This is a genomic window from Amaricoccus sp., assembly GCF_017993425.1.
Lineage (GTDB): Bacteria > Pseudomonadota > Alphaproteobacteria > Rhodobacterales > Rhodobacteraceae > Amaricoccus.
Window position 1 is genome coordinate 1 of sequence record NZ_JAGOMQ010000015.1, and the last position, 54,756, is coordinate 54,756.

51 protein-coding genes and 2 tRNA genes (1 of these 53 only partly in view) are annotated in these 54,756 nt (G+C 72.6%); 36 read left to right on the top strand and 17 right to left on the bottom strand.

Going from position 1 to position 54,756, the window contains the following annotated elements; all coding sequences use genetic code 11:
* From KBB57_RS08865 to KBB57_RS08910, 10 genes are all read left to right on the top strand, one after another.
* On the top strand, positions 1-239 hold a 239-nt coding region (locus tag KBB57_RS08865), incomplete at its 5' end, for a hypothetical protein (RefSeq protein ID WP_290748847.1).
* A 506-nt stretch (positions 240-745) separates the two neighbouring features.
* Positions 746-831 (top strand) — tRNA-Leu (locus KBB57_RS08870).
* A 50-nt stretch (positions 832-881) separates the two neighbouring features.
* The gene (locus KBB57_RS08875) at positions 882-1,493 is read left to right on the top strand and encodes a ribonuclease D (protein ID WP_290748850.1); all 612 of its coding nucleotides are present in this window, start codon (positions 882-884) and stop codon (positions 1,491-1,493) included.
* A complete protein-coding gene (locus KBB57_RS08880; protein WP_290748853.1) occupies positions 1,486-2,502 on the top strand; it encodes an SIS domain-containing protein in 1,017 nt (338 codons plus the stop codon). Before KBB57_RS08875 ends, KBB57_RS08880 begins: the two co-directional genes overlap by 8 nt.
* A 3-nt stretch (positions 2,503-2,505) precedes the next feature.
* A complete protein-coding gene (locus KBB57_RS08885; protein WP_290748856.1) occupies positions 2,506-3,171 on the top strand; it encodes a hypothetical protein in 666 nt (221 codons plus the stop codon).
* A gap of 19 nt (positions 3,172-3,190) precedes the next feature.
* Complete coding sequence (locus KBB57_RS08890) at positions 3,191-3,796, top strand: LptA/OstA family protein (protein ID WP_290748858.1); 606 nt, start codon at positions 3,191-3,193, stop codon at positions 3,794-3,796.
* A complete protein-coding gene (lptB, locus tag KBB57_RS08895) occupies positions 3,793-4,548 on the top strand; it encodes an LPS export ABC transporter ATP-binding protein (protein WP_290748861.1) in 756 nt (251 codons plus the stop codon). The genes KBB57_RS08890 and lptB overlap by 4 nt, the downstream gene beginning before the upstream one ends.
* Before the next feature lie 33 nt (positions 4,549-4,581).
* Positions 4,582-5,907 (top strand): RNA polymerase factor sigma-54, encoded by a 1,326-nt coding sequence (gene rpoN, locus KBB57_RS08900; protein WP_290748864.1) that lies wholly within the window; start codon positions 4,582-4,584, stop codon positions 5,905-5,907.
* Positions 5,908-5,983: 76 nt separating this feature from the next.
* Complete coding sequence (gene raiA, locus KBB57_RS08905; RefSeq protein WP_290748865.1) at positions 5,984-6,562, top strand: ribosome-associated translation inhibitor RaiA; 579 nt, start codon at positions 5,984-5,986, stop codon at positions 6,560-6,562.
* 28 nt (positions 6,563-6,590) lie between these two features.
* A complete protein-coding gene (locus tag KBB57_RS08910) occupies positions 6,591-7,055 on the top strand; it encodes a PTS sugar transporter subunit IIA (RefSeq protein ID WP_290748866.1) in 465 nt (154 codons plus the stop codon).
* Positions 7,056-7,680: 625 nt separating this feature from the next.
* On the opposite strand, the gene galU is transcribed toward KBB57_RS08910, so the two are convergent.
* From galU to cysQ, 3 genes are all read right to left on the bottom strand, one after another.
* Complete coding sequence (gene galU / locus KBB57_RS08915) at positions 7,681-8,598, bottom strand: UTP--glucose-1-phosphate uridylyltransferase GalU (protein ID WP_290748868.1); 918 nt, start codon at positions 8,596-8,598, stop codon at positions 7,681-7,683.
* 109 nt (positions 8,599-8,707) lie between these two features.
* Entirely contained in the window at positions 8,708-9,508 is an 801-nt protein-coding gene (locus tag KBB57_RS08920) for a 3-deoxy-manno-octulosonate cytidylyltransferase (protein WP_290748870.1), read from the bottom strand.
* A gap of 4 nt (positions 9,509-9,512) precedes the next feature.
* Positions 9,513-10,310 carry a 3'(2'),5'-bisphosphate nucleotidase CysQ gene (gene cysQ, locus KBB57_RS08925; protein WP_290748873.1) on the bottom strand — a complete coding sequence of 266 codons (798 nt, stop codon included), beginning with the start codon at positions 10,308-10,310 and terminating at the stop codon, positions 9,513-9,515.
* 99 nt (positions 10,311-10,409) lie between these two features.
* On the opposite strand from cysQ, the gene KBB57_RS08930 reads away from it, so the two are divergent.
* The 3 genes from KBB57_RS08930 to KBB57_RS08940 all read left to right on the top strand — a co-directional run bounded on the left by KBB57_RS08930 (position 10,410) and on the right by KBB57_RS08940 (position 13,484).
* Positions 10,410-11,921 (top strand): dienelactone hydrolase family protein, encoded by a 1,512-nt coding sequence (locus tag KBB57_RS08930; RefSeq protein WP_290748875.1) that lies wholly within the window; start codon positions 10,410-10,412, stop codon positions 11,919-11,921.
* Positions 11,922-12,118: 197 nt separating this feature from the next.
* Entirely contained in the window at positions 12,119-12,868 is a 750-nt protein-coding gene (locus KBB57_RS08935; protein WP_290748877.1) for a VacJ family lipoprotein, read from the top strand.
* Positions 12,855-13,484, top strand: coding sequence for a phospholipid-binding protein MlaC (locus KBB57_RS08940; protein WP_290748880.1), 630 nt, complete (start codon positions 12,855-12,857; stop codon positions 13,482-13,484). Before KBB57_RS08935 ends, KBB57_RS08940 begins: the two co-directional genes overlap by 14 nt.
* Before the next feature lie 773 nt (positions 13,485-14,257).
* Here the strand turns inward: KBB57_RS08940 and KBB57_RS08945 are convergent.
* Positions 14,258-15,433: an alpha/beta fold hydrolase gene (locus KBB57_RS08945; protein ID WP_290748883.1), complete on the bottom strand. Its 1,176-nt coding sequence runs from the start codon at positions 15,431-15,433 to the stop codon at positions 14,258-14,260.
* Positions 15,434-15,729: 296 nt separating this feature from the next.
* Between KBB57_RS08945 and KBB57_RS08950 the strand changes: the two genes are divergently transcribed.
* Positions 15,730-16,626 (top strand): methyltransferase domain-containing protein, encoded by an 897-nt coding sequence (locus tag KBB57_RS08950; protein WP_290748885.1) that lies wholly within the window; start codon positions 15,730-15,732, stop codon positions 16,624-16,626.
* Between the two features lie 286 nt (positions 16,627-16,912).
* On the top strand, positions 16,913-17,389 hold the full coding sequence (locus KBB57_RS08955; protein WP_290748887.1) for a nuclear transport factor 2 family protein: 477 nt from the start codon (positions 16,913-16,915) through the stop codon (positions 17,387-17,389).
* Positions 17,390-17,403: 14 nt separating this feature from the next.
* Here KBB57_RS08955 and KBB57_RS08960 read toward each other — a convergent pair whose 3' ends face one another.
* Positions 17,404-18,261 (bottom strand): prephenate dehydratase, encoded by an 858-nt coding sequence (locus tag KBB57_RS08960; protein ID WP_290748889.1) that lies wholly within the window; start codon positions 18,259-18,261, stop codon positions 17,404-17,406.
* Positions 18,262-18,517: 256 nt separating this feature from the next.
* Between KBB57_RS08960 and KBB57_RS08965 the strand changes: the two genes are divergently transcribed.
* The 7 genes from KBB57_RS08965 (at position 18,518) to KBB57_RS08995 (ending at position 27,175) form a co-directional block, all read left to right on the top strand.
* The gene (locus tag KBB57_RS08965) at positions 18,518-19,018 is read left to right on the top strand and encodes a cytochrome c family protein (protein ID WP_290748892.1); all 501 of its coding nucleotides are present in this window, start codon (positions 18,518-18,520) and stop codon (positions 19,016-19,018) included.
* A gap of 118 nt (positions 19,019-19,136) precedes the next feature.
* On the top strand, positions 19,137-21,038 hold the full coding sequence (locus KBB57_RS08970; RefSeq protein ID WP_290748894.1) for an extracellular solute-binding protein: 1,902 nt from the start codon (positions 19,137-19,139) through the stop codon (positions 21,036-21,038).
* Position 21,039: 1 nt separating this feature from the next.
* A complete protein-coding gene (locus KBB57_RS08975; protein WP_290748896.1) occupies positions 21,040-22,113 on the top strand; it encodes a microcin C ABC transporter permease YejB in 1,074 nt (357 codons plus the stop codon).
* On the top strand, positions 22,114-23,223 hold the full coding sequence (locus tag KBB57_RS08980; RefSeq protein ID WP_290748899.1) for an ABC transporter permease: 1,110 nt from the start codon (positions 22,114-22,116) through the stop codon (positions 23,221-23,223).
* A complete protein-coding gene (locus KBB57_RS08985; protein ID WP_290748901.1) occupies positions 23,220-23,855 on the top strand; it encodes a GNAT family N-acetyltransferase in 636 nt (211 codons plus the stop codon). Before KBB57_RS08980 ends, KBB57_RS08985 begins: the two co-directional genes overlap by 4 nt.
* The gene (locus KBB57_RS08990; protein ID WP_290748903.1) at positions 23,852-25,489 is read left to right on the top strand and encodes an ABC transporter ATP-binding protein; all 1,638 of its coding nucleotides are present in this window, start codon (positions 23,852-23,854) and stop codon (positions 25,487-25,489) included. The genes KBB57_RS08985 and KBB57_RS08990 overlap by 4 nt, the downstream gene beginning before the upstream one ends.
* A 252-nt stretch (positions 25,490-25,741) precedes the next feature.
* On the top strand, positions 25,742-27,175 hold the full coding sequence (locus tag KBB57_RS08995) for a Glu/Leu/Phe/Val dehydrogenase (protein WP_290748906.1): 1,434 nt from the start codon (positions 25,742-25,744) through the stop codon (positions 27,173-27,175).
* Positions 27,176-27,532: 357 nt separating this feature from the next.
* Here KBB57_RS08995 and KBB57_RS09000 read toward each other — a convergent pair whose 3' ends face one another.
* The 3 genes from KBB57_RS09000 to KBB57_RS09010 all read right to left on the bottom strand — a co-directional run bounded on the left by KBB57_RS09000 (position 27,533) and on the right by KBB57_RS09010 (position 31,617).
* A complete protein-coding gene (locus KBB57_RS09000; protein WP_290748908.1) occupies positions 27,533-29,338 on the bottom strand; it encodes a response regulator in 1,806 nt (601 codons plus the stop codon).
* A gap of 72 nt (positions 29,339-29,410) precedes the next feature.
* Positions 29,411-30,703, bottom strand: coding sequence for a VWA domain-containing protein (locus KBB57_RS09005; RefSeq protein WP_290748911.1), 1,293 nt, complete (start codon positions 30,701-30,703; stop codon positions 29,411-29,413).
* Complete coding sequence (locus tag KBB57_RS09010; protein WP_290749069.1) at positions 30,703-31,617, bottom strand: MoxR family ATPase; 915 nt, start codon at positions 31,615-31,617, stop codon at positions 30,703-30,705. Before KBB57_RS09010 ends, KBB57_RS09005 begins: the two co-directional genes overlap by 1 nt.
* A 117-nt stretch (positions 31,618-31,734) precedes the next feature.
* Between KBB57_RS09010 and KBB57_RS09015 the strand changes: the two genes are divergently transcribed.
* Genes KBB57_RS09015 through KBB57_RS20110 form a run of 3 tightly spaced genes read left to right on the top strand, consistent with a single transcriptional unit; the run spans position 31,735 to position 34,936 of the window.
* On the top strand, positions 31,735-32,217 hold the full coding sequence (locus KBB57_RS09015; RefSeq protein ID WP_290748913.1) for a DUF2380 domain-containing protein: 483 nt from the start codon (positions 31,735-31,737) through the stop codon (positions 32,215-32,217).
* A 60-nt stretch (positions 32,218-32,277) separates the two neighbouring features.
* Complete coding sequence (locus KBB57_RS09020) at positions 32,278-33,294, top strand: XdhC family protein (RefSeq protein WP_290748916.1); 1,017 nt, start codon at positions 32,278-32,280, stop codon at positions 33,292-33,294.
* 1 nt (position 33,295) lies between these two features.
* Positions 33,296-34,936, top strand: coding sequence for an NTP transferase domain-containing protein (locus KBB57_RS20110; protein WP_367272670.1), 1,641 nt, complete (start codon positions 33,296-33,298; stop codon positions 34,934-34,936).
* A gap of 334 nt (positions 34,937-35,270) precedes the next feature.
* Here KBB57_RS20110 and phbB read toward each other — a convergent pair whose 3' ends face one another.
* From phbB to xseA, 3 genes are all read right to left on the bottom strand, one after another.
* Positions 35,271-35,996, bottom strand: a complete 726-nt coding sequence (gene phbB / locus KBB57_RS09035; RefSeq protein ID WP_290748918.1) for an acetoacetyl-CoA reductase — start codon at positions 35,994-35,996, stop codon at positions 35,271-35,273.
* A 152-nt stretch (positions 35,997-36,148) separates the two neighbouring features.
* Entirely contained in the window at positions 36,149-37,324 is a 1,176-nt protein-coding gene (locus tag KBB57_RS09040) for an acetyl-CoA C-acetyltransferase (protein ID WP_290748920.1), read from the bottom strand.
* A gap of 105 nt (positions 37,325-37,429) precedes the next feature.
* Positions 37,430-39,169, bottom strand: a complete 1,740-nt coding sequence (xseA, locus tag KBB57_RS09045; RefSeq protein WP_290748923.1) for an exodeoxyribonuclease VII large subunit — start codon at positions 39,167-39,169, stop codon at positions 37,430-37,432.
* Between the two features lie 76 nt (positions 39,170-39,245).
* Here xseA and purD point away from each other — a divergent pair, with 76 nt between their 5' ends.
* A complete protein-coding gene (gene purD / locus KBB57_RS09050; protein WP_290748925.1) occupies positions 39,246-40,511 on the top strand; it encodes a phosphoribosylamine--glycine ligase in 1,266 nt (421 codons plus the stop codon).
* A gap of 458 nt (positions 40,512-40,969) precedes the next feature.
* Here the strand turns inward: purD and KBB57_RS09055 are convergent, their stop codons facing one another.
* Positions 40,970-41,482, bottom strand: coding sequence for a GNAT family N-acetyltransferase (locus KBB57_RS09055; RefSeq protein ID WP_290748927.1), 513 nt, complete (start codon positions 41,480-41,482; stop codon positions 40,970-40,972).
* A gap of 131 nt (positions 41,483-41,613) precedes the next feature.
* Between KBB57_RS09055 and KBB57_RS09060 the strand changes: the two genes are divergently transcribed.
* A complete protein-coding gene (locus tag KBB57_RS09060) occupies positions 41,614-41,895 on the top strand; it encodes a GlsB/YeaQ/YmgE family stress response membrane protein (protein WP_290748929.1) in 282 nt (93 codons plus the stop codon).
* 10 nt (positions 41,896-41,905) lie between these two features.
* On the opposite strand, the gene KBB57_RS09065 is transcribed toward KBB57_RS09060, so the two are convergent.
* Both KBB57_RS09065 and KBB57_RS09070 read right to left on the bottom strand, forming a co-directional pair.
* Positions 41,906-42,547, bottom strand: a complete 642-nt coding sequence (locus KBB57_RS09065) for a GntR family transcriptional regulator (protein ID WP_290748932.1) — start codon at positions 42,545-42,547, stop codon at positions 41,906-41,908.
* A 154-nt stretch (positions 42,548-42,701) separates the two neighbouring features.
* Entirely contained in the window at positions 42,702-43,637 is a 936-nt protein-coding gene (locus KBB57_RS09070; RefSeq protein WP_290748934.1) for a DMT family transporter, read from the bottom strand.
* A 26-nt stretch (positions 43,638-43,663) separates the two neighbouring features.
* On the opposite strand from KBB57_RS09070, the gene KBB57_RS09075 reads away from it, so the two are divergent.
* Positions 43,664-44,227 (top strand): helix-turn-helix domain-containing protein, encoded by a 564-nt coding sequence (locus KBB57_RS09075; RefSeq protein ID WP_290748935.1) that lies wholly within the window; start codon positions 43,664-43,666, stop codon positions 44,225-44,227.
* Between the two features lie 154 nt (positions 44,228-44,381).
* Here the strand turns inward: KBB57_RS09075 and KBB57_RS09080 are convergent, their stop codons facing one another.
* Positions 44,382-47,831 (bottom strand): pyruvate carboxylase, encoded by a 3,450-nt coding sequence (locus tag KBB57_RS09080; protein ID WP_290748937.1) that lies wholly within the window; start codon positions 47,829-47,831, stop codon positions 44,382-44,384.
* A 255-nt stretch (positions 47,832-48,086) separates the two neighbouring features.
* On the opposite strand from KBB57_RS09080, the gene KBB57_RS09085 reads away from it, so the two are divergent.
* Entirely contained in the window at positions 48,087-48,506 is a 420-nt protein-coding gene (locus tag KBB57_RS09085) for an Hsp20 family protein (protein ID WP_290748939.1), read from the top strand.
* Positions 48,507-48,525: 19 nt separating this feature from the next.
* Complete coding sequence (locus tag KBB57_RS09090; RefSeq protein ID WP_290748941.1) at positions 48,526-48,753, top strand: DUF1150 family protein; 228 nt, start codon at positions 48,526-48,528, stop codon at positions 48,751-48,753.
* A gap of 594 nt (positions 48,754-49,347) precedes the next feature.
* On the opposite strand, the gene trxB is transcribed toward KBB57_RS09090, so the two are convergent.
* A complete protein-coding gene (gene trxB / locus KBB57_RS09095) occupies positions 49,348-50,337 on the bottom strand; it encodes a thioredoxin-disulfide reductase (protein ID WP_290748943.1) in 990 nt (329 codons plus the stop codon).
* 160 nt (positions 50,338-50,497) lie between these two features.
* Here trxB and KBB57_RS09100 point away from each other — a divergent pair, with 160 nt between their 5' ends.
* Positions 50,498-50,998 carry an Lrp/AsnC family transcriptional regulator gene (locus KBB57_RS09100; RefSeq protein ID WP_290748946.1) on the top strand — a complete coding sequence of 167 codons (501 nt, stop codon included), beginning with the start codon at positions 50,498-50,500 and terminating at the stop codon, positions 50,996-50,998.
* 210 nt (positions 50,999-51,208) lie between these two features.
* On the opposite strand, the gene KBB57_RS09105 is transcribed toward KBB57_RS09100, so the two are convergent.
* Entirely contained in the window at positions 51,209-51,904 is a 696-nt protein-coding gene (locus tag KBB57_RS09105) for a fumarylacetoacetate hydrolase family protein (protein WP_290748948.1), read from the bottom strand.
* Between the two features lie 173 nt (positions 51,905-52,077).
* Here KBB57_RS09105 and KBB57_RS09110 point away from each other — a divergent pair.
* From KBB57_RS09110 to KBB57_RS09130, 5 genes are all read left to right on the top strand, one after another.
* Positions 52,078-52,152, top strand: a tRNA-Gly gene (locus KBB57_RS09110).
* A gap of 150 nt (positions 52,153-52,302) precedes the next feature.
* Positions 52,303-53,619, top strand: a complete 1,317-nt coding sequence (locus tag KBB57_RS09115) for a DUF6538 domain-containing protein (RefSeq protein WP_290748951.1) — start codon at positions 52,303-52,305, stop codon at positions 53,617-53,619.
* Complete coding sequence (locus tag KBB57_RS09120) at positions 53,616-53,879, top strand: hypothetical protein (protein ID WP_290748953.1); 264 nt, start codon at positions 53,616-53,618, stop codon at positions 53,877-53,879. Before KBB57_RS09115 ends, KBB57_RS09120 begins: the two co-directional genes overlap by 4 nt.
* 95 nt (positions 53,880-53,974) lie before the next feature.
* On the top strand, positions 53,975-54,718 hold the full coding sequence (locus KBB57_RS09125; protein ID WP_290748956.1) for a hypothetical protein: 744 nt from the start codon (positions 53,975-53,977) through the stop codon (positions 54,716-54,718).
* Positions 54,715-54,756 carry the 5' end (the start) of a PIN domain-containing protein gene (locus KBB57_RS09130; protein WP_290748959.1) on the top strand. 417 nt of this gene lie beyond the right edge of the window, so only the first 42 of its 459 coding nucleotides appear in the window; the start codon lies at positions 54,715-54,717; the stop codon falls past the right edge of the window. Before KBB57_RS09125 ends, KBB57_RS09130 begins: the two co-directional genes overlap by 4 nt.

A 54,756-nucleotide genomic window follows, 5' to 3' on the forward strand; every position in this document is an offset into this window, starting at 1 on the left:
TCGCCGTCCTCTCCCTCGGCCTCGTCGGCTTCCTGCCGGTCTTCGGCGCCATCGCCCTCGGCTTCGTCCTCGCCTGGCCGGCCTCGATCCTCGTCGCGCGCTGGATCAAGGCCAACGACCCGGCCTGGAACGCCGGGAAGGACCGCCCGACCCGCGCGGAGTACCGCGAGCGCCTGCGGCACGGCCCGGACCCGCTCCGCCCCGAGCCGCCGAACCCGCTCGCGCCCTCCCGGCGCTGACCGAGGCGGAGAAACCGGAACCGCCCACGGGCGGCGCTCGACACCCTGCACGACGCCTGCCGGCCCTGCCGGATCCACGGGGCGCGCGACCGACCGAAGCGGGCTTGCCCGCAAGGCCCGGCGCGACAAGCGAAAGCATTGCTTTCGCCGCGCCGACGGCTGGAGCGCGGTTGCGCGCGGAAGCCGTGAGGGGTCCAGATTTCCCCGTCGCGCGCAATCCGTCCGTGAGCGCCCCGGCGAGCGCGGAATCGCGCTCGCCCCCCGAGGGGCGATCGCGGACGGATTTGCCACGGGTCAAATCCGTCTTGCGTCCCCGTCGCGACCTGCTTCCGGCCGGGGCTTCGGCTCCACCGACGTGCAGGTGCGGGCGCTCAAGACGCCTCCGTTTATCCTGCAACAACATCAATATGTTGCCCCATGCCCAACTGCGGACCCCTCGCGCCCGCCCACGCCGGGCGCCCGTTGACACCGCCCCTGCCCGCGTATATCTCGCCCCGACGACACCGGCCCAGGTGGCGGAATGGTAGACGCGCTGGTTTCAGGTACCAGTGGCTTAACGGCCGTGGAAGTTCGAGTCTTCTCCTGGGCACCAAGTCCCCCGCGCGTCCGCGCTTCCGCGCGGCGCGCGCGCGAGGGAACGACATGACGAACCACCTGCACCAGGGCGACCTGCCGGAGGGCCTCGACCTCGGCCCGGTCGTCGCCATCGACACCGAGACGATGGGGCTCGTCCCCGCCCGCGACCGGCTCTGCCTCGTGCAGCTCTCCGCCGGCGACGGCGACGCCCACCTCGTGCAGATCCGCCCCGGCGACGCCGCCCCCCGCCTCGTCGCCATGCTCGGCGACCCGGGGGTGGAGAAGCTCTTCCACTTCGCCCGCTTCGACGTCGCGGTGCTGCTCCACCGCTTCGGCGTGCTGACCCAGCCCGTCTGGTGCACCAAGATCGCCTCGAAGCTCGTGCGGACCTACACCGACCGCCACGGCCTCAAGGACCTGCTCCGCGAGATGCTCGAGGTCGACGTCTCCAAGGCGCAGCAATCCTCCGACTGGGGCGCGGCCACGCTCACCCCGGCGCAGATCGACTACGCCGCATCGGACGTCCTCCACCTCCACCGCCTCAAGGCGGCGCTGGAGCCGCGCCTCGCCCGCGAGGGCCGGGCCGGGCTGGCGCGGGCCTGCTTCGACTTCCTCCCCACCCGCGCCCGCCTCGACCTCGCCGGCTGGGACGAGGTCGACATCTTCGCCCATGCCTGACCCCGTGCCCGCCCGCGCTCCGACCCCGCCGCCCGACGACGCCCCCCGCGACGCCAGCCTGATCGCCGCCGGCCGCCGCGTGGTCGGCGTCGAGGCCGAGGCGCTCGGCAAGCTCGCGGGCGCGCTCGACGCCAGCTTCGCCGCCGCCGCCCGGCTGCTCCTCGCTGCGAAGGGCCGGGTGATCGTCTCCGGCATGGGCAAGTCCGGCCATGTCGGGCGCAAGATCGCCGCGACGCTCGCCTCGACCGGCACGCCCGCCCTCTTTGTTCACCCGGCCGAGGCGAGCCACGGCGACCTCGGCATGATCACCCGCGACGACGTGGTGGTGCTGCTCTCGAACTCCGGCGAGACGCCCGAGCTCGCCGACCTGATCGCCTATACCCGCCGCTTCGCCATCCCCCTCGTCGCCGTCGCCGGCCGCGCCGACAGCACGCTGATCGCCCAGGCCGACATCGGCGTCGTCCTGCCCGACGCGCCCGAGGCCTGCCCCGTCGGCCTCGCGCCCACCACCTCCACGACGATGACCCTCGCCCTCGGCGACGCGCTGGCCGTGGCGCTGATGGAGGCCCGCGCCTTCACCCCGGCCGCCTTCCGCGACCTCCACCCCGGCGGCCGCCTCGGCGCGCGCCTCGCCACCGTCGGCCAGCTGATGCACCGCGGCGCCGAGGCGCCGCTCGTAGGCGTCGAGACGCCCATGCCCGAGGCGCTGATCGAGATGACGCGGAAGGGCTTCGGCGTCGTCGGCGTCACCGACGGCGAGGGCGCGCTCGTCGGCATCGTCACCGACGGCGACCTGCGCCGGCACATGGACGGCCTGCTCTCCCGCCGCGTCGGCGAGGTGATGACCCGCGCGCCCCGCACCATCGCCACAACCGCGCTCGCCTCCGAGGCGCTCGGGATCATGAACGCCTCGCGCATCACCACGCTCTTCGCGGTCGACCCGGCGGCGCCCGGCCGGCCGGCCGGCGTGCTGCATGTCCACGACTGCCTGCGCGCCGGCGTCGCCTGAGCCATGGCCGCCGCCGGCCCCGGGCTCTATTCGCGCCTCGTCGCCATCCTCAAGGTCGGGCTGCCGCTCGTCGCCATCGCCATGCTCGCCGGCCTCTTCCTCGGCTCGGAGCGGCCGCGCGGCGGCGGCGAGCTGGTGTTCTCCCCGGCCGACCTCGCGGCGCTCGGCAGCGGGATGCGGGTCAGCGCGCCGGTGTTCTCCGGGGTGACCGACGCGGGCGACCGCTTCCGCTTCACCGCCGCCGAGGTGACCCCCGACGCCGCGCCCCCGACCCGCGCCGCCATCGACGCGCTCGCGGGCCGGATCGACTTCGCCGACGGCCGCGGCGTCGACGTCCGCGCCGACGACGGCGATCTCGACCTGCATTCCCAGGCGCTGAAGCTCGAGGGCGACGTCCGGCTCCGCAGCGACGACGGCTACGCCTTCGCCGCCCGGCGCGTCGACGTCGACCTCCGGGCCGGCGGCATGGTGGCCACCGGCGAGGTCGGCGGCGAGGGCCCGATGGGCACGATCGCCGCCGGGAGGCTCACCGTCACGCCCCCCGAGGCGGAAGGCGGCGGGCGCAAGTTCTTGTTCGAGGAGGCGGTGCGGGTAGTATACGATCCGGCGACCGCCCCGCCCGGGGCGGCCGCGGCCCCTGCCCCGACCGGGGCCTCGACCGAAGAATGAAAGGCCTCCGATGCGCGCCGTGACCATCCCTGCCCTGCTCGCGGCGCTGGCGGCGGGCGGCGCGGCGGCGCAGCAGGGCCCCGCGGCGGCGACCGGCGCGGCGGCGCGGGAGGCCGCGCCCAAAGGCGGCGCCTCGGTCCCCTTCGGGGACTTCGAGCACGATTCCACCCTGCCGGTCGAGATCACCTCCGACGCGCTGGCGCTCGACCAGACGGCGCGGACCGCGGTGTTCACCGGCACGGTCAAGGTCGGCCAGGGCGAGCTGCGCCTCGCCGCCGACCGGCTCGAGGTCTACTACGCCGAGGGCGCCGAGGGGCAGCAGGGCGGCATCGAGCGCATGGACGCCACCGGCAACGTCACCCTCTCGAACGGCGTCGAGGCCGCCGAGGCCCGGCACGCCCGCTACGTCGTCTCGACCGGCATCGTCGACATGGACGGCGACGTCCTCCTCACCCAGGGCTCCAACGCGCTCGCGAGCGAGCGCCTGCGCCTCGACCTCAACGCCGGCACCGGCACCCTCGAGGGCCGCGTCAAGACGATCATCGTCCCCGGCGAGGTCAAGGGCGCGGCCCCCGCCGCCCCGCGCAAGGGCGCCCCGGACGCCGGGAAGGGCGCCGCGCCTTGAGCCGCCCCGCGCTCCGCGTCACCGAGGGCGGCCAGGGCCTCGTCGCCGCCAACCTCGGCAAGGCCTACCGCCGCCGCCCGATCCTGCGCGACGTCTCGCTCTCGCTCCGCCGCGGCGAGGTCGCGGCGCTGCTCGGGCCCAACGGCGCCGGCAAGACCACCTGCTTCTACGCCATCGCCGGCCTCGTCCCGCCCGATTCCGGGACCGTCTCCGTCGACGGCGTCGACGTCACCCACCTGCCGATGTACCGCCGCGCCAGGATGGGCATCGGCTACCTACCGCAGGAGGCCTCGGTCTTCCGCGGCCTCTCCGTCGCCGACAACATCCGCGCCATCCTCGAGGTCACCGTCCCCGACGCCGAGAAGCGCCACGAGATGCTCGACGAGCTCCTCGGCGAGTTCTCGATCGCCCACCTCGCCCGCGCCCCGGCCATCGCCCTCTCCGGCGGCGAGCGGCGGCGGGTGGAGATCGCCCGCTGCCTCGCCGCCCTGCCGAAATACGTGCTCCTCGACGAGCCCTTCGCCGGCGTCGACCCGCTCGCCGTCGCCGACATCCGCAAGCTCGTGCGCCAGCTCAAGGACCGCGGCATCGGCGTGCTGATCACCGACCACAATGTGCGCGAGACGCTGGAAATCGTCGACCGGGCCTATATCCTTCACGGGGGCTCGGTGATCATGACCGGCACCCCCGAGGAGGTCGTGCGCGACGACAATGTGCGGCGTGTCTACCTTGGCGACAGCTTCCGCATCTGACCGCGGACGCGGCGCAGGACGGGGCGCCGCCTGATGGCCCTCGCCCCGCGCATCGAGATCCGGCAGGGCCAGGCGCTCGTCATGACGCCGCAGCTGCAGCAGGCGATCCGCTTCCTGCAGATGTCGAACCTCGCGCTGACCGACTACGTCGCCGCCGAGGTCGAGAAGAACCCCTTCCTCGAGCTCGCGTCGCCCCCGCCGCTCCCCGCCGGCGGCGCCCGCATCGGCCGCGCCTCGGCCGGCCCGATCGACGGGCTCGACGCCACGCCCGCCACCGTCAGCCTCGCCGACCACCTCCAGGCCCAGATCGGCGCCGCCCGCGCCGCGCCCTCCGTGGTCACCGCCGCGCGCCTCCTCGCCGAGGAGCTCGAGGAGGACGGCTACCTGCGCGCGCCGCTCGCCGAGGTCGCCGCCCGCCACCGCCTCGCCGCTTCGGACGTCGAGCGCGGGCTGGCGCTGGTGCAGTCCTGCGACCCCGTCGGCGTCGGGGCCCGCACGCTGGCCGAATGCATGGCGCTCCAGCTCCGCGAGCGCGACCGCCTCGACCCGGCCATGCGCGCGCTCGTCGAGAACCTCGTCCTCCTCGCCCGCGGCCGCACCGAGGAGCTCCAGGCGATCTGCGGCGTCGACGCGGCCGACTTCGCCGACATGCTCGCCGAGCTGCGCGCCCTCGACCCCAAGCCCGGCCTGCGCTTCGCCGAGGCCCCGACCCAGGCCGTCGCGCCCGACGTCTACGTCGTCCGCGCGCCCGGCGGCGGCTGGACCGTCGAGCTCAACACCGAGACCCTGCCCCGCGTCCTCGTCGACAACCGCTACGTCGCGCAGCTCGCCGGCAAGGACGGCCCGACCCGCGCCTACGTCTCCGAGATGAGCGCCGCGGCGAACTGGCTGGCGCGCAGCCTCGAGCAGCGCGCCCGCACCATCCTGAGGGTCGCGAGCGCGCTCGCCCGCCACCAGGAGGGCTTCTTCGACGCCGGCCCCGGCCGCCTGCGCCCGCTCACCCGGCGGGCGCTCGCCGACCGGCTCGGCCTCCACGAATCCACAATCAGCCGGGTCACGGCCGACAAGTACGTCGCCTGCGAGCAGGGAGTGATCGAGATGCGGGGCCTCTTCAGCGCGACCATCCAGTCCTCCGCCGGCGGCGAGGGCGTCTCCGCCGCGGCGGTCCAGTCGCGCATCCGCGCGATGATCGCCCGCGAGGCGGCGGCGCGTCCGGTCTCCGACGACGCCCTCGTAAACCTCCTCGCCGAGGAGGGGATTGAAATCGCTAGGCGGACGGTTGCAAAGTACCGCGAAGGCATGGGCATACCGTCCTCGGTCGAGCGTCGTCGATCCAGGGCGACCCTCGCCAGAACCTGACGGTTCAGGGGCGCGGCCGCCGATGCGGGCGAACCAACCAGAGCCGGCGATGGCCGGCGCATTAGGGGGGCGCGACATGCGAATCCAGGTCAGCGGCAAGCAGATAGACATCGGCGAGTCGCTGAGAAACCACGTCGAGGACAAGGTCGTCGAGCTGTGCGGCAAGTACGCCGACCGCGCCGTCGAGGCCGTGGTGATCTTCTCCCGCGACCGGCACGAGTTCATCGCCGACAGCTCGGTCCACCTGCCGACCGGGCTGACCGCCCAGTCCAAGGCGCGCGCCGGCGAGATCTACGCGAGCTTCGACGCCGCGATGGACCGGCTCGAGAAGCAGCTCCGCCGCTACAAGCGGCGGCTCAAGGACCACCACCGCAACCGCGAGTTTCCGATTGAAGCCGTCGACGCGCCGTCCTACATCCTCGCGAGCGGCGAGGACCATGCCGACGGGGCGGAGCCCGAGACGCTCCAGCCGATCATTGTCGCCGAGATGGAGACACGGGTGCCTTATCTGTCGGTCGGCGAGGCGGTGATGCAGATGGAGCTGGCCGGGGCGGGGGTGCTCGTCTTCCGCAACGACGCGCATGGCGGGGTCAACGTGGTGTACCGGCGCGACGACGGCAACATCGGCTGGATCGACCCGCGGAACAGCCAGTGACGCCGACGGGCCGAGGGAGTCCCTGATCATGGAGCTTTCGCAGATTCTGGGCGTCGAGGCCGTGCGCGCGCCCCTCAAGGCGACGAGCAAGAAGCGCCTGCTCCAGGACCTCGCCGACATGGCCGAGCAGGTCTACGGCCTCTCGGCCGAGGCGGCCTACAAGGCGCTGACCGAGCGCGAGGCGCTCGGTCCCACCGGCGTCGGGCGCGGCGTGGCCATCCCGCACGCCCGCTTCGCCGGGGTGAGCCACGTGGTCGGGCTGTTCGTGCGGCTGGAGAAGCCGGTCGACTTCGAGTCGATCGACCGCCAGCCGGTCGACCTCGTCTTCGCCCTCCTCGCGCCGGAGGCGGCCGGGGCCGAGCACCTCAAGGCGCTGGCGCGCGTGTCGCGGACCCTGCGCAGCGAGGCGATCTGCGCCAAGCTGCGCTCGACCTTCGATCCCAACGCCCTCTACGCGATCCTGACCGAGACGAAGAGCGAGCAGGCCGCCTGAGACCGCCCGGCGACGGCGATCTCAGGCAGGCCCCTCCCCCTGTCGCCGCCATCCCCTTCCCCTCCGAGCCCTCCCGGCACGCAACCCGGTCGCCGGGATCGCAGCCGAGCGGCGACGCGTCGCCTCTCGACGGCGCATGTCCACACTGCACGACAGTGGAGAGGAAGCCCGGCCCGAGGCTGGCCGCGACGGTGACGCCAGACGGATTTGACCCGTGGCAAATCCGTCCGCGATCGCCCCTGCGGGGGGCGAGCGCGATTCCGCGCTCGCCGGGGCGCTCACGGACGGATTGCGCGCTTCCGCAGAAATCGGCGCCCCTCACGGCTTCCGCGCGCAACCGCGCTCCAGCCGTCGGCGCGGCGAAAGCAATGCTTTCGCCTGTCGCGCCGGGCCTCGCGGGCAAGCCCGCTTCGGTCGCTCGGCGCTCGCGCGCGCCCCGTGGATCCAGCAGAGCAGACAGGTGTCGTGCAGTGTGGCGCATGTCACCGCCGCGGAATCTCGCCGCAGCAAAATCAATGACTTACCGAATTTTCACGCGTGAACACCACGCCACGACAGAACGGCGCGCCGCTTCGGGCGCGCCGTGAAGCCCGGGACGCCGCGCCCCGCGCCCCGGACCCGGCGATCAGCCGCGGGCGACCGCCTTCTCGCGCAGCGGCTCGCGCAGCGAGTCGAGCGTGGTCTGGAGGTAGTCCAGGAACTCGCCGCGCAGCTCGTCCCGGGCGAGGCCGAAGGCCACCGTCGCCTGGAGATAGCCCGACTTCGAGCCGCAGTCGAAGCGCTGGCCGCGGAAGCGGAAGGCGTGGACGTCGCCGCGCCGCCCGATCTCCTGCGCGATCGCGTCGGTCAGCTGCACCTCGCCGCCGGCCCCGGCCTCGAGCTTCTCGAGGTTCTTCAGCACGTTCGGCGTCAGGATGTAGCGGCCGATCACCGCGAAGTTCGAGGGCGCGTCGGCCGCCTTCGGCTTCTCGACCATCGCCCTCACCGACATCGTGGTGCCGGTCTGGCCGCCGACGTCGACGATCCCGTAGGAGGAGACGCTGGCATGCGGCACCTCCATCGTCGCGACCATGTTGCCGCCGGTCTCGGCATAGGCCTCGACCATCTGCTTCAGGCAGGGGGTCTCCGCGTCGATCACGTCGTCGGGCAGGATCACCGCGAAGGGCTCGTCGCCGATCAGCCGCCGCGCGCACCAGACGGCGTGGCCGAGGCCGCGCCGCTCCTGCTGCCGCACATAGGCGACCGCGCCCGAATCCATGTCCGTCTGCTTCAGCGCCTCGATCAGCGCCGTCTTCTTGCCCTCGTGCAGCGCCGCCTCGAGCTCCGGCGCGCCGTCGAAGTAGTCCTCCAGCGCGCTCTTGCCGCGCGAGGTGACGAAGATGAACTCCTTCACCCCCGCGGCGCGCGCCTCGTCGATCGCGTACTGGATCAGCGGTCGGTCGACGAGGGGGAGGATCTCCTTCGGCACCGACTTGGTCGCCGGCAGGAACCGCGTCCCGAAGCCGGCCACCGGAAATACAGCCTTCGTAACCTTGCGGCTCATCGCGCCCCTCGCTCGTTACTCATCCTTGAACCCCGCTGCGCGGCGTCCGTTCCATGGCGACCCTGCCCCGCCCTTAGCACAACCCCGGAACGGCGTCCCCTGCTTTTGCTCACGGCCGTCCCTCGGCAGCCAGAATCGCCTCGATCCGCGCCACGTCCTCGGGATTGTTGAGCTCCCAGAAGGCGCGTCCGCGCGCGTCGACCTCGACGCAGCGCACCGGCACGCCGTTCTCGAGAAACCGGAGCTGCTCCAACCCTTCCCACGCCTCGAGCGGACCCTCGCGCCACTCGTCATAGCGCAGCAGCGCCCCCCGGCGATAGGCGTAGGCGCCGACATGGTGAAAGACCGGAATCGTCTCCCCCGGCCCGAGCGGCCGCCCGGTATAGGGGATGACCTCCTTCGAGAAGTAGAGCGCGTTCCCCTCCGCCCCGAAGACCGCCGTGGTCGCGCCGACCCGCCCGTTGCGGCGGTCCTCGATGAAGCTCGCCATCGAGCCCGCGTCGCAGCGCAGCACCGGCGTCGCCATCTCGCAGTCCGGATCGGCGCGCATCGTGCGGATCAGCGCGCCGAGGAACCAGGGCGGCGTCAGCGGCGCGTCGCCCTGCAGGTTCACCACCACGTCCCAGCCCGGCCCCATCGCCCGCGACACCGCGGCGCAGCGCTCCGTGCCGTTGCGGCAATGCTCCGAGGTCATCACCACCTCGGCGCCGAAGTCCTCCGCCGCCTTGCGGATGCGCTCGTCGTCGGTCGCCACCACGATCCGGTCGACGCCCGGCACCTCGTGCGCCGCCTCCCAGGCCCGCCGGATCAGGCTCCGCGGCTCGCCCGTCGCCCCGCGCAGCGCCGTCAGCGGCTTGCCCGGGAAGCGGGTCGAGGCGTAGCGGGCCGGGATGACCAGCAGGACGCGCAAGGCGTCAGGCGCCCGCCAGCGGCACGCCCGGCGCGTGGGCGATGAAGAACGGGTTCTCGAACCCGGCCTTGCCGTAGGTGAGCGGCGTGTGGTCGTCGAAGCGCACCACCTTGCCCCCGGCGCCGAGCAGCACCGCCTGCCCGGCCGCGGTGTCCCACTCCATCGTCCGCCCGAGCCGCGGATAAAGATCCGCCTCGCCCGCCGCCACCAGGCAGAACTTCAGCGACGACCCGGCCGAGCGGAAGTCCTTCACCGCATAGCGCCCGATGTAGTCGTCCGTCGCCTGGTCGCGATGCGACTTCGACGCCACCACCACCAGCGCCGCCGGATCGGGGTCCGAGACCTCGAGCGGCCGCACCTCGCCCTGCCGCTCCACCGCGTGCGCCCCGGTCTCCTCGACCGAGCGCCCGTCGGCCAGCGTGTAGAACAGCCGCCCGATCGCCGGCGCATAGACCACGCCCCGCGTCGGCACGCCGTCCTCGATCAGCGCGATGTTCACCGTGAAGTCGCCGCGCCGCTGCACGAACTCCTTCGTCCCGTCGAGCGGATCGACCAGGAAGAACGTCGCCGCCGAGACCCCGTGGCTCGCCGCCTGCTCCTCGGTCACCACCGGGATCTCCGGGAACGCCGCCGCGAGCCCCGCCGAGATCAGCGCGTCCGCCCGCTCGTCGGCCACCGTCACCGGCGAGGCGTCTGCCTTCGCCTTCACGCCGAGGTCGGGGCCGTCATAGACCTCCATGATCGCCGCGCCCGCCTCGAGGGCAAGACGGCGGCAGGTCGTCACGATGCTGGCATGGTCCATCGGCGGTCTCTCCCGGCACTGGTCAATCGGAACTGGACAATCCGACCCTATGACCACCCGCGGCGGCATTGTAAACAGGAACGCACGGTGAGGTTTACGATGGCCGATATTCCCCCGGGCGGCGTTCCGCCGACCCACGCGCGGCTCGCCCGCTGGTGGCGCCGCTGGCGCTGGCTGACGCTCGGCGTCGGCGGCTTCGTGGCGGTCTGGCTCCTCGTCGTCGCCGGCAACAGCCTCGGCCGCTACCTCGGCTGGTTCGTCCCCGCCGCCCCGCCCGAGACGATCGCCGCCGCGCTCCGCCCCTACTACCGCCCCCTGGTCCCGCCCGGCCCGGGGCCCTTCCCCACCGCGCTCCTCTACTCGGGCTGCGACGGCCCGCACGACAACCTCGACCGCTGGGCCGCCATGCTGAACGCCCGCGGCTGGGCGGCCATCGTCGTCGACAGCCACGCGCCCCGCGACTACCTCGACCACGACGTCTGGCGGCTGATCTGCGCCGGCCAGCTGCTGATGGGCTCCGAGCGCGCCGCCGACGTCCTCGTCTCGATCTACGACGCCCGGCGGATGGACTTCGTCGACCCCGACCGGATCGTGCTGATCGGCGCCTCGCACGGCGGCTGGGCGATCATGGAGCTCCTCGCCTTCGAGAAGGAATGGCGCCTCCCCTACGGCCTCTCCGCGCTCCCCGCCGGCGACGCGCGGCACCCCCTCGACGGCGTGGCCGGCGCGATCCTGCTCTACCCCTATTGCGGCACGGCGAACCGCGCGCGCCGCCTCGGCTGGAGCCTCCCCGTCCCGGTCCTGTTCCTGCTCGCCGGCCGCGACACCATCGCCCCGGCCGGCGCCTGCCTCGACATCGCCGGCGAGCTCGCCCGCGCCGGCCTCCCCGTCGAGACGCGGGTATTCCCCGGCGCGACCCACGGCTTCGACCAGCAGGAACGCGCGCCGCTCAGCTTCCTCGAGTTCGACCCCGAGATCACCGCCGAGGCCATGACCCTCGCCGGCGCCTTCCTCGACCACCTCCCCCCGCCCCGCACACCGCCACCCGCCCGCCCCCGCCCTGACGCGCGCCCCGGGCAGCGGCGCGCGCATCGACCACCCCGCAGCGCGCGCCCACGCAGCGGCCCGGCCCGCACGCGCGCGTCGCCCGGCGGGGGACTGGCCGGACATCGCGGGATCAAGCGGCTCGACACACCCGCGCGCACATCCTGCCGCCGCCCCGGGCGCTCACCGCCAGCGGATCGCCGCCGCCGTGACCAGCCCGCCGCCCGCGCCCCCGGGCAGCGGCTCGACGCGCACCCGGGCGAGCGCGTCGACCGAGCCGTAGCGCGCCCGCGCCGCCGCGGCGACCGGGGTCGCCTCCTCCTCGGCGGGATGGATCGGCCGCGCCAGCACCGCGACCTCCCCGAGCACGACATGCGCCCGCGTCGGCGTGGCCGGGAACTGCGGCGCCCCGCCGCCCCGCGTCATCGCGCCGAGCCCGACGCCGGACATCAGGACGGCCATCGCCGCCACGAACGCAGCACGTCGCATGCCGCCCGTCTCCAGAAGGTCGCTTTCGGGATCGCGACGTTGTGCGCCGCAACATTTCCCTACCGCAACCTTTGTTAAGCCGGGGTTAATCCCGCCGCCCGCCGCGCAGGCGCGACCTTTCCGCCACACCCCCGCGCGCCGCCCCTCCGGCCGCGCGCGCCCCGCGCCGGGAACCGGCCCCCCGCCGCGGCGTTCCGCCCCGGCCCCGCGCGGGACGCCCATGGTGGCGCCGCGCGGCGAAGGAGGCTAAAGAGGGCGTCCCGGACGGAGGAACGATGCGGCGCACCCAGGCTTCCGACATCCCGCGCGCGCTGGCGGTCCTCTGCCTCTGCGCCTCCGCCGGCTGCGCCACGCGGCCGGCGCCGCCGCCCTCGCTCGAGGACGACCCGCTCGAGGAGCAGAACCGCTCCTCCCACCAGCTGAACGTCGCCCTCGATTCCACCCTCTACGGACCCGCCGCCCGCACCTACGGCGCCGTCGTTCCCGAGCCGGCGCGCAACGGCGTGACCAACCTCGTCAACCACTCGCGCCTGCCGCACGGGGCGATCCAGTACCTGCTGCAGGGCCGCCCGGAGATGGCGCTCCAGGACACCCTGCGCTTCGCGGTCAACACCGTCTTCGGCCTCGGCGGCCTGCTCGACCCGGCCAGGGAGATGGGCCTGCCCTACCGCGAGACCAACGTCGACGAGACGCTGCACGTCTGGGGCGTGCCCGCGGGCGGCTACTGGGAGCTGCCGGTGGGCGGCCCGGGCACCCAGCGCGACTGGATCGGCTACGGCATCGACGTCGTCGTCGACCCGGCCTTCTACCTGACCGGCGGCGCCTCCTACGTGATCGCCGGGCTCCGCGGCGTCGATCTCCTGCACGACCGCTACAAGCTCGACCCGGCGGTCGAGGCGCTGCTCTACGAGAGCTCGGACAGCTACACCGCCCAACGGATCAGTTACTTGCAGAACATGACCTCGCGCCTCCAAGGTGGCGCGACGGCGCTCGAGACCCTGGAGGACCCCTATGCCGACCAATGACGCCCCGATCTCGCGCCGCCGCCTGCTCGTCCTCGCCCTCGGCGCCGCCGCGCTCCTCGCGCTCCCCTTCCGCGCCGCGCCCGCACTGGCCGACACGCCGACCGACCGCGCCACCGCGCTGGTGCAGGGCCTCTCCGACCAGCTGATCGCGCTGCTGCGCTCCGGCCGCTCCGAGGCGCAGCTCTACGGCGAGTTCGAGAAGCTCCTCGCCCGCTACGGCGACATCCCCGTCGTCGCCGGCAGCGTGCTCGGCCCGCCCTGGCGCGGCGCCACCCCGGCGCAGAAGCAGGCCTTCGTCGCCGCCTTCCAGACCTATCTGTCGCGCAAGTACGGCAAGCAGTTCCGCGACTACCAGAACGCCTCGATCCGCATCGTCCGCGCCCGCGACGCCGGCAAGAGCGGCGTCCTCGTCGAGACCCGCGTCGACCGCCCCGGCCGCGACGGCTTCACCGTCGAGTGGCAGGTGAGCGAGCGCGGCGGCGCGCCCAAGGTGATCAACCTGATCATCGAGGGCGTCTCGATGCTGACCAACGAGCGCGCCGAGATCGGCGCCCAGTACGAGGCCGCCGGCGGCAACCTCGACAAGCTGATCGCCAGCCTGAAGGCCACCGCCTGACCGCCGCCCGGCCGTCCTACCGTGGCGACGCGCTCACATGCGCTCGCCCGTGAAGCGGCCGGAAAATGACGAGCAAATGCAAACGCGCCGTATCTCGGCAACGCTTATTTGCGCGCAAATATAATTCGAAATATATTTGCAAATATTCTGAATATAAACGGTGAAAATCATCGCACAGTCATCAGCGCCGCATTCCGCGGCGCCGTTCGACTCACTTGAAGCTTGCGCCCTCCCCGTCCGAACCGCTCCGCGTCGAGCAGGATGACATGCGCATGTCCTCCTGCGGCGCCGTCGCGAGGCGAGACGCCGCCGCGGATCGACCCTTGCCGCCTCCGTCGTGAAGCGCGACGAAGGCAACACACTGCACGACAGTGGAACGGAGCCCCGGCCGGAAGCAGGTCGCAACGGCGCCGCCAGACGGATTTGACCCGCGGCAAATCCGTCCGCGATCGCCCCTGCGGGGGGCGAGCGCGATTCCGCGCTCGCCGGGGCGCTCACGGACGGATTGCGCGCTTCCGCAGAAATCGGCGCCCCTCACGGCTTCCGCGCGCAACCGCGCTCCAGCCGTCGGCGCGGCGAAAGCAATGCTTTCGCTTGTCGCGCCGGGCCTCGCGGGCAAGCCCGCTTCGGTCGCTCGGTCGGTCGGCGCTGGTGCCCCGTGGAGAGCAGACAGGCGTCGTGCAGCGTGCGAAGGCAACGTTACAACATAACACATCTATTAAAATCAATGACTTGCGTAATTTTCACGCGTGAGCACCCACGCGCCCACACCCCTATTCCGCCAGGAAAGCATCCACCTCCCGCCGCAGCCGCGGCCAGCCCGGGTCCGCCTCCAGGATCAGGTGGTTCCGGCCGTCGAGGCCGACGAAGCGCGCGCCCGGGATGCTGGCGGCGAGGAAGCGGCCCTCCTCGAAGGGCTGCATCGCGTCGTCGTGGCAATGCAGGACCAGCGTCGGGGTCCGCACCAGCGGCAACAGCCCGACCACGTCCATCCAGTCCGACACCAGCCGCAGCCGCACCGCGTTCTCCGGCGAGGTCGTCACCCGCTGCAACTCGTTGAACCACGCCATCTGCTCCGGCGTGCCGCCCGGGACGAAGAGCGAGGTGAACACCTGCCGGAACGCCGGGTTGTCCTGCCCCCAGCCGGTCCGCATCAGCGTCAGCATCGCCTCCGCCTGCTCGGCGTCCACCGGCGAGCCCCGCAGCCGCCGCCCCCGCGCGAAGCCGCCATAGAGCACCAGCTTCGACACCCGCTCCGGGTGGCGCACCGCATAGGCGATCGAGAAGGCGCAGCCCTGCGACACCCCGAAGAGCGCGAACCGCTCCAGCCCGGCCGCGTCCACCACCGTCTCGAGGTCGCGCACGAAGGCCTCGAACGAGATGTCCGCGACCTCCCGGTCCGACAGCCCGTTCCCCCGCGCGTCGTAGCGCACCAGCCGCCGCCCCTCGGCCAGCCAGCGCAGCACGTGGCTCCAGACCGGGCTCTCCCAGTCGTATTCGACATGGGTCAGCCAGTTGCCCGTCTTGACGATCGCCGGCCCCGCCCCGACCCGCGACCACGCCAGCCGCACCCCGTCCGCCGCGGCGCAGAACTGCACCTCCTGGTGCAGCGGCGGCAGCGCCGCCGCCGGCGCCGCCCCCTCCGCCTGCACCGCGCCGACGAACCGGTAGCCCCGCCCGTGGATCGTCCGGACCAGCCGCTGCGCGCCGCCGGTGTCCCCGATCGCCGCCCGCGCCGCGCTGACCCGGCTCGTCAGCGTCGACAGCGACACGATCCGCCCCCGCCAGACCACGTCGAAGAGCTCGTCCACCCCGACGACGCGGTCGGGATTCCCCGCGAGATGGGCGATCAGCTCGAAGACCTGCGGCTCGACGTCGACCGCGACGCCGCCCCGCGTCAGCTCGAGCCGCTCGAGGTCGAGGACGCAATCGGAGAACCGCAGTCGCATCGCTTACCCCCGGGAGGCCGCGAGGTCGGGACGATCTGGAGCGAAAATCAGGCTCGCCTCAAGGATTCCGCGCTCGGATCGCGATAAGCTCGCCCCATATTCGACGCCTGTGCTTTCCGAGTGTTCCGAGACCCCTTGAACGATACCGCCATTGGACGCGGCCCGGCGGGCCGGTTTTGAGACTTCCGGGCGCGGGCGGCGCGTCGCACCGCCGCACGCGCCCGACTTTCCGCCCTGTGCCCGCCCCCCGAGGCGCACGACCCGCCGCCCCGCGGCGTGAGATAAGGAGTCCCGCGATGCCCCGCGCCACCACCCTCCGCCAGTCCCGCGAGCGGCCCGACGGCCCCCGCCCCTACGCCCTCGGCTACGCCGGGGCCGAGTTCGACCGGCTCGAGCGGCAGGGGAGCTACTACCGCGACCTCACCCGGGACGTCCTCGTCCGCGCCGGAATCGGCCCGGGGATGCGCGTCCTCGACGTCGGTTGCGGCGTGGGCGACGTCTCGCTCCTCGCCGCCCGGCTGGTCGGCCCGACGGGATCCGTCCACGGCGTCGACCGCTCGCCCGAGGCCATCGCCGTCGCCGCCCGCCGCGTCGCCCGCGAGGCCCTGCTGGCGCGCGTCACCTTCGCCGCCGTCGAGCTCGGCGACTGGGATCCCGAGCCCGGCTTCGACGCGGTGATCGGCCGGCTGATCCTGATGTACCTGCCCGACCCGGGCGCCGCCCTCGCCCGCCTCTCCGCCGGCCTGCGGCCGGGCGGCATCGTCGCCTTCCAGGAGATCGCCACCGGCCACGGCCGCAGCGTGCCCGAGGGGCCGCTGTTCCGGGCCTGCTGCCGCTGGCTCGTCGACACCTTCGAGCGGGCGGGGTTCGAGAGCGACATGGCGGCCAAGCTCCCCGCCGTCTTCCGCGCCGCCGGCCTGCCGCCCCCGGAGATGATCGCCGCCGCCCGCGTCGAGGCCGGCCCCACGGCCTACGCCTACGACTACCTCGCCGCCACGCTCCGCAGCCTCCTGCCCGTCGGCGAGCGGGTGGGCGCGATGGACCCCGCCGAGGTCGGCATCGACACCCTCGCCGACCGCCTCCGCGCCGAGGCGCTCGCCGCCGACGCCTGCATCATCCTGCCTACCCTGGTCGGCGCCTGGACCCGCCTCCCCCCGGCGCCGCCCGCCCCGCCCCGCGAGACCGCGCCATGACCCGTCCCCGCCTCCCCGATCCCCCCGCCGCCTTCCGGCGCATCGACGCTCCCAGCCGCGGAGCCCCGCGCCCCGACGCCGCAGGCCCGCCCACGGCCGGCCCGGCCGGACGCCTCCCCGATCCGCCCGCCGCCTGCCGGCGCATCGAGACGACCCCCCGCGGAACGGCGCGCGCCAGCGGCGCCGCGCGCGGCGCCGGCGCCCGCCGCCCGCCCGATCCTCCCGTCGTCCGCCGCGGGGGCGCGGCTTCCGCGGGACCAAGCGCCTCGGCCCTGGAGTCGCGGCGGTGACGGGCAGGGATGCCTCCGCCGTCGCCCGCGGCCCGACGGCCGCCGACCCCGCGCTGCGCGCCTTCCTCGCCGGCGTCACGGAGGGCGCCCGCCGCTTCATGGGCGGCGACCCCGGCCCATGGCTCGCCAACGCCTCGCGGGCCGACGACGTGCTGATCCTCGGGGCCTGGGGCGGCTGGGAGCGCGGCTGGCCCGCCGCCGAGGCGCGCTACCGCTGGGCCGCCGCCCGCTTCGCCGGCGGCGAGGCGAAGCTCGACCTCACGCCTCTCGGCGTCTTCGAGGGCCCCGACCTCGCCGTGACCGTCGCCGTCGAGCGCGCCACGGTCCGCATCGCCGGGCAGGCCGACCCCGCCCCGATGGCGCTCCGCGTCACCCACGTCCTCCGCCGCGAGGACGGCGACTGGCGCCTCGTCCTGCGCCACGCCGCCCCCCTCGTCGGCCGGACCGCCCCGGACGCGGTCCCGGAACGCTGACCGGTCCCGGCGGCCTACTCCGCCGGAATCGCCTTCTCCAGCCGGTAGGGATGCGCGGGATAGGTCCCGAGCACCTGCACCTGCGTGGTGAAGTAGTCGAGCTCCTCCAGCGCGCGGCGCACCCTCGGCTCGTCGGGATGGCCCTCGATGTCGGCATAGAACTGCGTCGCGGTGAACTGGCCGTCGATCATGTAGCTCTCGAGCTTGGTCATGTTGACGCCGTTGGTCGCGAACCCGCCCATCGCCTTGTAGAGCGCCGCGGGAATGTTGCGCACCCGGAACACGAACGTCGTCAGCGCCCCCGCCACCGGCGCCGGCCGCGGCTCCGGCGACATCACGAGGAAGCGCGTGGTGTTGTCGGCGCGGTCCTCGATGTGCCGGGCCAGAACCTCCAGCCCGTAGATCTCGCCCGCGAGCTCCGAGGCGAGCGCGGCGAGCGACCGGTCGCCCGCCTTCGCCACCACGTCGGCCGAGCCCGCGGTGTCGGCGCCCGCCCGCGTGGCGATGCCGTGGCGCCGGACGAAGCCCCGCACCTGCCCGAGGAGCGGCGGCTGGCTCAGCACCGTCCGCACCTCCTCGAGCCGCACGCCCGGGACCACGAGCAGGTTCGCATGCACCCGCACGAAATGCTCGCCGATGATGTGCAGCCCCGATTCCGGCAGCAGGTGATGGATGTCGGCGATCCGCCCGTAGGTCGAGTTCTCGATCGGCAGCATGGCGAGCCCCGCCCGCCCGTCGTTCACCGCGGCGATCGCCTCCTCGAAGGTCGCGCAGGCGAGCGCCGGCCGGTCGGGAAAGGCCTCGCGGCAGGCCTGGTGCGAATAGGCGCCCGGGTTGCCCTGGAAGGCGATCGGAAGCAGGGTGTCGGTCATCGGGCGATCCTCGCGCAGCGCGCGGCCCGCATGTCAGAACTCGGCGCGAAAGGAAAGCCCGGCCCGCCCGCCGCCCGCGCCCGCGGCCCGAGCCCGCCTCCCGCGGCGCCCGCCCGGGACCGGACGGCATCCTCCGGCGCGGACGCACGCCGCGCGTCCGAAGGATGCTTGCGCAGGCGCCGCGGAAGCGGCTAATACGGATCGCAGCGGTGCTCCGGGGGCGCGTCCCGCCCCCGCAAGGAAGGTGCATAAGCCGATGAACACGATGGAAATCACCAAGATCGTCGGCGCGTTCTGCGGCAGCCTTCTGGTGTTCCTGCTGATCGGGACCTTCGCGGGCGCAATCTTCGACACCTCTTCCGAGGCGGTGGCCTTCTCGATCCCCGTCGAGAACGCCGAGGGCGGCGACGCGCCGGCGGCCGAGGAGGTCGATGTCCCCGCGCTCGTCGCCGCCGCCGACATCGGCAAGGGCGAGGCGGTGTTCAAGAAATGCGCCGCCTGCCACAAGGTCGACGGCACCAACGCCGTCGGCCCGCATCTCGAGACCGTGGTCAACCGCCCGGTCGGCTCCGTCGCCGACTTCAAGTACTCGAGCGCCATGGCCGGCCACGGCGGCACGTGGGACGAGGCGACGCTCTTCCACTTCCTCCAGTCGCCCAAGGGCTTCGTGCCCGGCACCGCGATGGCCTTCGCCGGCCTGCCGAAGGAAGAGGACCGCGCCAACGTCATCGCCTACCTCGCCTCGCTCAACAAGTGAGGCGCAGCCCGCGCGGGCGGTCACGAAAAGCTGTGAGCGGCGCGGCGGTTTGACGCTTTACCGGGCCGCGACCGCCGGTAGAGTGACGCGCATCGCCCACCTACCACAGGTAGCCCATATGCCCGACCGCGCCGCGACCGCCCCGGATGCCGTCCCGACGTCGGCCGCCCGGAGGATCGCAGGCGCGGCGCTCTCGGCGCTCCTCGCGCTGGCCGCCCCGGCGGTCGCCGCCGAGGGCGGCGTCATCGTCAGCCACGGCATCTCCACCTTCGGAGACCTGAAATATCCCGCGGGCTTCCCGCATTTCGACTACGTCAACCCCGACGCGCCCAAGGGCGGGACCATGTCCTTCCGCGGCACCGGCGGCAGCCAGACCTTCGACAGCCTCAACGCCTTCATCCTCAAGGGCGAGCCGGCGCAGGGCCTCGGCCTCCTCTACGACAGCCTGCTCGCCGGCTCGGCCGACGAGATCGACGCCTCCTACGGACTGATCGCCGAGAGCCTCGAATACCCCGAGGACCGCTCCTGGGTGATCTTCCACATGCGCCCCGAGGCGCGCTTCGCCGACGGCGAGCCGATCACCGCCGAGGACGTGGTCTGGACGTTTGAGACGCTGCGCGACAAGGGCTCGCCCACCTACCGGATCACGCTGGCCGACGTCGCCGGCGCCGAGGCGATCGACGACCACACCGTCAAGTTCACCTTCAAGGAGGGCGTGCCCACCCGCGACCTGCCGGCGCTGGTCGGCGGGCTCTCCATCCTGCCGAAGCACTACTACGACACCGTGCCCTTCGAGGAATCGACCCTCGTCCCCCCGGTCGGCTCCGGCGCCTACGAGATCGCCGCCGTGCAGCCGGGCCGGTCGATCAAGTACTGCCGCGTCAAGGACTACTGGGGCGCCAAGGCGCCGGTCAACGTCGGCTCGGGCAACTTCGACTGCTACGTCTACGAATACTTCGCCGACAACACCGCGGCCTTCGAGGCGCTGAAATCCGGGCAATACCTCTTCCACGAGGAGTTCTTCTCGGCGATCTGGGCGAAGGATTACAACTTCCCCGCGATCAACAAGGGCTGGGTCAAGCGCGAGGAGCTGCCGGACAACCGGCCCTCCGGCACGCAGGGCTTCTGGATGAACCTGAGGAAGCCCCAGCTCCAGGACATCCGCGTCCGCGAGGCGATCGCGCTGATGTTCAACTTCGAATGGTCGAACGCGACGCTCTTCTACGGCAACTACGAGCGCACGATCAGCTTCTTCCAGAACTCGCCGATGATGGCCGAGGGCCTGCCCGCCGGCGAGGAGCTCGCCACGCTGGAGCGCTTCCGCGACCAGCTGCCGCCGGAGATCTTCACCGAGCCTGCCTACCTGCCCCCGGTCAACTCCGCCGAGCGCACCAACGACCGCACCGCGATCCGCCGCGCCTCGAAGCTCCTCGACGAGGCCGGCTGGACCGTCGGCCCCGGCGGCCTGCGCCAGAACGCCGAGGGCCAGACGCTCAAGATCGAGATCCTCGAGGACAACCCCTCGCTCGAGCGCGTCATCAACCCCTTCGTCTCCAACCTGCGGCAGATCGGCATCGACGCCAGCCTGCGCATGGTCGACAGCGCCCAGTACGAGGAGCGGCAGAAGAACCACGACTACGACATCCTGCCGACCCGCCTCGTCATGTCGATGGCCCCCTCGGTCGAGCTGCGCACCATCTACGGCAGCCAGGGCGTCGACGCGGCGGGCAGCTTCAACCTCTCCGGCGTCAGCGACCCCGCGGTCGACGGCATCATCGAGCTGATCATCGCCGCCCAGTCGCGCGAGGAGCTCGACGGCCGGGTGAAGGCGCTCGACCGGGTGCTGCGGTCGAAGCAGCTCTGGGTGCCGAACTGGTCCAAGGGCGCGTTCTGGATCGCCTACTGGGACGTCTTCGGCCGCCCCGACGAGCCGCCCGCCTATTCGCGCGGCGACGCGTACTGGTGGCTCGACCGCGAGAAGTACGACGCGCTGAAGGCGCAGGGCGCGGCTCTGCCCTGACATGGCGGCCTATGTCCTCCGCCGGCTGCTGCTGATCGTCCCGACGCTCTTCGGCATCCTGCTCGTCAACTTCGTCCTCGTGCAGTTCATGCCGGGCGGCCCCGTCGAGCAGGTGATCGCCCGCCTCGAATCCGACACCTCCGCCACCGGCCGCATCACCGGCGGCGGCGGCGAGGTCGGCGGCGGCCAGAGCGAGTACCGCGGCGCCCAGGGCCTGCCGCCCGAGTTCATCGCCGACCTCGAGAAGCAGTTCGGCTTCGACAAGCCCCCCGCCGAGCGGTTCCTGCTGATGCTGCGGAACTACCTCACCTTCGACTTTGGCGAGAGCTACTTCCGCTCGATCTCCGTCGTCGACCTGGTGCTGGAGAAGATGCCGGTCTCCATCACCATCGGCCTCTGGTCGACGCTGCTCGCCTACCTGATCTCGATCCCCCTCGGCATCCGCAAGGCGATGCGCGACGGCAGCCGCTTCGACACCGCCACCAGCGGCCTCATCATCGTCGCCTACGCGATCCCGTCCTTCCTCTTCGCCATCATGCTGCTCGTCCTCTTCGCCGGCGGCTCCTACTGGCAGATCTTCCCGCTCCGCGGCCTCACCTCCGACAACTGGGCCGAGCTGTCGCTCCTCGGCAAGGTGACCGACTACCTGTGGCACATCGTCCTGCCGGTGACCGCCTCGACCATCGGGGCCTTCGCCACGCTGACGCTCCTGACCAAGAACAGCTTCCTCGACGAGATCAAGAAGCAGTACGTGATGACCGCCCGCGCCAAGGGCCTCGCCGAGAACCGCGTCCTCTACGGCCACGTCTTCCGCAACGCGATGCTCATCATCATCGCCGGCTTCCCGGCCGTCTTCATCGGCGTGTTCTTCGGCGGCTCGCTGATCATCGAGACGATCTTCTCCCTCGACGGCCTCGGCCGGCTCGCCTACGAGAGCGCGATCCAGCGCGACTACCCGGTGGTCTTCGGCACCCTCTACGTCTTCGGCCTGATGGGCCTCGTCGTCGGGCTGATCTCCGACCTCACCTATGTCTGGGTCGATCCCCGCATCGACTTCGAGAGCCGCGAGGTCTGAATGCGGCTCAACGCGCTCCAGCGCCGCCGGCTGGCCAACTTCCGCGCGAACCACCGCGCCTTCTGGTCGCTCTGGATCTTCCTCGCCCTTTTCACCATCGCGCTCTTCGCCGAGTTCGTGGCGAACGACCGCCCGCTCGCCGTGCGCTTCCAGGGCGAGTGGCGCTTTCCGATCTTCTCCTTCTACTCCGAGGCCGATTTCGGCGGCGAGTTCCAGACCCAGGCCGAATACAACTCCCCCGAGGTGCGCTGCCTGATCGCCACCGGCGGCATGGAGGTCTGCCTCGACGACCCCGATGGCGTGCTCGCCCAGGTCCCGACCGGCGCCGTCGACGGCCAGCCCATCACCGATCCCGGCCGCGCGATCTGGCCGCCGATCCGCTACAGCTTCAACACCATCAACTACGACGTCCTCACCGCCCCTTCCGCCCCCGACCGCCAGCACTGGCTCGGCACCGACGACCAGACCCGCGACGTGCTGGCCCGCGTCATCTACGGCTTCCGCATCTCGATCCTGTTCGCCCTCGTCGTCGCCGCCGTCTCCGCCATCATCGGGGTGGCGGCCGGCGCCGTGCAGGGCTACTTCGGCGGCTGGGTCGACCTCGCCTTCCAGCGGATCGTCGAGATCTGGGTCAACATGCCGAGCCTCTACGTGATCATCATCCTTTCGGCGATCTTCACGATGAACTTCTGGCTCCTCACGCTGCTGATCGCCTTCTTCTCGTGGACCAGCCTCGTCGGCGTCGTCCGCGCCGAGTTCCTGCGCGCCCGCAACTTCGAGTACGTCCGCGCCGCCCGCGCCCTCGGCGTCGGCGACTGGACCATCATGTTCCGCCACCTGCTCCCCAACGCCATGGTGGCGACGCTCACCCTCCTGCCCTTCATCATCACCGGCGCGATCGGCGGCCTCGCCGCCCTCGACTTCCTCGGCCTCGGCCTGCCGCCCTCCTACCCCTCGCTCGGCGAGCTCGCGCTCCAGGCCAAGAACCGCCTCAACGCCCCCTGGCTCGGCTTCACCGCCTTCTTCACCTTCGCCATCATGCTGTCGCTCCTCGTCTTCATCTTCGAGGGCGTCCGCGACGCCTTCGACCCGCGGAAGACATTCCGTTGACCGACGCCCCCGCCTTCGACCCCCAGCCGACCCTGATCGGCGAGACGCTGGAGCTGCGCCCGCTCGCGCCCGGCGATCTCGACGGCCTCCACGCCGCGGCCAGCGACGAGGAGACCTGGGCCGGCCACCCCGCCCGCGACCGCTGGAAGCGCGGGGTCTTCGAGCCCTACTTCGCCTTCCTGCTCGGAACCGGCACGACGCTGGCCATCGTCGACCGCGCCACCGGCGCGATCATCGGCTCCTCGCGCTACTACACCGCGCCCGACATGCCGGGCACGATCTCCATCGGCTTCACCTTCCTCAACCACCGCTGGTGGGGCGGCCGCACCAACTTCGAGCTGAAGCGGCTGATGCTCGGCCACGCCTTCGCGAGCTTCCCCGAGGTCTGGTTCCACATCGACCCGACCAACATCCGCTCGCAGAAAGCCACCGCCCGCCTCGGCGCCGTCCACGTCTACGACGCCACCCTCGACCTCATCCCCGGCAAGCCCGCGCCCTGGGTGATCCTGCGCCTCGACCGCGCCGCCTGGGACCGCGTCTGCGCCGAGCGCACCGGACCCGATCCCGCCGGACCCGAGAGCGCCGGGCCCGAAAGCGCCAGGCCCAAGAGCGCCGGACCAGGCCCGGCATGAGCGCCGCCCTGCCCGGCCAGGAGCCGATCCTCGCCGTCCGCGACCTGCGCATCGCCTTCCTCCAGGGCGGCCGCCGCACCGAGGCGGTGCGGGGCGTCAGCTTCGACGTCCACGCCGGCGAGACGCTGGCCCTCGTCGGCGAGAGCGGCTCGGGCAAGTCGATCACCGCCCTCTCCACCGTCCGCCTGCTGCCCGACAACGCCGAGGTGACCGGCGCCATCCGCTACCGCGACAAGGACATGGCGACCGCGAGCCCGCGCACGCTCCGCGCCGTGCGCGGCAACGACATCAGCTTCGTCTTCCAGGAGCCGATGACCTCGCTGAACCCGCTCCACACCATCGAGCGGCAGATCGGCGAGAGCCTCGCGCTCCACCAGGGCGTCACCGGCCGGGCGGCGGCGGGCCGCATCCTCGACCTCCTCCGCCAGGTCGGCATCCGCGACCCCGAGGGCCGGATGGGCGCCTACCCGCACCAGCTCTCCGGCGGCCAGCGCCAGCGCGTGATGATCGCCATGGCGCTCGCCAACAACCCCGACCTGCTGATCGCCGACGAGCCGACCACCGCGCTCGACGTCACCATCCAGGCCCAGATCCTCGCCCTCCTCGCCGACCTCCAGCGCCAACGCGGCATGGGGATGCTCTTCATCACCCACAACCTCGCCATCGTGCGGCAGATCGCCGACCGGGTGGCGGTGATGCAGGGCGGCGAGATCGTCGAGACCGGCCCGACCGCCGAGATCTTCGCCCGCCCCCAGCACCCCTACACCCGCAAGCTCCTCGCCGCCGAGCCGCACGGCCGCCCCGACCCCGTCCCCGCCGGCGCGCCCCGGGTGATCGAGACCGATTCCCTGCGCGTCTGGTTCCCGATCCGCCGCGGCCTGCTGCGCCGCACCGTCGGCCACATCAAGGCGGTGAACGGCGCCACCGTCGCCATCCGCGCCGGCGAGACCCTCGGCGTCGTCGGCGAGAGCGGCTCCGGCAAGACCACGCTGGCGCTCGCCATGATGCGCCTCATCGCCTCCGAGGGTCGCATCGTCTTCCTCGGCCGCGACATCCAGGGCGTCCGCGCCAAGGGCCTGCGCGCGCTCCGCCGCGACATGCAGATGGTCTTCCAGGACCCCTACGGCTCGCTCTCCCCCCGCATGTCGATCGAGCAGATCGTCGCCGAGGGGCTCGGCGTCCACGGGCTGGAGGGCGACGCCCGCGAGCGCGTGGCGGCGATCCTCACCGAGGTCGGCCTCGACCCCGCGGTGATGGACCGCTATCCGCACGAGTTCTCCGGCGGCCAGCGTCAGCGCATCGCCATCGCCCGCGCCATGATCCTCCAGCCGAAGCTCGTCGTCCTCGACGAGCCGACCTCCGCCCTCGACATGACCGTGCAGGTGCAGATCGTCGAGCTCCTGCGCGGCCTGCAACGCAAGTACGGCCTCGCCTACGTCTTCATCAGTCACGACCTGCGCGTCGTCCGCGCGCTCGCCCACGAGGTGGCGGTGATGCAGAACGGCGACGTGGTCGAGGCCGGCCCCGCCGACGCGATCTTCGAGGCTCCGGCGCAGCCCTACACCCGCACCCTCCTCGCCGCCGCCTTCGACGACGGCGCGCCCCCCGCCCCGGCCGCCGCCTTCGCCCCCTGACCGGCGCCCGCCGACCCGCCGGGCGGCGTCAACCTTCCTGAACAAAGCATCTACGGCTCAGGCATTATCCTGCAATTACAGTCTATTGATCCGCGTCGCGCACGCGCAACCGCGTGCAGCCCCTTCGCGCCTCGCGCAGACCGCCCCGGGCCGCCCCCGCCGCGCCTTGCCCGACGCCTTGCCCGCCGCCTCGCCCGGTGCTCTAGTGACCCCGCCTTCAGGCCAACGCCGACTCCTGGGGAGGAGCACGAGATGAATGCGCCGCTGCGGGAGCCGAGCTTCCGTGAATCCGTCGACCTCATGTTCAACCGCGCCGTCCGGCTGATGGACCTGAGCCCGGGCCTCGAGGAGAAGATCCGGGTCTGCAACTCGACCTACACGGTGCGCTTCGGCGTGCGCCTGCGCGGCGCCATCCACACCTTCACCGGCTACCGCTCCGTGCATTCCGAGCACATGGAGCCCGTCAAGGGCGGCATCCGCTACGCCATGGGCGTCAACCAGGACGAGGTCGAGGCGCTGGCCGCGCTGATGACCTACAAGTGCGCCCTCGTCGAGGCCCCCTTCGGCGGCTCCAAGGGCGGGCTCCGCATCGACCCGCGCGAATGGGACGAGCACGAGCTCGAGCAGATCACCCGCCGCTTCGCCTTCGAGCTGGTCAAGCGCGACCTGATCAACCCCAGCCAGAACGTCCCCGCCCCCGACATGGGCACCGGCGAGCGCGAGATGGCCTGGATGGTCGACCAGTACAAGCGGATGAACACCACCGACATCAACGCCGCCGCCTGCGTCACCGGCAAGCCGCTCAACGCCGGCGGCATCCACGGCCGCGTCGAGGCCACCGGCCGCGGCGTCCAGTACGCCCTCCAGGAGTTCTTCCGCCACCCCGAGGACGTGAAGCGCGCCCGCCTCGCCGGCGGGCTCGAGGGCAAGCGGGTGATCGTCCAGGGCCTCGGCAACGTCGGCTACCACGCCGCCAAGTTCCTCTCCGAGGAGGACGGCGTGAAGATCGTCGCGGTGATCGAGCGCGACGGCGCCATCCTCAACCCGAACGGCGTGCCGGTCGAGTTCCTCAAGACCCACATCGCCGCCACCGGCGGCGTGAAGGGCTTCCCGCGCGGAACCTACGTCGACGACGGCGCGGCCGCGCTCGAGGAGGAATGCGACATCCTGATCCCCGCCGCGATGGAATCGGTGATCAACCTCACGAACGCCGAGCGCATCAAGGCCCCGCTGATCATCGAGGCCGCGAACGGCCCGGTCACCGCCGGCGCCGACGAGGTGCTGCGCGCCAAGGGCGTGGTCATCATTCCCGACCTCTACGCCAACGCCGGCGGCGTGACGGTCAGCTACTTCGAATGGGTGAAGAACCTCAGCCACATCCGCTTCGGCCGGATGCAGCGCCGCCAGGAGGAGGCCCAGCACGCGCTGCTCGTCTCCGAGATGGAGCGCATCCTGCATAGCGCCGGGGTCAAGGGCGGCATCTCCGAGCGGTTCAAGTCCGAATACGTCCGCGGCGCCGGCGAGCTCGAGCTGGTCCGCTCCGGCCTCGACGACACCATGCGCACGGCCTACCAGTCGATGCGCGAGGTCTGGCACGGCCGCAAGGACGTCGACGACCTCCGCGTCGCCGCCTACCTCGTCTCCATCGCCCGCGTCGCCGCCAGCTACCGCTCGAAGGGCCTCTGACCCCGCGCGCCCCGCCGGCCCTGCGCGCGCTCGCCCCGCGCTCCTTCCCGGCGGCGGCAGCGCGCCGCCGGCGCCGCCCTCCCCCTTCAGGCATTCATACTGGCTTGAAACCCTATCGAGCAGGCGCCTCCCCGCCAAAGGGCGGGGAGAAAAGGAAGACTCGCGGCCGCTTGCGGCCGCTCCGGAGGTCGGCCGCAAAGGCGGCCGACCGTCAGCGCCGGCCGAGCGGGGGGCGCGCCCGCGCGCCTCCCCGAGGTCGGCGCTCCCCGCCGCCGCCTGTGGATAACTACCCCGTTAACTCTTTTATCCAGCGGCAGCTCGAGCAGCGTCCCATTGTGGGACGCCCCGGTCCCCTGCTCACTTCCGCATGGCGCGCGCCGGGGCGGGGGCCGGCTCCTCCGCGTGGCGCAAGGCCGCCGCGCGGAACAGCGCGGCGTCGAGCAGGGCGAAGTCGATCGGCTTCGACACGAAATCCGTCATCCCCGCCGCGAGGTGGCGCTCGCGGTCGCCCGGCAGCGCGCTCGCGGTCAGCGCCACGATCGGCACCTCGCCCGGCGGCCCGGCGAGCTCGCGGATCAACCGCGTCGCCCGCGCCCCGTCCATCCGCGGCATCTCCACGTCCATCAGCACCACGTCGAACCCGCCCGCCTCGGCCGCCCGCACCGCCGCCTCGCCGTCCTCGACCAGCGTCACCGCATGGCCGTTCCGCGCGAGATAGCTCCGGAGCACGATCTGGTTCGTCGCGTTGTCCTCGGCGACCAGCACCTTCAGCGGCGGCACCGACCCCGGCGCCGAGCGCCCGCCCTCGCCCGTCGCCATCGACGCCACCGCCGCCGGCGGCGCGGCGATGGTGAAGGAGAGCACCGCGCCCCCCGCCGCGCCGCTCCGCGCCGAGACCCGGCCGCCGAGGAGCCCCACCAGCTCCCGGGTGATCGCGAGGCCCAGCCCCGTCCCGCCCCGCCGCGGCCCCACACCGTAATCGGCCTGGTAGAACTCCTCGAAGAGCCGCCCGAGATCCGCCGCCCCGAAGCCGACCCCGGTGTCGGCGACCTCGACCGCCAGCTCCCGCGTCGCCGCGTCATAGTCCATCCGCGCCCGGATCTCGCCCACCTCGGTGAACTTGGCGGCGTTGCTGAGCAGGTTGACAAGGATCTGCCGCAGCCGCATCGCGTCGGTCAGGATCGCCTGCGGCACCCGATCGCTCACCTCGGTCCGCAGCGCGATCCCCTTGCGCTCCGCCCCCGCCGCCATCAGCGCCGTCACCTCGGCGAGGAGCTTCCGCGGCTCCACCGGCGCATCCAGCCGCTCCGCCCGCCCGGCCTCGAGCTTCGAGAACTCCAGAACGTCGTTGAGGATGCGCAGGAGCCCCTGCGCCGAGGAATGCGCCACCTCCGCCCGCAGCCGCTGCGCCTCCGGCAGGCGGTCGGCCAGCATCAGCTCCAGCATCCCGATCACCCCGGTCATCGGGGTGCGGATCTCGTGGCTCATCGTGGCGAGGAAGCGCGACTTCGCCACCGCCGCCGCCTCGGCCTCCGCCCGGCGCAGCTCCAGCTCGGCCTGCCGCTCGACGTCGCCGGTGACGTCCCAGACCAGCCCGACCAGCCGCCGCGAGCCGTTCTCGCCGCGGTAGACCGCCGCCATGTCGCGGATGTGGCGGATCGTCCCGTCGGGATGCACCACGCGGTAATCCTGCACGAAGCGCCCGTCCGCGTCGACCGCCGCCCGCGCCGCGTCGATCGCCCGCGCCCGGTCCTCCGGGTGGATCGCCCCCACCCAGTCCGCCTCGTTGAAGAAGCCGTGGCGGTCCGGCGCGCCGAAGAGCGCCCGCGTCCGCTCGTCCCAGATCATCTCGTCGGTCTCGAGGTCGACGTCCCAGACCCCCACCTGCGAGGCCCCGAGCGCGAAGTCGAGCCGCCACGAGAGCTGCGCCAGCTCGGCGTCGCGCGCCAGCACCCGCTGCAGCCGCCGCTCCCGCTCCGCGCCCAGCGCCAGAGCCGCGAGCGCCACCGCCACCGCGAAGAGCGCCATGCCCCCCGCCACCAGCCAGGCCTCGTTGGCGTCGGTCAGCGAGGGGAGATGGGCGAGCACGCCGGTCGCCACCGCGACAGCCAGCACGGCGCAAACGGCGAAGAGCGCCCGCGGCGCCAGCCGGGGCCACAGCAACCCTGTCGTCCTCGCCAACCTCTCTCGTTTCATCTCCGCGCCCCGTTTGAAGGGACAGGTCCGCTCTTTGCGTTAAACTTGGCTTATCGCCCCAACTTTCCGCATCGGCCCGGCCAGCTGCCGCAGCCGCGCCGTCTCGCCCGGATCCTCCGGCCGCGACAGCGCCGCCACCAGCTCCTCGAGCGAGGCGAGGCTGTGACAGGCCCGGAAGCTGTCGACATGCGGCAGGATCGCCCGCACCCCGCCCGCCCGCGGCGTGAAGCCCTCCCAGCGCAGCAAGGGGTTCAGCCAGATCACCCGCCGCGCCGAGAGGTGCAGCCTCTCCATCTCGGCGGCGAGCCGGCCCGGATCGTCGCGGTCGAGCCCGTCGGTGATCAGCAGCACCACCGCCCCCTGCCCCAGCACCCGCCGCGACCAGTCGCGGTTGAAGTCGTGGAGGCACGCCCCGATCCGGGTGCCGCCCTCCCAGTCGCGCGCCTCGCGCCCGGCGGCTGCCAAGGCGGCGTCCACGTCGCGCTGGCGCAGGTGGCGGGTGATGTTGGTCAGCTCGGTGCCGAAGGTGAAGGCATGGACCTGCGCCCAGCCAGCCCCCTTGGCGTTGGCGGCCGCGTGCAGGAAATGCAGCAGCATCCGGCTGTAGGACGACATGGATCCGGAGATGTCGCAGAGCGCGACGAGGTTCGGCCAGCGCGTCCGCCGCGCCCGCGTCGCCAGCCGCCGCACGTCGCCGCCCGAGCGCAGCGCCGCGCGCATGGTGCCGCGCCAGTCGGCGACCTGTCCGCGCGGGTCGGGCCGGGTCCGCCGCGAGGCGATCGGCTGCACCGGCAGGTCGAGCCGGGCGATGGCGCGCTTCGCCTCGGCGACCTCCGACGCGGACATCTGCTCGAAGTCGAGGCTTCTCAGCCGCTCGTCCGCCGAGAAGGTCAGCGTCGCGTCGAACTCGACCTTCGGCTCCTCCTCCCCCGCCTCTTCCGCCCGCGGCGGCGGCGGCTCGGCGCCGTCGGTCAGCGCTTCCGCCGCGCGCCGTTCCGCCGCGCTCGGCGTATGCGGCTCGGCCACTCCGCGCAGCAGCGGCAGCATCAGGCTCATCATGTGCTCCATGAAGGCCGGATCCCGCCAGAACAGCCGGAACACCTGCGCGAAGGCCTCGCGCTGCTCGGGCCGCGAGACGAAGCAGGCCTGGAGCGTGTGGTAGAAATCCCCCTTGTCGGTGAACCCGGCCGCCTCCACCGCGCGCACGGCGTCCACCACCCGCCCCGGGCCGACCGGCAGCCCGGCCTTGCGCAGCGCGCGGGCGAAGTGGACGATGTTGGCGGCGAGCTTGCCATCCTCCGCAACGAGGGCAAGTCCCGCCGGCCGCGCCATCACACCGGCCCGAGCTCGGCGCGCGCCTCGTCGAGGATGCGCTTGGCCTCCGAGCCCTGCATCCGCGCGATGTCGTCCTGGTATTTCAGCAGCGCCCCAAGCGTGTCCGCGATCACCTGCGGCGACAGCGCCACCGCGTCGAGCGCGACGAGGCACTTCGCCCAGTCGATCGTCTCCGCGACGCCCGGCTTCTTGAACAGGTCCTCCGTGCGCAGCCGCTGCACGAAGCCGACCACCTCGCGCGACAGCGCGTCGCTCGCCTCCGGGGCGCGGGCGCGCAGGATCGCGTATTCCCGGTCGAAGTCCGGATACTCGACCCAGTGATAGAGACAGCGCCGCTTCAGCGCGTCATGGACCTCGCGCGTGCGGTTCGAGGTCAGCACCACGATCGGCGGCTCCTCCGCCTTCACCGGCCCGAGCTCCGGGATCGTCACCTGGAAGTCCGACAGCGCCTCGAGCAGGAACGCCTCGAACGGCTCGTCCGTGCGGTCGAGCTCGTCGATCAGCAGCACCGGCGGCCCCTCGACATGCGGCTCCATCGCCTCGAGCAGCGGCCGCCGGATCAGGTAGCGGCCCGAGAACAGCTCCTCGGTCAGCCCGTCCCGGTCCATCCCGCCGGTCGCCTCGGCGGTGCGGATCGCCACCATCTGCGCCGGAAAGTTCCACTCGTAGACCGCGCTCGCCGCGTCGAGCCCCTCGTAGCATTGCAGCCGGATCAGCTTGCGCCCCAGCGCCGCCGCCAGCGCCTTGGCGATCTCCGTCTTGCCGACCCCCGCCTCGCCCTCCAGGAACAAGGGCCGCCCGAGCCGCAGGCTCAGGAACACCACCGTCGCGAGGCCCCGCCCCGCCACGTAGCCCGCCTCGGCGAGCAGCTTCTGGGTCTCGTCGATCGAGGCAGGCAATGGACGCATCATGGTCTCCGGCGCTCGCGTCATAAGGCGCTCCGGCACGCGGAAATCAACCCCGCGCCTGCGTGGGCCGCTTGCCGACACGCCCGCCCTGCCGCCATGCTGGCGGCCGGAGGACGCCCCATGCCCCTGCCGCGCCTTGCCGCCCGCCCCGCCCTCCTCGCCGGCCTCCTCTGCGCCGCCGCCCCGGCGCAGGCCGCGACCCTCGCCGTCCTGCCGGTGAAGCTCCTCGACACCTCCGACGAGGCCGCCGACCAGCGCGCGGCGCACGAGCGCCGGCAGGCCCTCGTCGCCGAGGCGCTGGTCCGCGACATGGTCGGCCGGGCCTACGACCGCGCCGTCGCCGTGCCGCCCGCCGCCCTCGCCGCCGCCTGCCCGCGCGAGACCACCGACTGCCTCCTCGCCGCCGCCCGCGACGCCGGGGGCGACGCCGTGCTCCTCATCGTCGTCCACAAGTCGAGCACCCTCATCCTGCAGGCCTTCGCCAGCCTCGTCGACGCCAGGACCGGCGCCCTCGTCGTCTCGCGCAACCTCAGCTTCCGCGGCGACACCGACGAGTCCTGGCTCCGCATGGCCGACTTCCTCGCCGACACCCTCGGCCGGTAGCCCGGTTTTCTTCGCCCCCGCCAGCCGCTATATCCCGAGGACGCCATCCGCGAGGACAGCATGAGCCCCACCGACCTCGCCGCCGCCCCCGACGCGATCCCCGAGGCCGCGCTCGCCTGGGCCCGCGAGGGACGCGGCGCCGCGCTCGCCACCGTCGTCGAGACCTGGGGCTCCGCCCCCCGCCGCACCGGCTCCCAGCTCGCCATCTCCGGCGACGCCGGCATGGCGGGATCGGTCTCCGGCGGCTGCGTCGAGGGCGCCGTCGTCGCCGAGGCGCTCGACGCCCTCGCCGACGGCCGCCCGCGCCTCCTCACCTACGGCGTCAGCGACGCCGACGCCTTCGCCGTCGGCCTCGCCTGCGGCGGCGCCATCCGCGTCCTCGTCGAGCCGGTCGGCGTCGGCGACGGCCCCTCCGAGGCGCTCCTCGCCGAGCTCGTCGCCGCCCGCGCCGCCCGCCGGGCCGTGGTCTACGCCGTCGACCCCGCCACCTGGGAGCGCCGCCTCGTCGCCGGCCCCGCCGACCCGCTCTGGCCCGAGGCCGCGGCCGCGCTGACCGCCGACAAGGCGGGCTTCGCCGGCGACTGGTTCCTCGGCGTCCACAACCCCCCGCTCCGCATGGCGATCGTCGGCGCCGTCCACATCGCCCAGGCCCTCGCCCCGATGGCGCGCCTCGTCGGCTACGACGTCGTGGTGATCGACCCCCGCGAGGCCTTCGGCTCGCCGGCCCGCTTCCCCGACGTCCGGCTCCTCAACGACTGGCCGGACGCGGCGCTGGCCGAGGTCGGGCTCGACGCCCGCACCGCCGTCGTCACCCTCACCCACGACCCCAAGCTCGACGACCCCGCCATCGCCGCCGCCCTCCGCGCGCCGGTCTTCTACCTCGGCAGCCTCGGCTCGACCCGCACCCACGCCAAGCGCGCCGCCCGCCTCGCCGAGACCGGGTTCGCCCCCGACGACGTCGCGCGCATCCACGCGCCGGTCGGCCTCGACATCGGCGCCAGCACCCCGGCCGAGATCGCCGTCGCGATCCTCGCCGAGGCGACGGAACGCCTCCGCCGCCCCGAGACCCGGCGCTGACATGCGCTTCGGCCCCGTTCCGCTCGCTGATGCCGAGGGCGCGATCCTCGCCCATTCGTTGACCGCCGGGACGACCCGGCTGAAGAAGGGCCGCCGCCTCGGCCCCGACGAGATCGCCGCCCTCGCCGCCGCCGGCGCGGCCGAGGTCACCGTGGCGCGGCTCGAGCCCGTCGACCTGGGCGAGGACGAGGCCGCCGCCGCCGTCGCCCGCGCCCTCGCGCCCGACCCGGAGGCGCAGGGCGTCACGGTCTCCGCCCCGTTCACCGGCAGGGTGAACCTCTTCGCCCGCGCCGCCGGCGTCTTCCGCATCGACCGCGCCTCCGTCGACCGGCTGAACGCGGTCGATCCGGCGATTACGCTGGCGACCCTCGCCGACTGGGCCCGCGTCGAGGCGCGGCAGATGGTCGCCACCGTCAAGGTGATCCCCTACGCCGTGGCCGGGCCCGCCGTCGCCGCCGCCGCGGCCGCCGCCGCGCCCCTCGCCGTCGCCCCCTTCCTCCCGGCGCGGGCGAGCCTGATCCTGACCCGCACGCCCGGCATGAAGGAGAGCCTGATCGCCAAGGGCGCCGAGGTCGTCGGCGCCCGGCTCCGCGCGCTCGGAATCGAGCCCGGCGCCCCCGTCGTCGTCGCCCACGAGACCGCCGCGGTCGCCGGGGCGCTCGCCGCCGCCCCCGCCGGCATGGCGCTGATCCTCGGCGGCTCCGCCACCTCCGACGCGGCCGACGTCTGCCCGGCCGCGGTGGTCGCGGCCGGCGGCCGGCTGCTGCGCTTCGGGATGCCGGTCGACCCGGGCAACCTGCTCTTCCTCGGCGAGCAGGCCGGCCGCGTCGTGGTCGGCCTGCCTGGCTGCGCCCGCTCGCCGGCGCTCAACGGCGCCGACTGGGTGCTGGAACGGCTCGCCGCCGGCTTCGCGGTCGGCGACGCCGACATCGCCGCCATGGGGGTCGGCGGCCTCCTCAAGGAGATCCCCGCCCGGCCGCAGCCCCGCGCCGGCCGCACCGCCGCCGGCCCGACGGGGCGGCCGCGCGTCGCGGCGATCCTGCTCGCCGCCGGCGCCTCGACGCGGATGCGCGGGCGCGACAAGCTGCTCGAGCCGCTCGCCGACGGCCGCCCGGTGCTGCGCGCCGCCGCCGAGGCGGCGCTGGCGAGCCAGGCCGACGCCGCGGTCGTCGTGCTCCCCCCCGCCGCCGACGCCCGCCGCGCCGCGCTCTCGGGCCTCGGGATCGCGGCGGTCGAGGCCGCGGACGCGGCCGAGGGCATGGCCGCCTCGCTCCGCGCCGGGCTCCGCGCGGTGGTCGAGGGCGCCGACGCGGTCGTCGTGCTCCTCGCCGACATGCCGGAGGTCGGCCCGGGCGAGATCGACCGGCTGATCGCCGCCTTCGACCCGGCCGAGGGCCGCGAGATCTGCCGCGCCGTCGCCGCCGACGGCCGCCCCGGCCACCCGGTGCTCTTCGGCCGCCGCTTCTTCGAGACGCTCTCCGGCCTGACCGGCGACCGCGGCGCCCGCGACGTGCTGCGCGACGCCGCCGAGTTCGTCGTCGACGTCCCCACCGGCGGCCGCGCCGCCACGACCGACCTCGACACCCCCGAGGACTGGGAGGCCTGGCGCGCCCGCGATCAGGCCAAACTGCACACGTTCTGAATTACCATTATTTTTCAGTAATATAAGAAGCTATCACGCGTGTTAGCGCCTCGGCGGCCGGATTTTCGCCCCCTTCCCGGCGGCCTCGTTTGCCGCAACCGGAGCGCCCCGGGCCCGACGGTTCCGGGTTGCCTTCCCCGCCCGCAGCGCCATCCTCGACCGGAAATCCATCGGGGGGACTGAGCCCGGAGCGTCGGCGGGGATGGAGGCGCCCGGCGCGCCCCCTTCCGGGGCGTGTCCCTCCGCGGGACCGACGCGCTCCTGAAACGAGAACAGGCCGCGGACGACGCCGCGGCCTGTGAAATCCCCGCGGGCCGATGGCCCGCCGCTCGCGTCAGCTGAAGAACTGCGCGCCGTTCGCCGAGATCGTCGAGCCGGTGATGAAGCCCGCGTCGTCCGAGGCGAGGAACACCACGATCCGCGCGATCTCCTCCGGCTCGCCGAGCCGGCCGACCGGGATCTGCGGAATGATGCGCTCGTTCAGCACCTTCTCGTCGATCGCCTTCACCATCTCGGTGGCGATGTAGCCCGGCGCGATCACGTTGACGGTGATCCCGGCGCGCGCGCCCTCCTGCGCCAGCGCGCGGGTGAAGCCGATGTCGCCGGCCTTGGCGGCCGAGTAGTTCGCCTGCCCGGCCTGGCCCTTCTGGCCGTTAACCGAGGAGATGTTGACGATCCGCCCGAACTTGCGGTCGCGCATCCCGCCCCAGACCGGATGCGTCATGTTGAAGACTCCGGAGAGGTTGGTGTCGATGACCTCCTTCCACTGGGCCGGGGTCATGCGATGGAACATCGCGTCCCGGGTGATGCCGGCGTTGTTCACCAGCACCTCGACCGGGCCGAGATCCGCCTCGACCTGCTTGATCCCCGCCGCGCAGGCGTCGTAGTCCGCGACCGACCACTTGTAGGTCTTGATCCCGGTCTCGGCGGTGAACTTCTTCGCCGCGTCGTCGTTGCCGGCGTAGTTCGCGGCCACAGTGTAGCCCGCGGCCTTCAGCGCGGTCGAGATCGCCGCGCCGATGCCGCGCGATCCGCCGGTGACAAGCGCCACTCGTCCCATGGGTGTCTCCCCCTTCGTTTCACTTTCGAGAACAGGACCCGGCCGCCGAGCGGGGGCCGGGAACGGAGCCGGGGCGCGAGAGCGGGCGCCCCGGACGCCGGCCGGCTAACCCGGCCGGCTGTCGCGAACCTGTCGCGGCGTCCCGAGCCCGGTCAGGGCCGCTCGACGCAGAGCGCGACGCCCATGCCGCCGCCGATGCAAAGCGTCGCGAGGCCCTTCTTCGCGTTCCGCCGCTTCATCTCGTAGAGGAGCGTGTTCAGCACCCGCGCCCCCGACGCGCCGATTGGATGCCCGATCGCGATCGCCCCCCCGTTGACGTTCACGATCGCCGGATCCCAGCCCATGTCCTTGTTGACCGCCAGCGCCTGCGCCGCGAAGGCCTCGTTGGCCTCGATCAGGTCGAGGTCCTCGACCTTCCACCCCGCCTTGGCGAGCGCCTTGCGCGAGGCATAGATCGGCCCCGCGCCCATGATCTTCGGATCGAGCCCCGCCGTCGCGTAGCTCGCGATCCGCGCCAGCGGCTCGATCCCCCGCTTCTCCGCGTTCTCCGCCGTCATCAGCACCGCCACCGCCGCGCCGTCGTTCAGGCCCGAGGCGTTGCCCGCCGTCACCGTGCCGTCCTTCGAGAAGGCCGGCTTCAGCTTCTGCATCGCCTCGAGCGTCGCGCCGTGACGGATGTACTCGTCCTTGTCGACGACCACGTCGCCCTTGCGGCCCTTCACCGTGACCGGCACGATCTCCTCGTCGAACCTGCCCGCCTTCTGCGCCGCCTCGGCCTTGTTCTGGCTCGCCACCGCGAACTCGTCCTGCATCTCGCGGGTGATCTGCCACTGGCCCGCCACGTTCTCCGCGGTCGTGCCCATGTGGTAGTTGTTGAAGGCGTCCCAGAGCCCGTCCTTGATCATCGTGTCGACGAGCTTCATGTCGCCCATCTTCTGCCCCGCGCGCATGTGCTGGGCGTGCGGCGACAGCGACATGCTCTCCTGCCCGCCGGCGACCACCACCTCGGCGTCGCCGAGCAGGATGTGCTGCGCCCCGAGCGCCACGGCCCGCAGCCCCGAGCCGCAGACCTGGTTCAGCCCCCACGCCGCGCTCTCCAGCGGCAGCCCGGCGTTGATATGCGCCTGCCGCGCCGGGTTCTGCCCCTGGGCGGCGGTCAGCACCTGGCCGAGGATGGTCTCGGAGACGTCCGCGGCCGGAACCCCGGCGCGCTCCAGCACCGACTTGATCACGGTCGCGCCGAGCTCGTGCGCGGGAACGGAGGCGAAGGCGCCGTTGAAGCTGCCCACCGGCGTCCGACCGGCGGACGCGATCACGATATTGGTCATGTTTCCCTCCTGGGCCGCCGGAACGCGCGATGCGGTTGGAGAATCGCTGCGGGCGGGCGCGTGTAGGCGCCCCTCGTGACACAATCTTGCGCGGTGCTCAACCGCTCAGAGGAGGCTCCCCTGCCCCGGGTCGCCGCCGGATTCCCGCCCGCCGCGGCGCGGCCGCGCAACCGCCCCGGGACGCGGCGCCGGGCCGGCCCCCGCCTCGGGGCGCGCCGCAACGCGGCCGTCCGCCAGCTCGATCTCCAGCCCGGCGGCGGCGCGCGCGTCCGCGGCGCGGGTCAGCACCCGGCCCGCCTCATCGCGCACGATGGCGAAGCCGCGCGCCAGCGTCGCCTCCGGCCCGAGCGTCGCCAGCAGCCGCGCCCAGCCGCCGAGCGCCCCCCGCGCCGCCGCGAGACGCGCCGGGCCCGCCCGGTCGAGAGCGCGCGCGAGCCCGTCGAGCCCCACCCGCCCCTGCGCCAGCCGCCCGGCGCCGACCCGCTCCAGCCGCGCCGCGGCCGCGGCCAGCCGCTCGCCCAGCCGCCCGATCTCCCGCTCGCGGCGGCCCGGATCGAGCCCCGCGGCCACGCGCTCCAGCCGCTCCCGCCGCGCGGCGATGGCGCGGGCGAGGAGCGCGGGCGCAAGCCGCCCCGCCGCCCCCTGCGCCAGCCGCAGCCGCCCCTCGCGCGCCGCCGCCCCCAGCGCCCGCGGCAGCCGCGGCGCCAAAGCCTCGAGCCGCGCCCGCTGCCGCTCCACCGCGCGGGCGAGCAGCGCCGGCGACAGCCGCCCGCCGGCCCCCTGCGCCAGCCGCAGCCGGCGCTCCCGCGCCGCGGCGACCAGCGCCCGCGGCAGCCGCAGCGCCAGCCCGTCGAGCCGCTGCGCCCGCTCGGCCACCAGCGCCTCGCCCCGCGGCAACCCGCGCGCAAGGTCTCGCAACCGCTGCCGGCGCGCGTCGAGCCCGCGCGACAGCGCCCCCCGCCGCCGCGTCTCCAGCCCCGCGAGCCCGGCCAGCAGGTCGAGCCGCACCGGCACCGCCATCTCCGCCGCCGCGGTCGGCGTCGGCGCTCGGCGATCGGCCACGAGGTCGAGGAGCGTGTTGTCGGTCTCGTGCCCCACGGCCGAGATCAGCGGGATGCGGCAGGCGGCGGCGGCGCGCAGCACCGCCTCCTCGTTGAACCCCCACAGGTCCTCGATCGACCCGCCGCCGCGGGCGACGATCAGCAGGTCCGGCCGCGGCGCCGGCCCGCCCGGCGCCATGGCGTCGAAGCCGCGGATCGCCGCCGCGACCTCGGCGGCGCAGTTCGGCCCCTGCACCGCCGCCGGCCAGACCAGCACCCGCCGCGGAAACCGCTCGGCGAGCCGGTGCAGGATGTCGCGGATCACCGCGCCCGAGGGCGAGGTGACGACGCCGATCGTCTCCGGCAGGAACGGCAGCGGCCGCTTGCGGCCCGGATCGAACAGGCCCTCGGCGGCCAGCGCCGCCTTGCGCTTCTCCAGCATGGCCAGCAGCGCGCCGACGCCGGCATGGGCGATCTGCTCGATCACCATCTGGTACTTCGAGGCCCCGGGGAAGGTGGTCAGCCGCCCGGTGGCGACAACCTCCATCCCCTCCTGCGGCTGCACCGCCAGGCCGCGCACCGAGGTCCGCCAGACCACGGCTCCGAGGCAGGCGCGGTCGTCCTTCAGGTCGAGGTAGATATGCCCCGACCCCGGCCGCGACACCCGGCCCACCTCGCCGCGGACCCGCACATGCCCGAAGCCGCCCTCGATGGCGCGCTTCACCGCGCCGGAGATCTCGCCGACGGTCAGCTCGGGGACGTTGCCGCCCGGGGAGCCCGGGCCGTCCGGCTCGAAGAGGTCCATGCGCGGGCTCGCTTGCGGCGGAGAGCGGGCGACCTTAGAACGCCGGCGCGGCGGGGCCAAGCGCGGGAGGCGTGCGATGAACATCCTCATCCTCGGCGGCGGCGGCCGCGAGCACGCGCTGGCCTGGGCCTTCGCGCAGAACCCGAAATGCGACCGGCTCTGGTGCGCCCCCGGCAACGCCGGCATCGCCGAGGTGGCCGATTGCGTCGCGCTCGACATCCTCGACGGCGCCAAGGTGCTCGACTTCGCCCGCGAGAACGGCGTCGAGTTCGTCATGATCGGCCCCGAGGCCCCGCTCGCCGAGGGCGTCGCCGACACGCTGCGCGCCGGCGGCCTCCTCGTCTTCGGCCCGGGCCGCGAGGCCGCCCGGCTCGAAGCCTCCAAGGCTTTCACCAAGGAGATCGCCGCCGCCTGCGGCGCGCCCACCGCGGCGAGCCAGACCTTCACCGACGAGACCGCCGCCCGGGCCTATGTCGGCGTGCAGGGCGCGCCGATCGTCGTGAAGGCCGACGGGCTCGCCGCCGGCAAGGGCGTCACCGTGGCGACGACCGAGGCCGAGGCGCAGGCCGCGCTCGACGCGATCTTCGCCGAGGGCCCCGGCGCGCGGGTGGTGATCGAGGAGTTCATGACCGGCGAGGAGGCGAGCCTCTTCGTGCTGGCGCACGGCACGGATCTCCTCGTCGTCGGCAGCGCGCAGGACCACAAGCGCGCCTTCGACGGCGACGAGGGCCCGAACACCGGCGGCATGGGCGCCTATTCCCCCGCGCCGGCGATGACGCCGGAGGTCACCGAGCGGGCGCTCGCGGAGATCGTCCGCCCGACGCTCGCCGAGATGGCCCGCCGCGGCACGCCCTTCCAGGGCGTGCTCTTCGCCGGCCTGATGATCGAGGACGGCCGCCCGCGGCTTGTCGAGTACAACGTCCGCTTCGGCGACCCCGAGATCCAGGCGATCGCCATGCGCCTCGGGGCGCAGCTCCTCGACGCCATCCTCGCCTGCGCCGAGGGCCGGCTCGCGGCCGCGCGGGTGAACTGGGCCGAGGACCACGCGATGACCGTGGTTATCGCCGCCCGCGGCTATCCCGGCGACTACGCCCGCGGCGAGGCGATCGGCCTGCCCGCCCTCGACGACCCGCGGGCGCGGCTCTTCCACGCCGGCACCCGCATCGAGGGGGGCGAGCTCGTCTCGAACGGCGGCCGCGTCCTCGACGCCACCGCCCGCGGCGCGACGCTGGCCGAGGCCCGCGACCTCGCCTACGCCGTCGCCGCCGCCGTCGACTGGCCCGGCGGCTTCTACCGCCGCGACATCGGCTGGCGCGCCCTCCCGGACGACCCCGCCGCCTGAGCCCGGCGCGGCCTACCCCAACGCCCCGGCGCGGCCTGAGCCCGGCAGGACCTGTCCACGGCTCCGCCGCCGCCTGAGGCCGGCCCTCGCTGTCCGGCGTCCCCGCCGCGTGAAGCCCGCGACTGCCCGGCGATCCCGCCGCCCGCCTGAGCCCGGCCTCGCTCCCGGCCCGGCAGCGGCCCGAAGCGTCGCCCCGCGCCTCTCCCCGAACGGCCCCGCCGCCCGCGCCCCCAAAGGCTTTCATTCAGGTTAGCTAACCTGGAGAGCAGTCGGTTTTCCGCCCACAGGCGGAAAACAAGCAAAGAGACTCTGCGCGCACCTGCGCGCTCCTTGTGGCCGCAAAGGCGGCCACCTCGCCACCCGCACTCACGCGCGCAATAAAATTACTTCACGATTATTATCGTTTTAACTCAATTAATTGAGCAGCGTCCCACTGTGGGACATTTCAACGCCCCCGGTCACCCCCAGGTGAAGCGCCGCTTCTCCAGCCGCGCCCCCGCCACGCTCTCGACCGCGCTCCCCGTCTCCCGCCCCCCGAGGGCGCGATAGAACGCGAGCCCGACGAGGTTCCCCGCCAGGCACCAGACGGTCAGCGGCACGACCCCGCGGCCGTCGAGCTCGGCCCGCGCGGCGGCGAAGAGCTGCGAGCCGAACCCGATGCCCTGGCATTCCGGCCGCACGTAGAGCTCCTGGATCTCGCCCCCCGGGCCCGACCGGCAGCGGCCGACGAGGGCGTAGCCCACCACGTCCTCGCCGAGCGCGGCGACGAGCGCCCGGCCCCGGCCGTCATGGAGCCGCCGCCACCAGCCCGGACCGCGCCGGCCGATCATCCGGGTCAGCCCCGGCTCCGGGATCACCCCGGCATAGGCATAGCGCCAAGCCCCGGCATGGACGACGGCCAGCCCCTCGGCGTCCGCCGCCGTCGACCAGCGGGTCCGCAGGACGCCAGCGCTGTCGGGACCGGGCTCCATGCCCGCGAGACTAGGCCCGCCCCGACCCCGCCACAAGCGCCCCGCGCGGGCAGAATTAACCGCGGGGCGCAGCCTTGCACGCCGGCCCCCGGGCGCTATCATCCCCGCCCACCACCGCTCGGGAGGAGCCGATGGAAGAAACCGCCGCACAGGGGACCGGCATCCTGGTCTCGTTCATCATCTGGCTGATCGTCGGCGGCGTCGCCGGCTGGCTCGCAGGACTGATCGTCCGCGGCGGCGGCATGGGCGTGATGGGCAACATCGTGCTCGGCATCCTCGGCGCCATCGTCGCCGGCTGGCTGTTCCCGCTCCTCGGCCTCGGCTTCGGCGGCGGCATCCTCGGCGCGATCCTGTCCGCCATGGTCGGCGCCATCATCGTGCTGCTGATCATCGGCCTGATAAAACGGGCCTAGCCCGGACGCCCTACACCGCGAAGCGCTCGGCGTCCCGCAGCAGCCGCGTCTCGAAGGCGCGGCTGATGTGCTCGCGGATCGCCGCGTCCGCCGCCTCGCCGTCGCGGGAGCCGATGGCGCGGACGATCGCCTCGTGCTCGTCGATCGACTGCGGCCCCCGCCCCGGCGCCGCCAGCGATGTCTGCGCCATCAAGGCCATCGCCCGGTGGACCATGTCGAGCTGCTGGATCAGGTAGCGGTTGTGCGAGGCGAGATGGATCTGGCGGTGGAACCGCTTGTTGGTCCGCGCCAGCGCCTCGGGCCGGTCGACGAGCTCGCGGTCCTTGCGCACCATCTCCCACAGCACCCGCACCTCCTCGGGCGCCGCGTGCTGCGCCGCCAGCCGGGCCGCAAGGCCCTCGAGCTCGGCGCGGACCACGTAGAGCTCGCCGAGCTGGTCGTGGTCGAGCGCCGCGACGACGAGGCTGCGGCCGTCGCGGGCGAGCACCCCTTGCGTCTCCAGCCGCTGCAGCGCCTCGCGGATGGGGGTGCGGGAGACGCCGAAGCGCTCGGCCAGCTCGCTCTCGACCAGCCGGTCGCCGGGACGGAACTCGCCCTGGTCGATCGCGTCGAGCAGCAGCTCGTGGGCATCCCTCTGGCCGGTCGTCGCCATGGCGCGCTGGTCTCCTCCGTCTCCGCCGCCGCGGCGCGGAGCCTAGTCCGGTCGCGGGGAAGAATCCACGGGCGCCTCGCCCTGCCGCCGGATTCCGGGCCGCATCCCGAAAATGTACCACAGTGGGAAACTGTCCAACCATCTGACATCTCTGTCAAATTGATATATACATGGAGTTATCCACAGGCTGGCGCCGTCGCCGCGGCCGCCATTCGCTGATCATCACGGCGGCGACGATGAGGGCGCCGCCGAGGAGCGCCAGCGGCGGCAGGCGGTCGCCGGCGAGGCGGCCGACGACGCCGCCCCAGACCGGCTCGCCGGCATAGATCAGCGTCGCCCGGGTCGGCGAGACGGTGCGCTGCGCCCAGTTGATCGTCAGCTGGATGACCGCCGAGGCGAGGCCGAGGCCGAGCGCCGCGGCGACCCAGCCGGCGGACGCGGGCAGGCTCTCGCCGGCGACCGGCGAGAAGGCGAAGGCGAGGCCGCTCGCCGTCAGGAGCTGGACGACAGTGATGCGGCGGACGTCGACGGAGCCCGCGAAGCGGCCGACGAGGATGATCTCCGCGGCGATGGCGACGGCGCCGAGGAGGGTCGCCACCTCGCCCGGGCCGAGCGCGAGCCCGCCCGCCGTCCCGCCCGCCTGGGGCCCGGCGATCAGGACGAGGCCGACGAAGGCGAGCGCCACGCCGGCCCAGGCCATCGCCGGCGGCGGGCGGCGCAGCACGACGAGCTGGAGAATCGGCACCAGCGGCACATAGACCGCGGTGATGAAGGCGGAGCGGCTGCTCGAGATCGTCTGGAGGCCGACGGTCTGCAGGGAGAAGCCGAGGAAGATGCAGGCACCGACCGCGATCCCGGCGCCGAGCTCGCGGCGGGTCAGCCCGCGCATCGCCCCGGCGAAGAGCGCGAGCGTGGCGAGGCCGGCGGCCGCGAAGCGCAGCCCGACGAAGGCGAGCGGCGCGCCGCCGGCCAGCATCGCCAGCTGCACGACGAGGAAGGTCGCGCCCCAGACCACGGTGATGGCGACGAGCGCGGCCTCCGGGCGGGAGAGCGCGAGCGGGTTGCGGCGGGGGGCGGCGATGTGCATCATAGTGCGCACCTCATATGAGAAGTATAATGCCCAATCAAGCCTCCCGTGGCGACGTCCTCGCCCATGTCGGGACGAACCTGCGCCGGCTGCGTCAGGCGGCGGGGATGAGCCAGCAGGCGCTGGCGGAGGCGTCGGGGATCAGCCGGCGGATGATCGTCGGGCTCGAGGGCGGCGAGACCAACGTCAGCCTCTCGAGCCTCGACCGGCTGGCCTGGGCGCTCGGGGCGGGGTTCGTCGAGATGGTGAGCGACCCCGACGCCGGCCTCGCGCCCGGGCGGGTCGAGGCGCTGGCCTGGCGCGGGCGGGCCGAGGGCAGCTCCGCGACGCTGGTCGGCAGCGTGCCGGCGCGGCGCGACGCGCAGCTCTGGACCTGGTCGCTGGCGCCGGGCGACCGCTACGACGCCGAGCCCGATCCCGAGGGCTGGCACGAGATCGTTCATGTCGACGCCGGGGTGCTGACGGTCGAGACCGAGGCGGGCGAGCTGACGATCGGCCCCGGCGGCCACGCGATCTACGGCAGCGCCCAGAGCTACGCCTATGCGAACCGCGGCACGGACGAGGTGCGGTTCATCCGGGTGGTGGTGGCGTGAGGCGGGGCGGCGGGGGCTGACGGCGGAGGGGTTGCGCGTCCGGCATGGCCGTCAGGCCCGGAGGATCCTGCCGGACTCGCTGGACCTGTTCCATCTTGATCGGCGGCATCGACAGGCCCGGCGGGACGCCGCTCGGGGCGGTCTCCCGGAGGCCTCAGGCGAGCGCCAGCTCGACCAGCAGATCCTTCGCGTCGACCTGGCTGCCGGGCTGGACGTGCAGCGCCTTCACCGTGCCGCCGCGCTCGGCGTAGAGGCCGGTCTCCATCTTCATCGCCTCGATGGTGACGAGGAGGTCGCCCGCCCGCACCTCCTGGCCTTGCGTCACGCCGACCGAGGCGATCACCCCCGGCATCGGCGCGGCGACCTGCCCCGGCGCGCCGGGCTCGGCCTTCGGCCGCTTCGGGGCCGAGGCCTGCGCCTTGCGGTTCGGCACCCGGGCGGTGCGCGGCTGGCCGTTCAGCTCGAAGAACACCCGGACCTCGCCGTCCTCGTTGGTCTCGCCGACGGTCTGGAGGCGGATCTCCAGCGTCTTGCCGGGGTCGATCTCCGCCGCGATCTCGTCGCCCGGCTCCATGCCGTAGAAATAGACCGGCGTCGGCAGCGTGCGCACCGGGCCATACTCGGCGTGCCGGGTGGCGTAGTCGACGAAGACCTTGGGATACATCAGGTAGCCGCAGAAATCCTCGTCGTCGAAGGCGGTCTCGGGAACCTCGGCCTTCAGCTTCGCCCGCAGCGCGCCGAGGTCGGCCGGCGGCATCACCGCGCCCGGCCGCTCGGTCGAGGCGGGCTCGCCCTTGAGGACCTTCTTCTGGAGCGCCTCGGGCCAGCCGCCCGGGGGCTGGCCGAGATTGCCCTTCATCATGTCGACGACGCTCTCCGGGAAGGCGACCTCGACCTCCGGGTCCTCGACCTGCGCCCGGGTCAGCCCCTGCGCCACCATCATCAGCGCCATGTCGCCGACGACCTTGGAGGAGGGCGTCACCTTGACGATGTCGCCGAACATGCGGTTGACCTCGGCATACATCGCCGCGACCTCGTGCCAGCGCTCCTCCAGCCCCATGGAGCGCGCCTGCGCCTTGAGGTTGGTGAACTGGCCGCCCGGCATCTCGTGAAGGTAGACCTCGGAGGCGGGGGCCTTCAGGCCGGCCTCGAAGGCGGCGTACTGGGTGCGCACCGCCTCCCAGTAGTCGGAGATCGTGCGGATCGCGCCCATGTCGAGCCCGGTGTCGCGGTCGCCGTGCTTCAGCGCCTCGACGATCGAGCCGAGGCAGGGCTGCGAGGTGCCGCCCGAGAAGGCGTCCATCGCCGCGTCGACGGCGTCGACGCCCGCCCGCGCGGCGGCGAGGATCGAGGCCCCGGCGATGCCGCTGGTGTCGTGGGTGTGGAAGTGGACGGGGAGGCCGACCTCCTCCTTCAGCGCCTTGACGAGGGCGTAGGCGGCGGCGGGCTTGAGGAGCCCGGCCATGTCCTTCAGCCCGAGGACGTGGGCGCCGGCGTCACGCAGCTCGCTGGCCATCGCGACGTAGTATTTCAGGTCGTACTTGGAGCGGTCCGGGTCGTAGAGATCGCCGGTGTAGCAGATCGCCGCCTCGCAGACCTTGTCGGCCGCGACCACCGCGTCCATGGCGACGCGCATGTTCTCGACCCAGTTCAGGCTGTCGAAGACGCGGAAGACGTCGACCCCTGACGAGGCCGCCTGGCCGACGAAGGCCTCGACGACGTTGTCGGGATAGTTGGTGTAGCCGACCCCGTTCGAGGCGCGCAGCAGCATCTGCGTCATCAGGTTCGGCATCGCCTTGCGCAGGTCCCGCAGCCGCTGCCAGGGGCATTCTTGGAGGAAGCGATAGGCGACGTCGAAGGTCGCGCCGCCCCAGCACTCGACCGAGAAGAGCTGCGGCAGCATGTGCGCATAGGCCGGCGCGATGCGGATCATGTCGTAGGAGCGCATCCGCGTGGCGAGGAGGCTCTGGTGGCCGTCGCGCATCGTGGTGTCGGTGATGAGCAGGCGCTCCTGCGCCAGCATCCAGTCGGCCACCGCCTTCGGCCCGTGGGCGTCGAGGAGCTGGCGGGTGCCCTCCGGCGGGGCCTCGACCGGCACGACGGGGGGCTTCGGGGCCCGGGCCTGCGCCGGCGGCTTCGGCCGGCCGGCGGTCTCCGGATGGCCGTTCACGGTGATGTCGGCGATGTAGTTGAGGATGCGGGTCGCCCGGTCGCGGCGCTTCTCGAAACGGAAGAGCTCGGGCGTCGTGTCGATGAACTTCGTCGTGTAGCTGTAGTCGAGGAAGCTCGGGTGCTTCAGCAGGTTCTCGACGAAGGCGATGTTGGTGGAGACGCCGCGGATGCGGAACTCCCTGAGCGCCCGGTCGAGCCGCGCCACCGCCGCCTCCGGCGTCGGCGCCCAGGCGGTGACCTTCTCGAGGAGCGAGTCGTAGTAGCGGGTGATGACCGCGCCGGAATAGGCCGTGCCGCCGTCGAGGCGGATGCCCATGCCGGTCGCGCCGCGATAGGCGGTGATGCGGCCGTAGTCGGGGATGAAGTTGTTCTGCGGATCCTCGGTGGTGATGCGGCACTGGATGGCGTTGCCGTGCAGCGTGATGTCGGCCTGGCTCGCCATCCCCGTCGCCTCGGCGATGGTCGCGCCCTCCTCGATCAGGATCTGGGCGCGGACGATGTCGATGCCGGTCACCTCCTCGGTGACGGTGTGCTCGACCTGGATGCGGGGATTCACCTCGATGAAATAGAAATCGCCACTGTCGCGGTCCATCAGGAACTCAACCGTGCCGGCGCACTCGTAATTCGCCGCCCGCGCGATCCGCAGCGCCAGCCCGCAGACGTACTCGCGCTGCTCCTGGCTCAGGTAGGGCGCGGGGGCGCGCTCGACGACCTTCTGGTTGCGGCGCTGGACGGAGCAGTCGCGCTCCCACAGGTGATAGATCGTGCCCATCTTGTCGCCGAGGATCTGCACCTCGACGTGGCGGGCGTTGACGATCATCTTCTCGAGGTAGCCCTCGCCGTTGCCGAAGGCGGCCACGGCCTCGCGGCGGCCCTCCAGCACCTTCTCCTCGAGCTCGTCGGGGCCGAGGATCGGGCGCATGCCCCTGCCGCCGCCGCCCCAGGAGGCCTTGAGCATGAAGGGATAGCCGACGGCCTCGGCCATGCGGCGGACCTCGGCCATGTCGTCGGGCAGGACGTCGGTCGCGGGGATCACCGGCACGCCGGCCTCGATCGCCACCCTGCGGGCGGAGGCCTTGTCGCCGAGCATCCGCATGGTGGCCGAGGTCGGGCCGATAAAGGTGATGTCGTTGGCCTCACAGGCCTCGACCAGCTCGGGGTTCTCGGAGAGCAGGCCGTAGCCCGGGTGGATCGCGTCCGCGCCGGACATCTTCGCCACGCGGATGATCTCGGGGATCGAGAGATAGGCGGCGACCGGGCCGAGGCCCTCGCCGATGCGGTAGGCCTCGTCCGCCTTGAAGCGGTGCAGCGAGAGCTTGTCCTCCTCGGCGAACACCGCCACCGTGCGCTTGCCGAGCTCGTTCGCCGCCCGCATCACGCGGATCGCGATCTCGCCGCGGTTGGCCACCAGGATCTTCTTGAAGGTCGGCATGAGGCAGCCCTTGCGCTGGCGCCCGGGAGAGAGGCGCGACGGCCGGAATCCCTATCCCACCCTCGGACGACAGACAATCTGCCCCGCCCTCCGCGGGGCGCCGCTCCGGCGATCGCCGCTTTGCTGGGCGCCGGCGCCCAGGGATCGCGCAGCCGGCTTCCGTCTTGTTTTCCGGGGCGGCGGCGCCCATCTCGACGCTACCGGGTCGCCTATCCGAGGGGCCCGCGCCGAAGTCGCTTCACGAGGACTTGCGCGATGACGAAAATGACCTTCGCCTCGCACCCTTATCTTCTTGGGTTCGAGCAGCTGGACCGGCTGGTGGAACGCAGCGCGAAGTCCGGGGCCGAGGGCTACCCGCCCTGCAACATCGAGCAGACCTCCGACGCCTCCTACCGCATCACCCTCGCGGTCGCGGGCTTCGCCGAGGACGACCTCGCGGTGACGCTGGAATCCAACCAGCTCGTGGTGCGCGGCCGCCAGCGCGACGACGCGGAGGGCCGCGTCTTCCTGCACCGCGGCATCGCCGCCCGGCAGTTCCAGCGCAGCTTCGTGCTGGCCGACGGCGTCGAGGTGAGCGGCGCGTCGCTCGAGAACGGGCTCCTGCACATCGACCTCGAGCGCGCCGCGCCCGAGACGGTGGTCCGCACCATCGGCATCACCCGCAAGAGCCGCTAGAAACCAAGGAGGCAGAGACATGACCGATTTCCCCAGCTTCTCCGCCGAGGCCGGCAAGCGCATCGTCTACGTGCGCGAGGTGAAGACCGCCGACCTGCCCGAGGAGATCCGCGCCAAGACCGCCGGGCTCGACCACCTCTACGCCATCCACGCCGAGGGCGGCGAGGTGCTGGCGCTGGTCCCCGACCGCGCCCAGGCCTTCGTGGTCGCCCGCCAGAACGAGATGTCGCCCGTCAGCGTCCACTGACGGCGGCGAGGGCGGCCGGCTCGACCGCGACCGGCACGGTTGCGGCGGCGCCGGCCGAGCAGCGCCACCGCGGTCGCGCAGTCGACCGCGCGGCCGCCCCGCTCCCCCACCAGCCCGTTGCAGCCGGCGGCCACCGCCACGACGCCGAGCTGCGCCGCGGCGATGCCGCCCATGGCGGTGAGACCGATCGCGAGCCCCGCGCCGGCGCCGAGCGACGGCAGGACCTGTGGCAGCACCGCCAGGTAGAAGACGAGGTTGTAGGGGCTCGACAGCCCGACCATGAGCCCCGCGGCGGCGTCCCTCCGGTGCGCCGGTCAACGACGCGACCTCCGTCGCCGAGGCTCGTCGCCGCCGCCCGTCGCGAGCTTGCGCGAAAGCCGGCGCGACCAAGCCGCACTCGGAATTTTTCTGCGTAGAATCAATTCTTTGACATCTGTCAACGCGTGGACAGATGCGCCCCGGTCCGCGTTCCCCCCGCTGCGTCGAGACGCTGCCGAGAGACCCGCGCCGAACACCGCGCCCCCGGGCGGCGCACAGCTTCCCCGGCTTGAGCCGGGGATCGAGAAGGGCCAGCCCGAGGGGCCGGATCTCGCGTCACTCCGCCGCGGCGATCTGCGCGGCGTCGGGCGCGGGCTCCCCTGCCTCGTCCCGCGCCGCGAGGAACCGCTCGGCGTCGAGCGCCGCCATGCAGCCCATGCCCGCCGAGGTCACCGCCTGCCGGTAGACCGGATCGGCGATGTCGCCCGCCGCGAACACCCCCGGGACCGAGGTCGCCGTCGATCCCGGCTGCGTTCGCACGTAGCCGCCGTGGTGAAGCTCCAGCTGGCCCTCGACCAGCTGCGACGCCGGCGCGTGGCCGATGGCGACGAACACTCCGTCGGCCTTCAGCTCGCGCGTCTCGCCGCTGCGCACGTCGCGCAGCCGCACCCCGGTCACGCCGAGCGGATCGGTCTCGCCGATCACCTCGTCGAGCGCGTGATGCCAGATCGTCTCGATCTTCGGGTGCTGGAACAGCCGCTCCTGGAGGATCTTCTCCGCGCGCAGCTCGTCGCGGCGATGCACCAGCGTCACCTTGGTGGCGAAGTTGGTCAGGAACAGCGCCTCCTCGACCGCCGAGTTGCCGCCGCCCACGACCACCACCTCGCGCCCGCGGTAGAAGAACCCGTCGCAGGTCGCGCAGGCCGAGACGCCGAAGCCCTTGAACCGCTCCTCGGAGGCAAGCCCCAGCCAGCGCGCCTGCGCCCCGGTGGCGAGGATCAGCGCCTCGGCCGTGTAGACCGTCCCGCTGTCGCCCCAGGCGGTGAACGGCCGCCGCGACAGGTCGAGCCGCGAGATGTGGTCGCCCACGATCTCCGCCCCGGTGGCGCGGGCATGCGCCTCCATCCGCTCCATCAGCGCCGGGCCCTGCACCTCGACGTCGCCGGGCCAGTTCTCCACCTCGGTGGTGATGGTCAGCTGTCCCCCGGGCTGGATGCCCTGCACGAGGACCGGCGCGAGCATCGCGCGCGCCCCATAGACCGCGGCCGTGTAGCCGGCCGGGCCGGAGCCGATGATGAGCAGGCGGGTGTGGCGCGTCTCGGGCATGGCGGATCCTCCGGTCCCGCGATATAGGCGCGCCGGCCCCCGCTGTGAAGCCGGCGCGGCGACGGCGCGACGGCAGCCGATTTCCGGCAGATGATTGCTTGAAGGCGCAATATTCTTTCTGCTAATAGCGGTTTGAACGTAACGATACGGACCCTGAGCCATGCCGGGCGCCAAGCTCGACCCGATCGACCGCAAGATTCTCGCCGAGCTCCAGGAAGACGGCCGCATGACCAATGTCGAGCTGTCGCGCCGCGTGGGCATCTCGGCGCCGCCCTGCCTGCGGCGCGTCCGCGCGCTCGAGGAGGCGGAGCTGATCCTCGGCTACCACGCCGCGATCAACGCCCGCGAGCTCGGCTTCGAGGTGCAGGTGTTCGCGATGGTGGGCCTCACCAGCCAGGCCGAGGCCGACCTCTCCGCCTTCGAGGCGCAGTGCCGGTCGTGGCCGCTCGTGCGCGAGTGCCACATGCTGAACGGCGAGATCGACTTCATCCTGAAATGCGTCGCGCCGGACCTGTCGACCTTCCAGACCTTCCTGACGGAGCACCTGACGGCGGCCCCGAACGTCGCCAGCGTCAAGACCAGCCTGGTGATCCGCTGCGCCAAGGACGAGCCGGCGGTGCCCTTCGACATCTATGAGGCCCGCGCGCGCGCGCGGGACTGACCGCGGGTACGTGCGGGTTCCGCCGCCCGTGGCGTACGAGGCCCCCGCGCACGGGACTGACCCCTTCCAGAACGCCCGAACGGTGCTGGTCTGGCCCTACGGGACCCGCGCGCACGGGACTGACCTCTGCCACCGTGGACGGATCACGGTCCGTCCAGTTACGAGGCCCGTGCATGGGGACTAACCGGGGCGGCCCCCGGGCGGGCCCGCTCAGCCCGCCCGGGGGCCGATGGTCACGTCGAGCGGCGCGAGGCCGTCAACGGTGGCGACGAGGCGGTCGCCGGTGACGACCGGACCCACCCCGTGCGGGGTGCCGGTCAGGACGAGGTCGCCGGGGCGGAGCTCGAAGTATTCCGACAGGCGCGCGACGATCTCCGGCAGCTTCCAGATCAGCAGCGACAGGTCGCTCTCCTGCCGCGTCTCGCCGTTGACCGTCAGGCGGATGCAGCCCGAGGTCTTCGACCCGGAAACGGCGGCGGGGGTAATGGCGCCGATCGGGCAGGACTGGTCGAAGGACTTGGCGATCTCCCAGGGCTTGCCGCCGCCCTGGATGTCGCGGCGGGTCATGTCGAGGGCGACGGCGTAGCCCCAGACATGGTCGAGGGCGGTCGCCTCCGGGATGTTCCGCCCGCCCTTGCCGATGGCGAGGACCAGCTCCACCTCGTGGTGCAGCTCGCCGGTGATCGTCGGATAGGCGATGGTCTCGCCCGAGGCGACCACGGCGTCGGCCGGCTTCTGGAAGAAGATCGGCGGGTTCCGCTCGAGGGTTCCCCCCATCTCCTCGACGTGCGCGGCGTAGTTGCGGCCGACGCAGTAGATACGCCGGACCGGCCAGCGCCCGGCGGTCCCTGCCACGGCGACGGAAGGCCGCGGCCCGGGCGCGATGACATAGCCGGCTTCGCTCATGCTCATTCTCCCTGACCGCTGCGCGTCGCCACGCCTGCGCCGGCGCGACCGCCTCCGCGCTAGCACGCATTCGCCGACGCCGGAAGCGCGCGCCGCCTCCCGGCTGAAGATGGCGACGCCGGTTCGGAAAGCCCTTGTCACCGGCGCCGAAGTCGCTATACAGCGCCCCGGACGCGGGCGTAGCTCAGGGGTAGAGCACAACCTTGCCAAGGTTGGGGTCGAGGGTTCGAATCCCTTCGCCCGCTCCAATAATCGGTATATTTTTGCGGAAACGCGCGGAAAAGCTCAGCGAAAGCAAGGGCTTAACCCCGCCGCGCGTTTGCTGCTTGCTCTTGGCCTCAATTTATGGGCAACATTTCGGGCAACTTTTTGGGCAACATTGCCCAGGGGAAACCGGGATGAAATCGGACAAGGCCGGCAATCTACTGACTCGCGGCGGGCGCTTTTTCTACGTCAAGCGGGTCCCGCGCCGCTTCGAGCATTTGGACCCGCGGCGGCCGGTTCGGATGGCGCTGCACACCGATTCCGAGGCCGAGGCCCGCGCCAAAATCCCGGCGGTCGAGGCCGGGCTCTGGGCCTATTGGGAAGCCCTGGCCGCCGGCAACTCGGGCGAGGCGGCCGCGCGGCATTGCGCCACGGTCGCGCTCGCCGAGGCTCGCGGCTTTACCTATCGCCCGGCGGCCGACATTCACGCCGGGGCTTTCGAGGCGCTGATCGCACGGGTCACGGCCTTGATCGAGGCGACCGCCAATCAGGCCGCGCCGATCCTGCCCGAAGCCGACGCGCTGCTCGGGCTGCTCCCGGCCCCGCGCCCGCGCTGGTCCGATGTCCTGGCGGATTTCTTTGCGTTGACCCGCGACCGACTCAAGGGCAAGGCCCCCGATCAGGTCAAGCGATGGGAGGACCCGCGCAAGCTGACCGTCGATAACATGGTCGCGGTGATGGGCGACAAGCCGATCGACGCGATCGACCGCGCCGATGCCCTCGCCTTCCGCAAATGGTGGGCTGATCGGGTCGAGGCCGGGCACGACGCGAACACGGCAAACAAGCAATTCGGCTTCGCGTCCGACATTTTCTCGACGGTCAACGAGTTGCGGCAATACGGGCTCACCAACCCGTTCGGCGGCCTGCGGCTGTCCGAGATCAAGGGCGGTAAGGACAAGCGCGAGCCGATCCCGACCGACTTCATTCGCGAGACGATCCTCGCGCCGGGCGCGCTCGACGGGCTCAACCCCGAGGCCCGCGATATCCTGCTCGCGATGGTCAACACCGGGGCCGGCCCTGGGGAAATCATCGGCCTAGAGCGCGCGGACTTCGAGCTCGACCACGAATTCCCGCATATCAAGGTCCGGCCCAATGACACCCGGACCCTCAAGACCGCGCACGGCCTGCGCGCCCGCGACATTCCGGCCCTCGGGGTCTCGCTCGACGCCCTGAAACGCTTGCAGGCGGCCGGCGGCTGCTCGCGCTACCGCGGCAAATCCTCGGGCTGGTCGGCCGCGGTTGTGAAATACATGCGCGCCAACGGCCTGTTGCAGAATGATCGGCAGGTCCCCTATTCGCTGCGGCATTCCTTCGAGGACCGACTCCTCGACGCGGAAACCGACGAACGGATTCGGGCCGACCTGATGGGTCACAAATACGACCGGCCGAAATACGGCGCGGGCGGCCGACTCGCGCGGGTCACGGCCGACATTGCAAAGATCGCGCTATGACCGCCGGCGATCCCTTCGCGCTGGTCCGCCCGAAGCGCGCCCGTCCGGCGGCCGCGGTCGCCGGCGAGGTCCCGCTCGACCACCTGATCGGATGCCGCGATTACGTCGCCCGCCTGATCGCGGGCGGCCGCCCCGAGGCGCTGCCGATCTTCGAGCGGATCGAGGCCGAGATCGCCGTGCGCGAGCGCAAGGCGGACGCGCTGGCGCGCGCCCTGGCGATCGCCGCCGCGGCCGAGGTCAAGGCCGGCCGGAAGGCTTAACGTCGCGCGCTGACCCGCTCTTACGATTTGCAAACTCGCCGATGGCAAGCCTATGATGCCTTCGCGTCAGGCGAGGCCCAGGGGACGGAATTGCGATGGCGACGCCGGATCAGATTCCAAGCGATCTCACCCTCGAAATCGGCGCTGACCTCGCGCCGGATCAGTTTCTCGCGTTGACCCGCGCATTCTTCGGTTATCTCGCCGAGGTCGCCGAGGTCGCGACCGACAAACCCCCGCGCTGGACCGTGCAAGTTCACCACGGAAGCGCCCTGATCTCGCTGGTCCCGCCGCCTTCCGCCCCGCCGGCCGTGCTGCACGCGATCTATGCGCGGGCCGCCGAGGGCGCGGAAGCCCTGGCGGCGGGCGATATCGAAGGCGCTGCGGTCCCCGAGGCGGCGATGAAGCATCTCAAAGTCATGTCCGAGATGAGCGAGGGCGGGCGGACCGCGCCGACCCCAATCCGACTTTGGATCGAACGCCGCCCGGTTGCCGTGACCCCCGAGATCGCGCACACGATCCGCGAGGACTGGCGGATCGCTTATCAGGATTTCGGCACTGCGGAGGGCCGGCTGCAAGCGATCGAGGACGCGCCGGGCTCGCTGCGGTTTCGGTTGCGCGACGAAGCCCTCGGGCTGACCTTGAAATGTTACTTCCCGGAGGGACTATTGCCGGACGTTTTCTCGAGTTTTCGGCGGCGCGTAGAGGTCGCCGGGATGATCGAATATCGTCGGGATGGAACGCCAATCAGCATAAGCGCCGGGTCGATCGAGGTCCTTCCCGACGACGCTGATTTGCCGACCCCGGCGGACGTGCGCGGCATTCTTCGGGCGGTTGGATGAAGCCGACGCTGGTCTATTGGGATAGCGACGCCTTTCTA

Coding starts and splice junctions, on each gene's coding strand:
- KBB57_RS08875 (WP_290748850.1), top strand. CDS start 882: ATGACGAACCACCTGCACCAGGGCGACCTGCCGGAGGGCCTCGACCTC.
- KBB57_RS08880 (WP_290748853.1), top strand. CDS start 1,486: ATGCCTGACCCCGTGCCCGCCCGCGCTCCGACCCCGCCGCCCGACGAC.
- KBB57_RS08885 (WP_290748856.1), top strand. CDS start 2,506: ATGGCCGCCGCCGGCCCCGGGCTCTATTCGCGCCTCGTCGCCATCCTC.
- rpoN (WP_290748864.1), top strand. CDS start 4,582: ATGGCCCTCGCCCCGCGCATCGAGATCCGGCAGGGCCAGGCGCTCGTC.
- raiA (WP_290748865.1), top strand. CDS start 5,984: ATGCGAATCCAGGTCAGCGGCAAGCAGATAGACATCGGCGAGTCGCTG.
- KBB57_RS08910 (WP_290748866.1), top strand. CDS start 6,591: ATGGAGCTTTCGCAGATTCTGGGCGTCGAGGCCGTGCGCGCGCCCCTC.
- galU (WP_290748868.1), bottom strand. CDS start 8,598: ATGAGCCGCAAGGTTACGAAGGCTGTATTTCCGGTGGCCGGCTTCGGG.
- cysQ (WP_290748873.1), bottom strand. CDS start 10,310: ATGGACCATGCCAGCATCGTGACGACCTGCCGCCGTCTTGCCCTCGAG.
- KBB57_RS08930 (WP_290748875.1), top strand. CDS start 10,410: ATGGCCGATATTCCCCCGGGCGGCGTTCCGCCGACCCACGCGCGGCTC.
- KBB57_RS08935 (WP_290748877.1), top strand. CDS start 12,119: ATGCGGCGCACCCAGGCTTCCGACATCCCGCGCGCGCTGGCGGTCCTC.
- KBB57_RS08940 (WP_290748880.1), top strand. CDS start 12,855: ATGCCGACCAATGACGCCCCGATCTCGCGCCGCCGCCTGCTCGTCCTC.
- KBB57_RS08945 (WP_290748883.1), bottom strand. CDS start 15,433: ATGCGACTGCGGTTCTCCGATTGCGTCCTCGACCTCGAGCGGCTCGAG.
- KBB57_RS08950 (WP_290748885.1), top strand. CDS start 15,730: ATGCCCCGCGCCACCACCCTCCGCCAGTCCCGCGAGCGGCCCGACGGC.
- KBB57_RS08960 (WP_290748889.1), bottom strand. CDS start 18,261: ATGACCGACACCCTGCTTCCGATCGCCTTCCAGGGCAACCCGGGCGCC.
- KBB57_RS08965 (WP_290748892.1), top strand. CDS start 18,518: ATGAACACGATGGAAATCACCAAGATCGTCGGCGCGTTCTGCGGCAGC.
- KBB57_RS08970 (WP_290748894.1), top strand. CDS start 19,137: ATGCCCGACCGCGCCGCGACCGCCCCGGATGCCGTCCCGACGTCGGCC.
- KBB57_RS08975 (WP_290748896.1), top strand. CDS start 21,040: ATGGCGGCCTATGTCCTCCGCCGGCTGCTGCTGATCGTCCCGACGCTC.
- KBB57_RS08980 (WP_290748899.1), top strand. CDS start 22,114: ATGCGGCTCAACGCGCTCCAGCGCCGCCGGCTGGCCAACTTCCGCGCG.
- KBB57_RS08990 (WP_290748903.1), top strand. CDS start 23,852: ATGAGCGCCGCCCTGCCCGGCCAGGAGCCGATCCTCGCCGTCCGCGAC.
- KBB57_RS08995 (WP_290748906.1), top strand. CDS start 25,742: ATGAATGCGCCGCTGCGGGAGCCGAGCTTCCGTGAATCCGTCGACCTC.
- KBB57_RS09005 (WP_290748911.1), bottom strand. CDS start 30,703: ATGGCGCGGCCGGCGGGACTTGCCCTCGTTGCGGAGGATGGCAAGCTC.
- KBB57_RS09010 (WP_290749069.1), bottom strand. CDS start 31,617: ATGATGCGTCCATTGCCTGCCTCGATCGACGAGACCCAGAAGCTGCTC.
- KBB57_RS09015 (WP_290748913.1), top strand. CDS start 31,735: ATGCCCCTGCCGCGCCTTGCCGCCCGCCCCGCCCTCCTCGCCGGCCTC.
- KBB57_RS09020 (WP_290748916.1), top strand. CDS start 32,278: ATGAGCCCCACCGACCTCGCCGCCGCCCCCGACGCGATCCCCGAGGCC.
- KBB57_RS20110 (WP_367272670.1), top strand. CDS start 33,296: ATGCGCTTCGGCCCCGTTCCGCTCGCTGATGCCGAGGGCGCGATCCTC.
- phbB (WP_290748918.1), bottom strand. CDS start 35,996: ATGGGACGAGTGGCGCTTGTCACCGGCGGATCGCGCGGCATCGGCGCG.
- KBB57_RS09040 (WP_290748920.1), bottom strand. CDS start 37,324: ATGACCAATATCGTGATCGCGTCCGCCGGTCGGACGCCGGTGGGCAGC.
- xseA (WP_290748923.1), bottom strand. CDS start 39,169: ATGGACCTCTTCGAGCCGGACGGCCCGGGCTCCCCGGGCGGCAACGTC.
- purD (WP_290748925.1), top strand. CDS start 39,246: ATGAACATCCTCATCCTCGGCGGCGGCGGCCGCGAGCACGCGCTGGCC.
- KBB57_RS09055 (WP_290748927.1), bottom strand. CDS start 41,482: ATGGAGCCCGGTCCCGACAGCGCTGGCGTCCTGCGGACCCGCTGGTCG.
- KBB57_RS09060 (WP_290748929.1), top strand. CDS start 41,614: ATGGAAGAAACCGCCGCACAGGGGACCGGCATCCTGGTCTCGTTCATC.
- KBB57_RS09065 (WP_290748932.1), bottom strand. CDS start 42,547: ATGGCGACGACCGGCCAGAGGGATGCCCACGAGCTGCTGCTCGACGCG.
- KBB57_RS09070 (WP_290748934.1), bottom strand. CDS start 43,637: ATGATGCACATCGCCGCCCCCCGCCGCAACCCGCTCGCGCTCTCCCGC.
- KBB57_RS09075 (WP_290748935.1), top strand. CDS start 43,664: ATGCCCAATCAAGCCTCCCGTGGCGACGTCCTCGCCCATGTCGGGACG.
- KBB57_RS09080 (WP_290748937.1), bottom strand. CDS start 47,831: ATGCCGACCTTCAAGAAGATCCTGGTGGCCAACCGCGGCGAGATCGCG.
- KBB57_RS09085 (WP_290748939.1), top strand. CDS start 48,087: ATGACGAAAATGACCTTCGCCTCGCACCCTTATCTTCTTGGGTTCGAG.
- KBB57_RS09090 (WP_290748941.1), top strand. CDS start 48,526: ATGACCGATTTCCCCAGCTTCTCCGCCGAGGCCGGCAAGCGCATCGTC.
- trxB (WP_290748943.1), bottom strand. CDS start 50,337: ATGCCCGAGACGCGCCACACCCGCCTGCTCATCATCGGCTCCGGCCCG.
- KBB57_RS09100 (WP_290748946.1), top strand. CDS start 50,498: ATGCCGGGCGCCAAGCTCGACCCGATCGACCGCAAGATTCTCGCCGAG.
- KBB57_RS09105 (WP_290748948.1), bottom strand. CDS start 51,904: ATGAGCGAAGCCGGCTATGTCATCGCGCCCGGGCCGCGGCCTTCCGTC.
- KBB57_RS09115 (WP_290748951.1), top strand. CDS start 52,303: ATGAAATCGGACAAGGCCGGCAATCTACTGACTCGCGGCGGGCGCTTT.
- KBB57_RS09120 (WP_290748953.1), top strand. CDS start 53,616: ATGACCGCCGGCGATCCCTTCGCGCTGGTCCGCCCGAAGCGCGCCCGT.
- KBB57_RS09125 (WP_290748956.1), top strand. CDS start 53,975: ATGGCGACGCCGGATCAGATTCCAAGCGATCTCACCCTCGAAATCGGC.